The organism is Rhodococcus sp. OK519 (genome assembly GCF_003051005.1).
Classification (GTDB): domain Bacteria; phylum Actinomycetota; class Actinomycetes; order Mycobacteriales; family Mycobacteriaceae; genus Prescottella.
This window is the reverse complement of sequence record NZ_QAOW01000014.1, coordinates 1-47863: the sequence shown is the minus strand read 5'-3', so window position 1 is coordinate 47863 and position 47863 is coordinate 1. Positions and strand designations below refer to the sequence as shown.

The following is a 47863-nucleotide window of genomic DNA, read 5'->3' as shown; positions in this document are numbered from 1 at the left end:
GTGGTGTCGATCTCGAACTCGAAGCGCTTGGTCATGTCCTCGGTGACGTTCTCGACGTCGACGTAGAACTGCTGGTACCAGCGACGCAGCTGGTAAACGGGGCCGTCCTCTTCGGACAGCAGCGGGTTGTCGATGGGCGCCTTGTTCTTCCAGATCTCGACGTCCTGCTCGAAGCCCGTCTCGACCCCCTGCGCAAACTGTGCGGCGATGCCGGCGGCCTCGTCGTCGGACAGGCCCGGAAGCTTCTCGACCATCACGCCGTACTGCAGCACGAAAGAGTCCGAGGTGACGGGGTAGTGGCAGTTGATCAGGACGGTGCGCATCGTCTGGCCGTTCGAGTCGTTCTCCAGCCAGTCGATCATGTACGACGGGCCGAAGTACGTCGCATCCGAGCGGCCTTCGGCATCAGGGTCGTCGTAGTTGGTGCCGAGCATGATGTCGCCCCGGGCGGTCGAGCGCATGTACTGGGTCGCAGTGTGGCCCTCGAAGACGTTCTTGAAGTACTTCGGGAAGGAGTAGTGGACGTAGAAGAAGTGCGCCATGTCGACAACGTTGTCCACGATCTCGCGGCAGTGCGAACCCTCGATGTGGATCGATTTCCACGTCCAGTCGGTCCACTCGTCGGAGCCGTAGCCCTCGATGTCCGGGATGGTCACCTCGGCCGGCGGGGGGTTCCCCTCCGGGTCGTGCCAGACGAAGAGTTGGCCGTTCTTCTCCAGGGACGTCCACGCACGGGTCTTCGCGAGCGGCGGTACGCGGCGGGCGTAGGGGATGTCGGTGCACTTGCCGTTGCCGCCCCAACGCCAATCGTGAAAGGGACAGGCGACCGAATCGCCTTTGATGGACCCCTGGGCGAGATTCCCGCCCATGTGGCGGCAGTATGCGTCGAGGACGTTCAGGTTCCCCTTCGAATCTTCGAACACCACGAGGCTGGTGCCGAAGGCGTCGACCTGATGTGGCTTTCCGTCACGAAACGCCTTCGTGAGGCCGAGACAGTGCCATCCGCGGGCGAAACGGGTGGGCGCCGCAGCTGCCTCGATCATCCGAACCTCGTCGGTCGGTGACATCTCCGTCGGGCTTGTAGTCATGGTGTCCTCCGTGGGCTGTGCTGCCGTCGGTGAGACGAACCGACTTCTCCGACAGCAGAAGTGTCAACCGCATCGTCAGTGCCGAACCGGGCACGACAGAAGAGCGATTGCCCGCTGGATGGAACAGTTCTCGAACATCGGGAAGACTGAGTAGGCGAAGCGGACGGATCGTCGCCAGCGGGGCCGGGGGGATGCGGCCTCCGCGAGGTGCTGCGGTCGGTAGGTCGGTGCTAGCGGGGCTGCCAACCCAGATCGATCGCGCGTAGCGCGGTGAAGTGGAGCGTGCGCAACTCGTCGGTTCCCGCGTTGTCCCGTCGGAGTAGCCATTCCGAATAGGACGCGCGCGATGCCGTCAGGATGAGAAGGGCAGTTACCCGCCGGGTGAAGATGTCGTCGTCATGTACCGAGTTGGCTGCCAGCCAGTCCGCGAGTGCGTCGACGAGGTAGACGTCGACGCACTCCCAGCGGAGCCGGTACTCGGGAGTCTGTACAAGCAGTTCCAGGAGTTCGCGCCAATCCTCGGAGTCCGACGTCATCTGTTCGGTCAGTACGTCGACCAGCGCGTGTACAACCCCGGCGGGCGGCGGCTCGGTCTGGTGCAGAGCATCGACCAGCCACCGCGCGGACCTCTCGAACAGTGGCGTGACGAGGTCCGCTTTCGACGGGAAGTGTCGGTAGAAGGTCCGCTCGGAGACGCCCGCTCGCTGGGCGATGGCCTCGACCGTGACAGCTGTGGAGTGGTTCTCGATGAAGAGATCGCGTGCGGCTATCGCGACCGCCAGTCGGACGTCGGCGTACCGACGTTCGGCGAGCGTGCCCGCGTGCCCACTCCGCATCGTCTGTCCTTCCGCACCATATTCGTTCTACCTGCCGATGAGCCGCACCCATTCTACGGCCGGGAAGGCCGATCGCATGGTCCGGTGCAGCGCTCACACGTGCGCTCGACGATCCTCGAGTCGACGCAGAATTGCCCGTGCCGTGTCCTGCACGCCGGTGACGAGTTGTCCGGTGACGGCAACGTGCTCTGCGGGCCCGCACACCGACACAGCAGCTCGCACGCAGCCCACTGCCCCGACGGGAGCCGCTATGCAGGCGAGCCCCACCCCGTTCCCGTCGCGGTCGAATGCGATCCCCGCTTCGCGAATCGCGTCGTACTCGCTGCCCGGTGCTCCGGAGTAGGCCGTCAGGACCTTGCCGAGTGCTGTCCGACCGGCCGGCATGCGACTTCCCGCGCGAACCGGGGACAGTCTGGCGAGGACATCGCCGACCTTGCCCAGATACACCACGTCGGTACCGTCGAGCACTGCGAGATGAACGACGAGTGCCGTCCGATCATGGAGTCGGCGCAGGTACGGGCCGGCGGCATCGAGTATCTGGTTTTGTTCCACGGCAAAGGATCCCAGCTCCATCAACCGTGTTCCCAGCGAGTAGAACATGTCGTCGCGGGCGAGCCAGCCGATCCGAACGAGTTGATCCAGAATCCGGTGGGCCGACGAGCGTGGGAGACCCGTGTGGTGCGCGACGTCGGACATGGTCAGCCGGCCCCGCCTGTCGAACGCGCCGAGTACAGTTGCAGTTCGGTCGAGGAGCGGCGCTCGGGACGAGTGGGACTCGGTCGTCTCCGCAGTCGGCCCCTCATCGTGCCGGGTGTCAGCCGTGTTCGGCAGCATCGTTCGCTGTGATGTATCCGAATGCGAGTCCCTGCCGTATGGGGCTCGAGGCCATTGCAACTCCTCCTTGATGCCGGCTGCCCGGGTTCGCCGCCGCGGCCGACGACGCGACGGTTTCGGTGTCTGCGGCAAGGCTGGGTGCGCTCTACAAATCGCTGGACGAGTTTTCCCGCCGGGCGGGACGGTAGTTCGTCGAGCGACTGAAATGCTCAGTGCTGGAATGGGGTAGGGGCCTGATTACCGACTTTCGCCGCTCCCAACCCGGCCCCTGCTGTGCGGCACTCCAGATTGCACGACTGGCCTGACGGAGATGACTCACGATCTCGGCCTGACGCATTCGCTCGATCGGCCCCCAGAGTGAGAGCGCGGTGGACGCATGGTCGAAGGGGCCGATCTGTACGGCAATCGACATGGACCCGAGGAAGTACTCCTCGCGCGTCGTTGCGAGTCCGGCCTCCCGTACGCCGCGCAATTCCCGATCGAGATCGCGTTGGGAATTGATGCTGTAACGGGTTTTCGGAGTGACATCGGAGAAGTCGATACTCGGGCGGGCATCAGGCGGCAGGCACGCCATGAGTATCTTTCCGCATGCCGTCTGGTGCGCGGGCTGGGCGATGCCGCGACGGAGCGGCCCGGCCCAGTCGGTCCACACCTCGTCGATGTACACCACGTCGGTGTCGGAGAGCGTCGCGAGGTGGACGCTCATTCCGGTGGCGCGGCTGAGACGGGTCATGTACGGCATCGCGACCTGGTGCACGTCGTGCTGCGCCAGAGCGACACTGCCGAGTTCGAAGAGTTTCAGGCCGACGCGGTAGTCGAAGCCATCCCGCTTGACGATGCCCAATTCCACGAGTCGCTGGAGCAGGCGATGCACGGACGAGCGCGGAAGTCCGGTCCTGTGCGCGATCCGGGACGAGGTCAACGCATCGGATCCGGAGAAAGCGCTGAGGACCGAGATGACTCGATCGACAACGGCGTTCGGTGAGTCGTCGCGATTGGTCACAGTCAAAGGAGACCTCCAGGGTCAGATTCTGCCTATATGGCAGAGTCTGCCATTGGGTGATCCAAATCACAACCGTGCAGGTTGGCGGGCCGAACACCAGGTGCGGCAGCGCTCCGAGGTCAGGCGCGGCATGCAGAGTGGGACAGGCTTGTCTGCCACCGGTGACGAGTGCGGATAGCGGGGTCGGCAGCCCGCCAGATCGCGTTTGCAGCGGATCTCAGGGGGAAGACGTGCCGAGGATCGAAATGCAGGTGTGAGCGTGGTCCGGAGATGGAGATACCGACGCGCGAACCGGTCGGCCCCACCACAGCTCCGATTGCTCCGTAACCGGTTGCGGCGCCGCGGTCGATTACAAAGCCCCGCTCTCGGATTCGGTCGGAATCAATGCCTTCGGCGGAGGTGTTCGCGATGAGCGCCTGCCCGATGACGCTCTCGCGAGCGGGACTGCGTCCACCGACTCGAGTGCGGGCCGACTCCAAACGAGGACCGCCGATCTTGTCCAGATAGATCACATCGTCTCCGTCGAGCACGGCGAGATGGACCATCAGCCGCGTCTTGCGATGAAGCTCGTGCAAATGGGGCAGGGCGGTGGCCCGAAGCGGGTCCTGATGAATCGCGAGCGTGCCCAACTCGAGCATCGCAAGCCCGAGTCCGTACCCGTGTCCGTCTCGTCGGAGCCACCCCAGTTGGACCAGTCGTTCCATCAAGCGGTGTGCCGACGAGCGTGGGATGCCGGTTCGTCCGACCACGTCCGCCACGGTCGTGCCGCCGGCGCCGGCGAGGGCGCCGAGCACCAGTTCGACGCGGTCGAGGACCGTGTTCGGGACGGTGTCGAGGTCGTGGAGGGTCATTCGATGGAGCTCCTTGCTACCCGAGCGCCCCTCCCGGTTGCCGAGCGGGGCATGGGCCGCCCGGCAAACCGAGAAGTGCTGTATGCGTGGCCCGTGCGTCACACCGCGCCGACTCTGTCGAGCGGAGCCTCCTCCGGGTACTGGGCGGGTGCCATTGCATAGGTCTGGGTGAGAAGAGTGACGAACTTGCTGTCGTGCAGGGGCTCCGTCGGCTCCTCGAACTGGATGCCGCGGGACTTCATATCCGCAATGAGCATGCCGAGGGCCTTCTCGACCGTGAGATCGTCGGTGTGCTCGAAGTACCGTTTGACGTCGGCCCGGTCGTCGAAGACGTGGGCACTGTAGTGAACCAGGAAGCGCATGTCGTTGTTGTGGTACCGCGCGATCTCGGTGCCGTCGTTACGCACGACCCATTCGTCGTCGCCCTCTCCGGAGATCCGCGAGTGGAGCTGCAGATCGGCGATCTTCCGCCTCTCGCGTGGCCCGTTGGCCTCGCCCCGGTGGAACATCTTCTCGTTGTCGGTGAGCAGGCCGCTGTTCCAGAACGGCGGAGCGAATCGCTGAGGTGCCAGATCTGGTCCGTCCGGCCAGTAGGTGAAACCGCCGTCGATGTCGGAGTCGTAGTAGTAGGCGATGACTTGGCCGGCCTTGACTGCCCAACGCTCGAAAAGTCCGGACTTGGCCATCACACTGATGAGCCACAGGGGGGTGTTGTTGAGGTTCACGCCGCGCCAGCTCGCGCCGTCGAAGTGCCCGGCGTCGAAACTGTGCGCCGGAGGCCGGATGTTGAACAGGAAGGTGTGCGGCACCGCGTATTCCGCGCCGTGCATGCCCTTGATCATGTCCAGCATCTTGCGGCTGAAGTAGATGTCGTGCACCTCGTGCTCGTACGCGACGCCGAAGTTGCCGAGGTATCCGCGGAAGGTGGGGGTCAACAGGTCCGAGAGCTCCAGCTTTACATTCGGGTCCAGATCCTTCGGCCCGGAAACGGCCATGTACTCCTCGGCCGTCTTGAAGTGATGCGCGACGGTCAACTGCCAGGGGCCGTTGCGGCGTACCACGTCGAAGAGGATCTCCTGCTCTTCCGGGGTGTAGATGTCGGTGACGAAGGTGGGGGGCACGAGCGGAGTCATAGGATGCCGAGTGGTCGCCGTCATGCGAATTCCTTTCCAGGGTTTACAGATCGGTGGGGTGTACCGGTAACCGTGACGATCGGGGCTGCACCTGCATGCTCGCGAGTGGCCCGGTCGGCGGAGAAGGTCGATTTCCCACTGGGCGGACAGTGGGTCAGATGGTGGACGGGAAGTGGCAGGCAACGAAATGCTGTGGTCGTAGTTCGCGAATCTCCGGTTCACGCTCGGCACACAGTGCTTCGGCGCGGGGGCATCGAGTGCGGAACCGGCAGCCCGACGGCGGATCGTGTGGTGACGGCAGGTCGCCGGACAGTGCGAGTTCGGCGGGCGGGATCTCCGGGTCCGGTTCGGGGACGGCCGAGAGCAACGCCGCGGTGTAAGGGTGTAGGGGTGTCGCGTACATCTGGTCGGGATCGGCTACCTCGCAGATCTTTCCCAGGTACATCACGACTACGCGGTCGCTGATGTTCTTGATCACCGCGAGGTCGTGAGCGATGAACAGCATGGTGAGGCCGTAACGTTCCTTCATGTCCTCCAACAGGTTGAGGATCTGTGCCTGCACCGATACGTCGAGAGCAGAGACGGGTTCGTCGCAGATCACCAACTCCGGATTCACGACCATGGCGCGGGCAATCGAGATTCGCTGGCACTGGCCGCCGGAGAACTCGTGTGGTCGCCGATCTCCTGCCGCTGCAGGATCGAGACCGACGACGCTCAGCATCTCGTCCACCATCGACGTCCGTTCCGCGCGGGTGCGGCCGCCGGCGACCTCGAGGCCCTCGGCGACGATATGGCGGACCTTGCGCAACGGGTTCAGCGATGAGATGGGGTCCTGGAAGATCATCTGCACCGGCTGGCGTGCCGTTCGGAGCTCCCGCCCCGATATCGCGGTGAGATCACGTCCGTCGATGATCACTTCACCGGATGTCGGTGGTGGAAGTTGCATCACCGCTTTGGCAAGAGTCGACTTTCCGCAGCCGGATTCACCTACGAGGCCGAGGGTTTCACCTCGCCGGATATCGAGACTCACGTCCGAGACCGCATGCACCTTGCCGGAGGCGGTGGCGTACTCGACGACCAGGTTGTGAACGCTGAGGATCACGTCGCCTTCGTGCTCGGTGCGCAGATGCGCGGTACCTGTTCCAGCCATCAGAGCTCGCTCCTGGGATCCACTGGTAGTCCGGCGGCCGAGCGTCCCTCGACCGCATTGGCCGCGTAGGCCTCATCGCCCGCGGGTGTCCCGACCGGGTAGAAGCACGCAACCTGGTGGTATTCGCCGGGCGTCGGGTCGAGTGCCAATTCCGGCGTCTCGGACAGACACCGGGGCCGGGCATGGAGGCAGCGTGGCGCGAAGGCGCATCCTGGTGGTGGGTCGATCACGGTGGGTGGACGTCCTGGGATCGATTCCAACCGTGTATGACTCGGGTCGCTGATCCGCGGGATCGACCGGAGCAACGCACGTGTGTACGGGTGCCGGGTCGAGCGGAACAGCACCTTGGTGGGTGCACGCTCCACCACCCGACCCGCATACATCACCGCGATGTCGTCGGTGCGTGCTGCCACGACGCCGAGGTCGTGCGTGATCAGGATCATCGCCATACCGGTCTCGCGTTGCAGACGAGCCAGAAGCGAGAGGATCTGATGCTGCACCGTCACATCGAGCGCCGTGGTCGGTTCGTCGGCGATGAGAAGTCTGGGCGAGCAGGCCAGAGCGAGGGCGATGACCACTCGTTGACGCATACCGCCGGACAGGTTGTGCGGATACTGGCCGAGTCGTTTCCCGGGCTCGGGAATCCCCACCCATCGCAGCAATTCCTCGGCGCGGGTGAGCGCCTCGGATTTGCTCAGCTGTAGGTGCTGGCGCAGCGTCTCGGTCAGTTGATGCCCGATGGTTAGGACCGGGGTGAGTGACGTCATCGGGTCCTGGAACACCATGGCGACCCGCGATCCCCAGAGTTCGCGCGCCTCTCGACGGTCGAGGGACGCGGTGTTCCGGCCCTCGATCTCGATTCGTGAGCCGGGCTCGATGCGAGCGCTGGGGGGAAGGATGTTCATCACGGCGCGGGAGAACACCGACTTGCCGGATCCGGATTCTCCGACGATGCCGAGTGTTCTTCCGGGAGAGACTTCCATGTCCACGCCGTCGACCGCACGGACCGTCCCCCTCGCGGTGTCGAACCACACCCGCAGATTCCTCACCGAGAGGGCCGCTGTCGTCACTTCGTTCAGTGGCGAAAGAACCATGGTGGTGGACTCGGCGAACACTTCGTGACTTTCGGTGTTGTTCACAGGGAGGACTCCCGTCCGACTCGATCGCGGGCCCAGTCCCCGGTCAGGTTGAGAGAGAACACGGTCAGGAAGAAGAACAGTCCGGGAACCAGGACGAGATGTGGTTCCTCGTACAGGCTCTCGCGGCCGGCAGCGATCATTCCGCCCCAACTGGGGGCGGGCGGAGGAATTCCGAGACCCAGGAAGCTCAACGAACCCTCTGCTACGACCAGGGACGCAGCGACGACAGTGGCGAAGGAGATCACGGGAAGCAGGATGTTCGGCAGGATCTCGCGAACAAGTACCCGAGCGGTGCTCGACCCCAGGGATTTCGACGCTGTGACGAACTCCCGGCCCGAGAAGGCGATGGTGTTCGCCCGTGCGATCCGCGCGAAGGTCGGCACGCCGACCACGCCGAGGCCCAGCGCCAGAGTCGTCGCACTCGGTTGCATGACGGCTACGAGAGCAATCAACAGGATCAGCGGAGGAAAGGCGAGGACGGTATTCGTGCCGATGTCGAACAGTACGTCCAAGGGTCCCCGGAAGTAGCCGGCGACTATCCCCAACAGTGTTCCGATGACCAGCGCCAGAAGTGTGGCTCCAATTGCCACGGACAAGGAAACCTGTGCGCCGTAGACGACTCGGCTCAACTGGTCTCGACCGAGTTGATCGGTCCCGAGAATGTGTGCCGCACTTCGGAAGGGTGGTAGCGAGTACTGATCACCGATCGCATCAGGTGCGGGCAGCGGAAGTAGCGACGCGAATATCGCAGCCAGCGCAATCAGCACAAGCCACAGCGCACCCAGCGCCGCAACCGTGTTGCGTCCGCGTCTACTCCTGCGCCGGCGGACCTTCGGTTCCTTCCCGCCGCTCCAGGTGCCCTGCTCGTCACCGCCGGGGGGTGGGTGTGCGGCGACGGGTTCGAGGTCCGGGACAACCGGGCGTTGATCCGCGGTATCGGTATTCGTACTCATGCGGATCTCACTCTCGGGTCCAGCAGCGGGTACGTCAGGTCGACCAGGGTGTTCAGTAGCACGTACGCGACGGCGACTACCAGCACGATTCCCTGCACCAGCAGGAAGTCCCGGCCGTTGATGGCGGTGACGACGAGTGATCCCAGCCCTGGCAGAGCGAAGAGGGATTCGACGATCACGGTGCCGCCGATCAGCCGGCCCAACGACACCCCCAGCACCGTCACGAGCGAGAACGCCGACGGCCGCAGGGCGTGGACGGTGAGGATCTTCGTGGTCGGGATGCCGCGCGCGCGGGCCGACAGCACGAAGTCCTGCTGGAGCGTTGCGACCATGTCGTTACGGAGCAACCGGATGAACGCCACGGCCTCGATCGATGCCAGCGTCATCACCGGAAGTACCAGGCCTCGCAGGTGCGGGACCAGTCCGGCAGACAGCGGCGTCCAACCGGTCACGGGAAGCGCATGCAACGTCACTGCGAATACGAACACCAGCAGGACACCGAGGAGGAAGCTGGGGATCGACAGGGTGACGGAGCAGACGAACGTGGCGAACCGGTCGACGATGCCGCCCGGCCTGTAGCCGGAGTAGATGCCGATCGGCATCGCGATCAGCAACGCGACCACGATGGACAGTCCGGCGAGTTGCAGGGTGACCGGGAGCCGATCGAGGATTGCGTCGGTCACCGGGACCTGGGACTGCATGGATCGCCCCAGATCTCCGTGCAGCGCGTTACCCACCCACTCGAGATAGCGCTGCACCAGCGGGCCGTCGAGGCCGAAGCGTTCCGCCGCGGCTGCACGCATCTCGGGTGTGGCGCCCTCGGGCAACATCGCCGCCAACGGGTCGCCCGGAATCATCTCGAGGAGCAGGAAGGTCACGACGCTGACGAGGAACAGGACCACGACGAGCTTCGCCGCGTTCACCAGTCCGATTCTGCCCCTCACCATCTCGGACACCGCCGCCGGTCGCTCACGGTCCGCTCGCTCACGGCCCCCACGGTCACTGCTGCTTCCACGCGAGTTCGGGCCGGAACCAGTACTGGTACGCGGGCTGCACACCGTGGACCGACGCGGGCGACATCAGGGTTGTTTCGGAGGGCCGCCAGAATCGGTACGCGGTGGTGTCGATGATCTCCTGGATCGCCGTCTTGAAGGCCTGGTTCACCACGGCGGGGTCGTCGGAGGTGTGGGTCAGATTCAGCGCCTCGTCGACTGCTGGGTTCGAGTAGCCGGCGCTGTTCCCCGAACCGTTGGTGTGGAACACCTTGTAGAGGTTGTCCGGGTGTGCTCCGCCTAGCGAATTGAGGATGAGGTCGTAGTTTCCGGAGACGAGTGCGGTCGCGAAGCCGGCACCGTCCAAGGGCTTGATCTCGAGCTTCAGGCCGTTCACCTGCTGGAGTTGCGACTGCAAAACCTCGGCGACACGATTGAGGTTCGGGCTTCCGGCCGTCGTGATGTACGAGAGCGTCACCTCGTCTCCGCCGTTACGGGCGCGGTAGCCGTCGATCAGTGTCTGGGCCCCGGCGATGTCCTTGTCCGGCCAGGTGGCGTTCGCGTCGTAGAGGGGGCTGTCCTCCGGCATGAAGTGTGTTGCCTTGGGGTCGTCAGGGAAGGCGGCGGCCATGATCTGGTCGCCGTCGACGAGTTTGCCGATCGCCGTCCGCACGTCGGGATCGGCAAGGGTGCCGCGGCTGCTCAGGCGTATCCCGTTGCCGCCGAGTTGTTGCGACTGGACGACGGTCATTCCAGCAGCTTCTGCGCGCTTCGCGTACTTCTCGCTGACGACAACTGCGACATCGAGTTCGCCTGCCTGGAGAGCGTTGAAGCGGAGGTCATCGGCCGGAATGGTCTTGACCACGAGACGGTCCGCATAGGGCCGGGGCTGGTCCCAGTAGCCGGAGTTGCGGTCGAGGACCATCTCCGTGCCGCGAGCCCACGAGCTGAGAACGAACGGCCCGGCGCCGACCGGTGAATTACCGAAGTCTGCACCCTTCCCGGAGATGGCGGTCGGTGAGGCCACGAACGCGAGGGGCTCGCTGAGAAGGAACGGCAGCTGATGGTTGACCTCGTTGGAGGTCACCGTCAGGGTGGTGTCGTCGACAACGTTCCACGTGATCGACTTCGCTGCAGCCATACTGGGCGACAGCAGCGCGGGGTCGAGTATGCGGTTCCAGTTGAAGGCGACGGCTTCGGTATCGAACGGGGTCCCGTCGGTGAAGGTCATGCCGGGGCGCAATTTCAGCGTCCATACCTTGCCGTCCTCCGAACTGAACGACTCCGCCATGCCGGGGGTGATCTCGTCAGCGTCGAGGTCGTAATACAGCAGGGCGCCGTAGATCGCCTGGCACGGCCCGAGACCGATACCGATTGCGCAGGTGACCGGGTCGACGGACTGCGCGTCCGTGTTGAACGCCATGGTCAGCGTGCCTCCGCGTTGCGGGTCACCGGCAGGCCCACCTGTGGTCGCGGTCGACTCACCCGAGCAGGCGGTGACGAGGAGGGTGAGCGCCGCGCCGGCGCTCAGCACAGCTGCGGTGCGAGAACGAATCTTCAACGAGTGCTCCTTGGAGATGGTGACGAGTCACGAACGAAGTGGGTCATAGGTTTTGGACAATCTCGAGGAGGTGACCTTCGGGGTCCTTCACGAAAGCGACGAGAACCCGGTGGTCGGTCATCTCTCTCACCGGGTCGACGACGACTCCTCCGGCGCTCTCGACGTTCCGTACGGTGCCTTCGGCGTCGGTGACGTTGAACCCGAGAACAGCCTCACCGGCTGCGGGAGTGGGTCTTTCGAGAAATCGCCACAGAACCAGCGTCGAATCGTCTCCGCGGCCGCTGGTGAGGATGATCTCCTCCAGCGCATTCGCGCCCTCGCCGACAGCGAGTCGCGCCTTCTCGGTGAGGCCGAAGGCGGATTGGTAGAACCTCGCCTGCGCGGGAAGGTTGTCGACGAAAACTTTGGTGAACGCGAATCGACTGGAACTGGTCATCGGAATCCTCGAATGTTCGACGTGCACTGCGGACCGGCGTGGAAGGAATACGCCGGAGTATCGAGAGGTGGACGGACTGTGTGAGCCCCTGTCCGGCCGCGGGTACGGGGTGGGTCACTTCTGTGAGCCGTTCGCGGATTACCCCATCCGCGAACCGATTTGGACAACAAGGTTTTCCCGCTCAATGGACACGAAGTGCTCACCGGCGACCGGTCGATGGCCGGTGTCCTCCGTGTGGAGGGGAAATCTGTCCGATGATCGGACACCCGAGTTGACGGATATGTCCACGCGCACGAGGGTGATCGAAACGATCGAAGGGACAGAGCGGTGACCGATCCGTCCTCGCGCTGGGCACGTCGCGCCGACCGGGTCGTGTAGTTCATTGGCAATCAACACGAATTAGGCTGTGGTAGAGAGTGATCAGTGTGGCGCGAAGGTGTCCGGAGAGTGTCGGATACGGTGACGTCCGCCATTCGGCGACATTTGGGTTCGACTGGAAGTGCTCTGTGAGCGGGTGCGTGCAGTGAGCCCAGGAACCGCCTCGGACGCGGAGGTCGCGTCCGAGGCGCCGGAACTCGGCCCCGGAGCCGGAGCGGCAAGATCTGTAGTGTTGGTGCTCGTAGTTTGCGGCGCCGTCATGACGCTGCAGCAGACCATGATTCTGCCGCTGTTGCCGGCGTTGCCGAGCCTGCTGGGCACCTCTTCCACCACCGCATCATGGTTGGTGACGGCGACGTTGGTCACCGGTGCGGTCGTGACGCCACTGGTCGGACGTCTGGCCGATTCGTTCGGCAAGAAGCGGCTGGTGATGATCACTCTGTCGGTGGTCGTGGCCGGTTCGCTCCTCGGCGGCGTGAGTGCGTCGATTCCTGCTCTCATCGTCGCGCGTGCGATGCAGGGGTGTGGTCTCGCGCTGGTACCGGTTGCGATCTCGATCATGCGAGATGTCCTCCCGCGCGATCGCGTTCCGGGCGGTGCGGCGGCGATGGGCGCGTCCCTGGCGGTCGGTTCCGCAGCGGGACTACCGATTGCCGGACTGGTCGTCCTGTACCTGGACTGGCACGGAATATTCTGGGTCACTGCCGCGAGCGGCGCGCTCCTTCTGATGGCGGTCGTCAGGGTGATTCCCGACGGCCCGGTGAGCTCACGGGACTCGTTCGACTATCTGGGGGCCGTCGTCCTCGCGGGTGCACTGACCTCGGTGCTTCTCGTCCTCACGAAGGGAAACCAGTGGGGTTGGGGTGAGCCGCGCACGCGGCTGCTGCTCGTCGTCGGCTGCGCGCTCGCGATTGTGTGGGTTCCGGTCGAGCTACGCTCCCGATCGCCTGTGGTGGATCTGCGTCTCGCTTCGAGGCCGGCGGTGCTGTCCGTCAACACGTGCTCACTCCTGATCGGCTTCGCGCTGTTCAGCAATACCCTCGTGACTATCCAGCAGCTACAGATCCCACGCGTCACCGGTTCCGGGTTCGGTATGGGCATGGTGGAAGCCGGCCTGTGGATGATCCCGCCAACGCTGGTGGGTGTCGTCATGGCGCCCGTCGCTGCGAGTGCGATCAGGCGCTTCGGTGCACGCCTCACCCTGCTGGTCGCTGCCGTCCAGATATCCGGTTCCTTCGGTCTGAGAGTCTTTTTCAGTGAGGAGCTTTGGCAGGTGCTCGCCGGGGCAGGCCTGGTCGCAGTGGGCCTTTCCCTCGCACAAGCGGCGATCCCCACTCTCACGATTCAGGCAGTACCCGTCGCGCAGACGGCATCGGCGAATGGGGTCAACGCGCTCCTGAGGTCGGTGGGTACATCCAGCGCGAGCGCCACGATGGCCGCTGTCGCGGCCGTGTCCTTTGTTCATGCCGACGGCGGTACGTACCCGAGTTTCGGCGCCTTCGCTGCGATGTTCTGGATCTCGGCCGGCGCCACCCTCATTGCAGCGGGAGTGGTCGCGGCGGGTCTCGTACTGCAGCGAAGCACCCGCACGCTTCGGGCCGCTGTCGACGGCGCGCAAGCCGGCTGACGAGGCTCCCGTGCCGGTGGATTCTGCACCGGCTCGTCCGCTCAGTGGACAGAGGGGCTGCGAGCGTATTCCCGACCAACAATGCTGGGGAACATCGGATTTCGATATCGATATGCCGACCGAGCTAGGGAGGAAATATGGCGCAAGCCTTGACCGGCAGGACGGCCCTGGTCACCGGAAGCAGCAGGGGGATCGGTCGCGGCATCGCACAGCGGTTGGCGGCCGAGGGCGCCACGGTTGTCGTGACCGCGAGGGCCGCGCATGCCTCGGAGTCGGTACGGGCGGGGCGTAGCACGACGATCGCCGGCAGCTTGGACGAGACGGTTGCGTTGATCGAGGCCGCGGGGGGCCGGGCACTCGCCATTCCCGCTGATCTCGAGGATGCCGAGGCCCGCGACGGGCTCGTCGATCGTGTCGTCGAGGAGTTGGGAGGCATCGACATTCTGGTCAACAATGCGGGCTTCGCCGACTACTCGGTGGTCGAGGACATGGAACTGGCGACCTTCGATCGGACAGTCGACCACTACCTGCGGGTGCCGTTCGTGCTCTCCCGCGCGGCGATCCCACACATGCGCAAGCAGGGCGGCGGATGGATCGTCAATATCGGATCCTCGACGGGGCTCGACCCGATCCGGCCGTTCCGGGACTACAACAAGACGTCGGGCGATGTGGTGTACGGGTCCATGAAGGCCGCGTTGCACCGCTTCACCCAGGGACTCGCCGCCGAACTGCTCGACGCCGACATCGCGGTGAACTCGGTGGGGCCGTCCACAGCGATCATGACCCCCGGTGCCGCGTCGCTCATCCCCGAGGGCTACGAGACCGAGCCCGTCGAGTACCTCGCCGAGACGGTGCTGGCGATGTGCGTACTTCCTGCCGCGGAGCGGACCGGGCATGTCGCCTTCAGCCTCCATTTCCCCTGGAGCCAGAGGCTTCCGGTGATGACACTGGACGGGCAGACCGAATTGCCACGACGAGAGCCGCCGGCCTGGAGTAACCCGAACATCCGGCCGGCAGGCCTGTAGCAGTCCGACACGACAGACGGAGGAATTGATGGTTCAGCGCGACATCGCACCCGAATCGGTGGCACAGGCAGTGGCGAAGTGGTGGTTCTACTACGACGAGTGGAATCCGGCGGTGCTCCGTTCGCTCGTCACCGACGACTTCGCGTTCAGTTGCCGCAGTGACACCGGTGCCACGGCCTACGAGGACTTCATCACGTGTGACCTGCGCGGAGTGGACGAGGTGATGGCCTGGCAGGAAGAGCACCGCATCAACAGTCCATATCCGTTGCGCCACAACGGTGCCAACATCTTCATCACAGGCGTCGGGGACTCCGCAATCACGTTCTCGTCGTACATCTTCGTCACCAAGATCATCGAGGGCCGACCGTATTCGCTCTCGAGCGGAATCGTGCACGGGTCGGCGCGGGTGACCTCCGATGGCATCGCGCTGCAGCGACTCGAAGTAGTGCTCGATACGCGCGAATCGGTCCGTTATTCGGATCTGCCGGCGGGCGCCACATCGGCATCGGCGTCGCGAGTCCACTGACCCACGGACGTAACCGGGTCGCGTGGGTGAACTCCCACCTCACGAGAACGAGGATTGATCATGCCCCTGGCTGTTGAGGCACAACGAGTCATCGACGACGTGGCATCTCGCATGCGCGTACCGATGTACGAGATGTCGGTCGAAGAATTGCGCGCCGCATACTCGGCACGGGCAGTGCCGGCAACGACGGTGATCCACGAAGTGCTCGACCTCACGGTGCCGTCGGGCACCGGAGGTGTGCCGGTGCGCATCTACCGTCCGAGTGCCGACACGAGCCTTCCCGTAGTCATGTGGCTGCACAGCGGTGGATGTGTGATCGGCGGCCTGGATCAGAACGACGAGTACCTGCGGAAGCTGAGTGCTGCTGCCTCTGTCGTGATCGTCTCGGTGGACTACCGCCTGGCGCCGGAACATCCACATCCGGCCGCACTGGACGACTGTCGTGCGGTGTGGGAGTGGCTCGAGGGCGCCCCGGGTGAACTGGCTGCGGACGTCGACCGTGTGGCCGTGGCAGGGGAGAGCGCCGGCGGAACCCTGACCTTCGCACTCACTCAACAACTCCGCGATGGCGGACGCCCCCTCCCGACCGCGCAGGTCAGCTTCTACGGTGCGGCCGAGATGCGGGTGTCGAACCCGGATGAGGCCAGTCTGCTGTCCTCTCCGGAGGACTGCCACCGGTTCTGGGACCTGTACGCCCCGGACGTTCGCTCGCGCCTGCACCCCGACGTCAGCCCGGGTCTCGCCGCCGATGTCACCGGATTGCCACCCACTTTCATCGTCACCGCAGAGGTGGACCCGACGCGGGACGCCACTGAGGACTATGCGCGTCGCATGGCTGCATCGGGAGTGCAGGTGGAACTCGACCGCTACGACGGGATGATGCACGGCTTCGCGACGCTGCTGACGGCACTGCCGCAGGCGCGCCGCGTTTTCGACCGTACTGTGCGGTTTCTCTCGGGTTCGCTGGGGAGCCCCGCCGCCACGCAGGAATGAGCCTCATCGGCTACGCAACCCGACCTCGTCTTCGTGGCCGGGACCATTGGATCAAGGAGAGTTAGTGTCCACAGCCCAGATCAGATTCTCTACGGGCACTGCAGTTGTCACGGGCGGTGCGGCCGGAATCGGCGAGGGGTTCGTTCGCCATCTCGCGGAACTCGGGATGACTGTCGTGGTCGCCGACATAGACCACCGGCGGGCGATGGACGTTGCGGCCGACGTGATCGGTTCCGGCGGTTCGGCGTACCCGTATCGGGTCGACGTGACCGACCCGGCGGCGGTGGACGCGATGGCCGAGGAGGTCTTCGCGCGGTACGGCAGCGTCGAACTCCTGATCAACAACGCGGGGGTGGAGAATGCCGGCCTTCTGTGGGAGGTCGGACTCGATCGCTGGAAGCGGGTCATGGAGATCAACGTCGACGGCGTATTCCACTGTCTGCGTTCCTTCGTGCCCCGGATGATCGGGGTCGGCTCGCCGACATGTATCGCGAACCTGTCGTCGGTAGGCGGCCTGAACAGTGTCGCCGTCCAGGCCCCATACATCGTCAGCAAGCATGCCGTGCTTGCATTGACGGAGTGCCTGCACCAGGAACTCTCACTCGTCGAGGCGCCGATCCAGGTGTCTGCGGTGCTACCCCACTCGATTCGCAGCCAGATTTTTCTGGCGGCCCAGAAGGACGCCCCGTGTGACAATGCGACGGCGAATGCAGTGTTCGCCGCCATGCAACGCGACAATGTCGAGGCGGGTCTCGATCCCGTTGTCGCAGCCCGACATATGACCGAGGCGATTGCGCGCGGGGATTTCTGGGTCTTCTCGAATGACGAGAAATGTGTCGAGATCGCGACCCAACGGGCCCGGCAGTTGCTCGACCTGGCACCACCACCGGACCCCCGACTCATGCTCGAGCGCATGGGCGTCGCGGTCGACGACTAGTGGTGCCCCACATCCAGCCTGATCATCCTTCCGGAGGGAACATGAAGACTCGTCGTCCACTAGCGGCGGTAGCGCTTTCCGCCGCTACTGCATTGGCCATCGTGGGGTGCGGGCGTGCCGACCCCGCGGAGACCGGCGGTGCCGATGAGCCGTACCGCGTGCTGGTGACGGGTGGAATCAGCGCGCAGGGCGTCCTCGCGGCGAATGCGCAGACTGCGATTCTTGCCGCCCAGGCCGGCGCACGAGTGCAGAACGAGTCCGGTGGCATCGGGGGGCGCAGGATCGAACTGACGATCGTCGATGACGGCGGCGATCCGACGAAGGCGGTGACCGAGCTACGCAAGGCGATCAGTGCGAAGAAGCCCGACTTGTTCCTCAGCTCCGGCCCCTCGTCGGTGAGCGCAGCGGTTCTGCCCATCCTGAACCAGAACGACATTCTGTCATTCGGAGTGGCGCCGACTCCGGACTCGACGGACGCGGCGAAGTTCCCGCTCAATTTCGACCTCGGCATCGGTGCGCCGGAGAGCGCCCGCGGCATCGTCGGTCACGCGAAGGAGAAGGGCTACGACAGCATCGGTGTCATCCACGGCAGTACCGCGTACGGCGAGCTGTTCGGCAAGGAGATGACCTCGACGCTCGAGAAGGCGGGCCTGAGGCAGGCCGGCAACGAGGAGTACGAGGCGACAGCCCTCGACATGACAGCGCAGCTGCAGTCGCTGAAGAACGCGGGCGCCGAGGCGGTCGCAGTGGATGCCTACGGCGCGCCGCTGGGCTACATCCTGCAGAACATGCAGCGCCTGGGCTGGGACGTGCCGCTCATCGGCAACATCTCGGTCGGGGCCACGAATCTGGTCGCGAACGAGCCCCCGACCGGTGTTCTCGGCACACCGCAGGTCGAGAATCTCGTGGTGCAGGTCTTCACGAGTACTGTGCACGACGCCGACAGCGAGGCCGTGAACCGGATGGTCGACACCATGGCATCGATCGGCACGATCCCGTCGACACTTGTCGTCGCAGGCAACTACGACGCGTTCCCACTGGTGGCCGCCGGTGCCGAGAAGGCGGGTACCACCACCGATGCGGGGAAGCTCGCGCAGGCGATCGAGACCGACGAGGTCCAGGAGACCGCGGAGACGGCGTTCTTCGCGCGCTACAACTTCAGCGCCGACAGTCACGGGCCCAACCCGAGCCAGGACGAGATGCGGTTCATCGCGCCCACCAAGGTCGTCAACGGCCAATTCGGGAGCGATCGCCAGCCCTGAGCGGAAACTGCTCGAATCAGAGAAGGATGAAAACGTATGGATTCGACAACCCTGGGCCATGCTAGCGGTCCGGTCATGCTTCCGGCCGCCGAGCAGGCAGCCGCGATCGATGAGATTCAACGACTGTTCGCGAGCCGACTCCGGATCATGGACACCAAACAGTGGGATCTCTACGGCAGTGTGCACACGCCGGACGTCGTCAGCGACACCTTCGGTGCCGGTGGATCGGTGGTCGGTCGCGCAGATCTCACGGAGGCTATCCGGAATGTATTGGACGGCAGCGTGTTCGTGACCTCGGTCCACCACGGGCACACACCCGAGATCACGCTGACCTCGGACACCACGGCTACCGGCATCTGGGCCATGGAGGACGAGCTGTGGTGGACCAACGGTGATATCGAGGAGCACCTGCACGGCTACGGCCACTACCACGAGGAGTACCGCAGGATCGAGGGCCGGTGGCTGATCGGCTACCGCAGGCTCACCCGGCTACGGGTGACGCACTCGCCGCACTATTTCGACTACCTCTCCGCGGGCTGACGCTCGCGGGTCATCCGCTGGTGCAGGACATTTCTGCGGCGCTACTGTGCGGTGTCAGTCCTCGGCGAGAGGTGCGGTGAGCGTGGATGTCGCCATGGCGATCACGTTGCGCCTGAAGGTCTCGAGCGGCAGAGGTGGCCGACGGCGGTTCGCCATGTCGCGGGCTCGAATGGCCAGCATTGCCGAAATGAGGAGCAGTGTCCCCTGGATGCGCTCGTCGGCGACACGAGGTGGCAGGTCGTCGATACCGGCACGCATCAGCGCGATGGTTGCCGCCAGGCTCGGATACTTCTCGACGCCGTCCATCTGTTCCGGCGTCAGTTCGTACATGGTCTGACCCAGGATGCGCAGATACCGTCGCCCGGAGTCGTTCGACAGCATTTCGGCCAGGGGGATCACGGCGAGTTCGACGGCGTCGCGCGGATCACGGGGGCCCGGTGCCGGCCAGTCGGACAGCAGCTTGGCGCGGCGCTCCTCGATACGGGTGAGGTACTTCTCGCGGATCGCCTGAAGGACGCCTTCGCGGGAGCCGAAGTGGTATCGCAGCGCGGACGGATTGCGTTGTCCTGCACCGGTGACGATGTCGCCGACGAGGGTTGCCTCCACGCCTCGGGTCGCGAACAACTCCTCGGCGACCTCGAGGAGTTTCTGTTTCGTCGAAACGGTCTCCTGGCTCATGCGGGCAGTGTAGCTTCCCGAGGTACTACTAATAAGGAGTATTAATGCATCCGATCGAAGTAGCCCGCAGGAGACGAATCGGACGACTCGTCGTGGCGGCGGCGACGCTGGCCGCGGCGATCGGTTCGGGTGTCGGTGCTGCCGGCGCGACGGGCAGTCTCGGAAGTGGGAGTCTCGGGAGTGGAAGCCTCGGGTCGGGAAGCGCCGAGGGGAGTGGAATGTGGCCGTACGCGGACACCGGATGGGTGACACTGCATGGCGATCCGGCCAATCGTAAGCAGCAGTTGGGGGTGGACACAGCCGCCGAGTACACGCGCTGGACCGCCCTCGAAGGCGCGGCGGTTCTCACCGCGCCCGTGCTGCTGCCCAACGGAAACCTCGCGGTGACCACCGGTAAGGCCGAGGGCAACGCGAATCTCCATATCCTCGACCGGCTCGGCAATACGGTGTGGGAAGCGCCAGGGTGGAGTGGCAAGGACGGTGTCGATTCCGCCGCGATCATGTCGTCGCCCATCGTCGACGTCGACGGCAACATCTACATCGCAGACGCCGACCAGTTCTGGTCGTACACGAGCGGAGGCAGTCTGCGGTGGGTGATCGACCTGCCTGCCGCCCCGACGCCCAATCCCTTCGCCACCGGAGCGCGGCCGATCAATCCCTTTGTCACCGCCGTTTTCACGAAGGACGGCGGTGTCCTCGGGACCACCGCGTTCGGTCAGGTGGTCGTCGTCGATCGCGCTACCGGTGAGCTGCGCGCGCCGATCCTGCAGTTGCCGGGCACGTTGGCCAAGAGACATACGAAGACCGCGATGTCGCCGAGTATGTGGTCCGACGGAATCATGGATCCGGCGGTCCGGGACCCCATCTTCCAGATCATCATGGGTGGAATCGTGCAGAGCGCCAACACGCCTGCCGTCGACGAGCGGACGGGGCGCGTGTTCGTTGCGGCGACCGACGTCGTGCAGGACAAGGGTGCGCTCTACGGGTTGGACGTGACACCCCCGCGGGCTGGGCAGCCGGGGTCGGTGTCGATCGGCTTTTCGGCGCAGATGGGTCCGGGTAGCGGGTCCAGTCCCGTGCTCTCGCCGGACGGGCGCCTGGTCTACACGTGCGACGACGAGGGCCTGCTCTACGCCTTCGATGCGTCGACGGGAGAACAGGTGTGGAGTGCTCCGTCGAATGCCGCCGCCGCCGCGGTGACGGTGGATGCCGGTGGGGACATCTACGTCCTGACGAACCCCGGTGTCGCGTCGGCCTTCGACGAGACCGGTGAAAAGCTGTGGGACGCGGACCTGTCCGCGGTCACCGCCGCTGCGTTGCCGGTCAACGACGTGTACGGCGCGCCCATCGTGCGGGGCAACGGCAATCCCACCGTGGTGAACGATGCCGTGCTGATCGAGGTGTACTTCGGCTACGACGTTCCGGTGCAGGGCTATCCGGTCTCGGTACCGGTGAAGGCCGCGATCGTGGAACTCGACCCGGCGACGGGGGTTGCGCGTCGCACCGTCGCGATCGCCAGTGACAGCACCGAGGGTCTGCTCGCGGTCGCACCCGACGGCAGGATGTTCTCGACGCTCGGCGCGATGACGTCGACGGCGATCGCGCCCCTCGCGCCGATGGTGAATCCGAATCTGCCGGACGGCCTCGAGGTGATGCGCCCGCAGGGTGGCCTGGACGGGTTCCTCCCCGTGTCCTGATCGGGAAACGCAGAACGGGGGTCCTGCAGTCCGGTTCGGACTGCAGGACCCCCGTGTGTTCGGTGGCTACTTGCCGCGGATGGCGTCGAACACCTTGGGATCGACCAGCGTCGAGGTGTCGCCCAGATCGCGGCCCTCGGCGACGTCGCGCAGCAGACGACGCATGATCTTGCCGGAGCGGGTCTTCGGCAGTTCGGGTACGACCGTGATCTGCCGCGGCTTCGCGATCGGGGAGATCTCGGTGGACACCTGTGAGCGCAGTTCGGCGATCAGCGCCTCGCCGGTGTTCTCCATACCTTCGCGCAGGATCACGAATGCGACGATGCCCTGACCGGTGGTCTCGTCGGCGGCGCCGACGACGGCGGCTTCGGCGACCGACGGATGCCCGACGAGCGCCGACTCCACCTCGGACGTCGAGATGCGGTGACCGGAGATGTTCATGACGTCGTCGACGCGCCCGAGCACCCACAGGGCGCCGTCCTCGTCGTACTTGGCGCCGTCGCCGGCGAAGTACCAGCCCTCTTCGGCGTAGCGCGACCAGTAGGTGTCCTTGTAGCGCTCCATGTCGCCCCAGATGCCGCGTAGCATCGCCGGCCACGGCTCGTCGAGGACCAGGTAGCCGCTGCCGCCGGCGCCGAGTTCGTGGGCCTCGTCGTCGACGATCTTCGCGGAGATGCCGGGCAGCGGGGCCATCGCGGAACCGGGCTTGGTGGCGGTGATGCCGGGCAGTGGCGAGATCATGATCGCGCCGGTCTCGGTCTGCCACCACGTGTCGACGATCGGCGCGGTGCCGCCGCCGATGACGTCGCGGAACCAGCGCCACGCCTCCGGGTTGATGGGCTCGCCCACCGAGCCGAGCAGGCGGATCGACGACAGGTCGTGCGCGTCGGGGATCTCGCGGCCCCACTTCATGAACGTGCGCACCAGCGTCGGCGCGGTGTAGTAGATGGAGACGCCGTACTTCTCGATGATCTGGAAGTGCCGGTGCTCGTCGGGGGAGTTGGGGGTGCCCTCGTAGACCACCTGCGTGACGCCGTTGCTCAGCGGGCCGTAGACGATGTAGCTGTGCCCGGTGACCCAGCCGATGTCGGCGGTGCACCAGTAGACGTCCTGGCCGGCCTTGTGGTCGAACACGTTGTGATGCGTGTACGACGCCTGCGTCAGGTAGCCGCCGGAGGTGTGGATGATGCCCTTGGGCTTACCCGTCGTGCCGGACGTGTAGAGGATGAACAGCGGGTGTTCGGCGTCGAAGGCCTGCACCTCGTGCGTGTCGGACGCCTTCTCGACGGTGTCGTGCCACCACAGGTCCCTGCCCTCGGTGATGTCGACGTCGATGCCGGTTCGCTTGACCACCAACACGTTCCGTACGGATTCGGCGCCGGAGACGGCCTCGTCGACGGCGGGCTTGAGTGGGGCGGCCTGGCCGCGACGCCACTGCCCGTCGACGGTGACGACGAGCTTGGCGGCGGCGTCGTCGATACGTGAGCGCAGCGCGGTCGCCGAGAATCCGGCGAACACCACCGAGTGGGTGAGGCCGAGTCGGGCGCACGCCAGCATCGTCACGATGGCTTCGGGGATCATCGGCATGTAGATCGCGACGCGGTCACCCGCGACGAGGCCGAGTTCGGTGAAAGCGTTTGCCGCGCGGCTTACTTCGGCCAGCAGGTCGTTGTAGGTGATGTCGCGGCTGTCGCCGGGCTCGCCTTCGAAGTGGATCGCGACCCGGTCGCCGTTGCCGGCGATCACGTGCCGGTCGACGCAGTTGTAGGCGACGTTCAGTTCGCCGCCGACGAACCACTTGGCGACGGGCGCGTCCGACCAGTCGAGGACCTCGGTCCACGGAGTGGCCCAGTCCAGGCGCCGGGCCTGGGTGTCCCAGAAGGCGAGGCGGTCGCGGTCGGCCTCGGCCTGCAACTCGGGGCCTGCGTTCGCCGCGGCCGTGAACTCCGCGCTGGGCGGGTACACCTGGGGTGCGTCGGTAGCACTGCTCGTCATCTCGGCTTGCCTTCTTTCCGGGTCGAAATCGACAGTTGTCGCACGTGTGAGGGTAGTCACAGGTGGCGGGGGTCGCATGATTCCCTCCCATCGAGCGGTCGCCACGTGCGCCGATCGGTCGAAACGGTGCGACGGGCGGTCGTTGCCGTGTGGGACGTTGCGATCGGGCCTCGAACGGGTGCCGATCCAGTCCGGGAGCGCCTGGACTCCGACGGCCACCACGGTCGCTGCCTATCGTCACAGGAACCAACCGAGTGTTTCGGGAGGTGAGCGGTGGCTGTTCGGCGGTCGACTGCGGGGGCGTCGGCGCTTGTCGTGGTGCTGGCGTCGGCGCTGCTCGTGGCGTGCACAGGGAGCACTGCTCCGAGTGCGCACACCATCTATGCCTGGAGCGGCGAGCCACAGAACCCGTTGGTCCCGACCGACACCGGGGAGAACACGGGTGGACGGGTGCTCGATGCGCTGTTCGCCGGCCTGGTGTCGTACACCGCCGAAGGAGACGTCGAGAACGAGGTGGCGCAATCGATCGAGACGTTCGACGGGCAGCGCTACACCGTCACGCTCGAGGACGGGTGGACCTTCACTGACGGAACCCCGGTCACGGCAAACTCGTTCGTCGACGCGTGGAACTACGGCGCGTTGTCCACCAACGCGCAACTGCAGTCGTCGTTCTTCGATCCGATTCGGGGCTACGACGAGGTAGCCGCCGCGAACCCGACCGCGACGACGATGTCCGGGCTCGAGGTGCTCGACGATCGGACGTTCACGATCACGCTGAAGCAACCCGAATCGGCGTTCCCGAAACGGTTGGGGTTTGCCGCGTACTACCCGCTGCCGCAGGCCGCGTATGCCGACATGGCCGCGTTCGGGCAGCACCCGATCGGCAACGGCCCGTACCGGTTCACGAACGACGATGCGTGGCAACATAATGTGCGCATCGACCTGACGACGAACCCCGACTATCGGGGCGCACGGGTCGCGCGCAACGAGGGGCTGACCTTCGTGATGTACAGCAACCTCGACACCGCCTACACCGACCTGCTGTCGAACAACCTCGACGTCCTCGACGGTGTCCCGTCCAGCGCACTGGACACGTTCGAAGAGGACCTGCCGGGCCGCACGGTCAACCAGCCGTCCGCGACGATCGAGACATTCACCATCCCGGAACGGCTGCCGCACTTCGGTGGCGAGGAGGGACGGCTGCGCCGGCAGGCGATCTCGCAGGCGATCGACCGCGAGCAGATCACCGAACGGTTGTTCGCGAGCACCCGTACACCGGCGCGCGACTTCACCAGCCCGGCTGTTCCAGGCTGGACGCCGAGCCTGTCCGGATCGGGAAATCTCGACTTCGTCCCCGATCGTGCGCGGGCGCTGTGGGCGCAGGCCGACGCGATATCGCCGTGGAGCGGGACGTTCGCGATCGCCTACAACTCCGACGGCGGACATCAGGATTGGGTGGATGCGGTGAGCAACAGCATCCGCAACACGCTCGGCATCGACGCGCGGGGCGCGCCGTATCCGACGTTCGCGCAACTGCGGACCGAGGCCACCGAACGGACCATCCGGACCGCATTCCGATCGGGTTGGCAGGCGGACTACCCGCAGCAGTACGGGTTCCTGGCCCAGAACTACCAGACGGGAGGCAGTTCCAACGACGGCGAATACTCCAACCCGGAGTTCGACGCTCTGCTGCGGGCGTCGGCCGGTGCGACCGACCCGGAGGAGTCACAGCGGCTGATCGATCGCGCGCAGGAGATCCTCCTGCGTGATCTGCCCGCGGTGCCGAACTGGAATCGCAACGCGTCGGGCGGGTGGTCGGAGTACGTCACGAACGTGCGAATCGGGTGGGATGGCGTGCCGCTCTACTACCTCGTCGAGAAGGGGTAGCAATGCTTCGCTATACCGGCAGGCGTGTGCTGCAGATGATTCCGGTGTTCCTCGGAACCACCTTCCTGATCTACGCGCTGGTGTTCCTGCTGCCCGGTGATCCTGTCGCTGCCCTCGCCGGGGACCGGGCGCTCACCCCCGCGGTGACGGAGCAGTTGCGAGCCCGGTACCACCTGGACCAACCGTTCCTGGTGCAGTATCTGCTGTACCTGAAGGGGCTCGTGACGCTCGACTTCGGTACGTCGTTCTCCGGCCGGCCCGTCGGTGAGGTGCTGGCGCAGGCCTTCCCGATCACCTTGAAGCTCGCGCTCACGGCCATCGTCATCGAGACGGTGCTCGGCGTCGGGGCCGGACTGATCGCCGGTCTCCGGCAGGGTGGCGTGTTCGACGGCACCGTCCTGATCCTGAGCCTCGTCCTCATCGCGATCCCGGTGTTCGTCCTCGGCTTCCTCGCACAGTTCTTCATCGGGATCCGGTGGGGCCTGGCGCCTCCCACGGTAGGCGCTGACACCAGCCTGCCGCGGTTGATACTGCCGGCGTGCGTGCTCGCGGCCGTCTCGTTCGCGTACGTCCTGCGCTTGACGCGCACATCGGTCGCGACGACGCTGCACGCCGACTTCGTGCGGACCGCCACGGCGAAGGGGTTGTCGCGGCCGCGGGTCGTGTGGGTGCACGTGCTGCGCAATTCTCTGATCCCGGTCGTCACGTTCCTGGGTGTGGACCTTGCGGCGCTGATGGGCGGCGCGGTGGTCACCGAGGGCATCTTCAACATCAACGGGGTAGGGGGCACCATCTACCAGGCCGTCATCCGCGGCGAGGCACCCACGGTCGTGTCCTTCGTCAGCGTCCTCGTCGTGGTGTATCTGATCGCGAACCTTCTGGTGGACCTGCTGTACGCCGTCCTCGATCCGCGGATTCGCTATGCCTGACGAGCGTGGGATGTGGGGATCGGCGTGGCGTCGACTGCGTCGGCGGCCGATGTTCCTGGTGGCGTGCGTCATCCTGCTCGTCGTGGTCGCGATCGCGCTGTTCCCGGGGCTGTTCACGAGTGTCGACCCGCGCTACTGCAACATCGCCGACAGTCTCGGACCGCCGCGTTCGGGACACTGGTTCGGCTTCGACCGACAGGGATGTGACGTGTACGCGCGCACGATCTACGGCGCCCGCCCCTCCGTCACCGTCGGGGTGTGCGTCACCGCGGCCGTCCTGGCGATCGGGGTCCTGTTCGGCGCCCTCTCCGGCTACTACGGTGGCTGGGCCGATTCGGTGCTCTCGCGTATCACCGATATCTTCTTCGGCATTCCGCTGATCCTCGCCGCGATTGTATTGATGCAGTTGTTCGCCCAGCGGACGATCTGGACGGTGGTGGCGGTGCTTGCCCTGTTCGGATGGCCGCAGATGGCGAGAATCGCTCGTGGAGCAGTCATCTCGGCCAAGTCCCACGACTACGTACTCGCTGCCCGTGCAGTGGGAATGTCGAGCCCGTCGATCCTCGTGCGGCACGTGCTGCCCAACGCGCTCGCTCCGATCATCGTCGTCGCCACCATGTCGCTCGGGACGTTCATCGTCACGGAGGCGACGCTGTCGTTCCTCGGGATCGGGCTGCCGTCCACCACGGTGTCGTGGGGCGGCGACATCAGTACCGCGCAGGTGACGCTGCGGCGTGGGTCGACGATTCTGTTCTATCCGGCCGGCGCCCTCGCGATCACGGTGCTCGGCTTCGTCCTGCTCGGGGACTCCCTGCGCGACGCTCTGGATCCGACGAGAGCGAGACGCCGATGACCGCGCCACTGCTCGCCCTCGAGGGGCTCGAAGTGAGCTTCGGATCCGGCGCCACCGCGGTGCGCGCGGTCCGCGGCGTCGATCTGACGGTAGAGCCCGGGCAGACTGTCGCGATCGTCGGCGAGTCCGGTTCCGGGAAGTCGACGCTCGCCCACGCGCTGATCGGCCTGCTGCCCGGCGGCGGCCGCGTGACCGGCGGGCGCATCGCATTCGAAGGGCGCAACCTGACTCACGCGCCGGAACGAGTGTTCGTCGGGATCCGTGGGAGCGGAATCGGATTCGTGCCGCAGGATCCCGCGACCAACCTCGATCCGGTCTGGAAGATCGGGTTCCAGGTGCGGGAGACGTTGTCGGCCAACGGGGTGGCGAAGGGGCGGGCCGCCCGTCGGCGGGCGGCCGAGTTGCTCGCGGAAGCCGGACTCGACGACGCCGAGGCCCGCGCCGGCCGCTACCCGCACGAGTTCTCGGGCGGGATGCGACAGCGGGTTCTCATCGCGATCGGTCTCGCGGCCCGCCCGCGTCTGCTCATTGCCGACGAGCCGACGTCGGCCCTCGACGTGACCGTCCAGCAACGCGTCCTCGACCATCTCGAGCACCTGGCGGGTGAATTGGGCACTGCGGTCCTGCTCATCACGCACGACCTCGGGGTCGCCGCCGAACGCGCCGAACACGTCGTCGTGATGCACGAGGGGACGGTCGTCGAATCCGGTTCTCCGGAACGGATCCTCACTGAACCCGAGCATCCGTATACCCGGCGGCTCGTGGCCGCGGCACCATCGCTCGGCATCGAACGGACCCGGCCAGTCGCGTCCCCTGACGCGGCTCCGCTGCTCGTCGTCGACGGCCTGCGAAAGGTATTCCGCAGCAGACGGACCGAGGTGACCGCTGTCGACGACGTCTCGTTCACCGTGCACCGCGGGACCACCACCGCGATCGTCGGCGAGTCCGGATCGGGCAAGACCACGGTGTCGCGGATGATCCTCGGACTGCTGCCTCCCGACGGCGGCTCGGTCCTGTTCGACGGCACCGACCCGGCCGCGCTCGGTCGCGGAGAGAAGGCGTTCCGGCGCCGGGTCCAGCCCGTGTTCCAAGACCCCTACGGCAGCCTCGACCCGACGTACTCGGTGTTTCGGATCGTGGAGGAACCGCTTCGGGTGCACCGCATCGGTGGCCGCGTCGAGCGCGCCCGGCGGGTCCGCGAACTCCTCGACCGCGTCGCCCTGCCCGCCGATCTGTCGCGCCGGTTCCCTGCCGAACTGTCCGGTGGGCAGCGGCAGCGGGTTGCGATCGCCCGTGCGCTCGCTCCCGGGCCGGAACTGCTCGTGTGCGACGAGGCGGTCTCGGCCCTCGACGTCGTGGTGCAGGACCAGATCTTGCGGCTGCTCGACGACCTGCAGCGCGACCTGGGCCTGACGTACGTGTTCGTCAGCCACGACTTGGCGGTGGTGCGGCGGATCGCCGACCGGGTGGTGGTGATGCACGGCGGGCGGGTGGTGGAGGAGGCGGCCGCGGAAGACGTGTTCGAGCGTCCCGGGCACGAGTACACCCGACGCCTGCTCGACGCCGTCCCGTCCGGTCGTCGGCGGGGTTCGGGAGAGTAGCGCCGCTCCGATCGAAATGCCCTGTGCAAGAGTGGCTGTGTGGAGTGCGGAACACGGCTGCCGGCCGCATCGGTGAGAGACCGCAGGGACCGGATCGGGGACTGGGCCGAGAGCGGCGTGGTGGCCCTGACCGGTCGTGCCGACGGCCCGCCCGTCTTACCGCCGGGTCGGGCGGCCTCGTATGCGCGCGAACTCACCGACTGGATCGCTGCCGCGACTCGTGACACCGCACATCCGGTCCACGTGGATGGTGCCCGACTGCTGTCCGAACGCGCCGCGTACACGGGAGGCGTCCGGGGCGGGTCCGTGTCGGTCGGACGGCACTGTCGACTGCTGCCCACTGCCGACGGTTGGGCTGCGGTCTCGTGCGCCCGTCCGGACGATCCCGTCCTCCTCGGAGCGCTGGTCGGGCACGACGTCGACGACGATCCCTGGCCGTACGTCCGGGCGTGGTTGCTCGAGCACTCCGGTGCGGATCTGCTCGAGCGCGCCGAACTGTTGGGCGTCGCCGCTGCCCCGGTGGTCCGGAAGACGAGCGCCGCAGTGGTCCCGGCCGCCGTCCGTCCCCGCTCGGTGGAGGGGATGCTGGTGGTCGACTTCAGTGCGCTGTGGGCCGGGCCGCTGTGCTCGCATCTGCTCGGTGCCGCCGGGGCCAGGGTGGTCAAGGTAGAGACCCCGAACCGTCCGGACGGGGCCAGATTCGGCAATCGCGACTTCTACGACCTGCTGCACGCCGGCCACGAGTCCGTGGTTCTCGATCCGGCAACGGCCAGTGGGCGCACGGCCATGGCGCGTCTGGTCGCGGCCGCCGATATCGTCGTCGAGGCATCGCGCCCACGCGCGCTGGCGAGGTTCGGGCTCGACGCGCATGCGGCAGCCGCAGCCGGCACCGCGTGGGTGTCGATCACGGCCCGTGGACGTGACAGCGATGCAATCGGTTTCGGCGACGACGTCGCCGCGTCGAGTGGACTCGTCGCTCGCGACGCGGGCGGATGGCCGACGTTCGTCGGTGACGCGATCGCCGATCCGCTCACGGGTCTCACCGCCGCGGTCTGCGCCATGACCGAGCCGCCCACCGGCGGCGGGCAGCTGTGGGAGGTCTCGATGTCCGACGTCGTCGCATCCACCTCGAGTCCGCCCGGCGAGCCGTCGCCTGTGACGTTCCGCCGCCGCGGCCGCTGGATGGTCGCCGCCGAATCCGAGGACGTCGAGATCGCGGCTCCGGCTCGGCGGCCGGGCTCGGCCGGGCATGCGCCCGACTCGGGCCGCGACACCGTCCGGGTGCTGCGCGAGATGGGGATCTCTGCGTGATAGGCGAATTCGTCATCCGCAACGCAGAGGTGGCCGGCCGGCCGGGCCTCGACGTGTGGATCGTCGACGGTCGGGTCGCCGAGATCGGTGTGGGACTTCGGCCTCCGCGCGGAGACACACTCGACGCCCGCGGTGGCGCGGTGCTGCCCGGCCTGGTCGACCACCACCTGCATCTGCACGCGCTGGCGGCGTCGCGGATGTCAGTCCGGTGTGGCCCGCCCGACGTCCGGGGGCCGGACGACCTGGCCCGCGCCCTTTCCGAGGCCGAATCCGAGGACGACGGCGGATGGGTCCGCGGCGTCGGGTACGTCGAGACGGTCGCGGGCCTGCTCGACGCCGCGATGCTCGATCGCCTGCATTCGGCACGGCCCGTTCGCGTTCAGCATCGCAGCGGCGCGTTGTGGATGCTCAACAGTGCGGCGCTGCGCGCCACGGGCCTCGTCGACGTGCGGCATCCCGGGGTCGAACGCGATTCGGAGGGGCAGCCGACCGGGCGTGTGTGGCGCGCCGACGACGCGCTGCGGGAACGACTGCCCTCCGGGAAACCGCCCGGTCTCGCCGGTGTCGGGCGTGATCTCGCACGCCTCGGCGTCACCGCGGTCACGGACGCCACTCCCGATCTGGCTCCCGGATCGCTCGCTGCGCTCATGGCTGATGCCGCGAACGGCCAACTGCCACAGCGTCTCCACCTATTGGGGGTACCGCCCGGCTCCACTCCGGTCCCGGAGCGGGGCACCCGGGTGACCGTGGGGCCGTACAAGATCGTGCTCGCGGACTCCGAGCCGCCGGACCTGGTCGGACTGATGGACACGATCACCCGCGTCCACTCCGAGGGCCGTGCCGTGGCCGTGCACAGCGTGACGCGGGAATCGTTGATGATACTGCTCGCCGCCTTCGACGAGGTCGGGTGCGTGCCGGGGGATCGCATCGAGCACGCTTCGATCGTGCCGGCCGAGGTCGTCGGCGTACTGCGTGAGCGCGGGTTGACGATCGTCACGCAGCCGGGATTCATTGCCGACCGGGGCGACGACTACCGTGCCCGGGTCGACGAGCGGGACCACCCGGACCTGTACCGGTGCCGCAGCCTACTCGATGCCGGAGTGGCCCTGGCGCTTTCGAGTGATGCCCCCTACGGCCCTCTGGATCCGTGGACGGTGATCGCCGCAGCGGTCGGTCGTCGCACCGAGTCCGGTGTCGTGCTCGGCGAGTCCGAGCGGATCGATCCGCCGCGGGCGCTCGAGGCGTACCTCGCCCCACCGGACAACCCTGGTGGTGTGCCGCGGCGCGTCCGCCCGGGGGTGTCTGCCGACCTGGTGGTGCTCGACGTGCCCCTGCGCGAGATGCTCGGATCGCCCGACTCTGCTGCCGTGGGAACGGTTCTCGTGGACGGCCGGGTCGTCTACGCCGGATGAGTGGGCTGCAGCTCCCGGCTCGCGTCGGCGAGGTTCCAGAGGCGACGCGTCGCACGGCACGGGAATTGCCCTCGACGCCGTACCGGGCGGCTTCCGGCTACGCGCAGACGGGTAGCGTCTGACGCGTGACCGATCCCTTGCAGCCGCTGCTGGACCTCCCGGGCGTCGTCGATGCGGCGGACCGCGCGCGTGACGCACTCGGCGAGGTGCATCGGCACCGGACCAATCGTCGGGACTGGCCCAAGACGGCCACCGAAGCGTCCGTCCGCGCTGCTCGCGCGTCCGCATCCATCGACGGCGGATCTACCGAACTGCCTGTGCCGGGAACGGTGGGCGATCCGATCCTGTCCGGGGCGTTGCGGGTCGCACAAGCGCTCGACGGGGAGGCGCTCACGATCATCCTGCAGACGTGGCAACGTGCGCCGTTGCAGGCGCTGGCCCGTCTGCACCTATTGGCAGCCGCCGACCTCGTCGACGACGCTGCGACGCTCGGACGGCCCCGAACGGATCCCGGCGTAGGGGAGCGGCTCGACATGCTGGCGCAACTGGTCACCGGCGGAACGAACGCGCCGGCGCCGGTGGTGGCCGCGATCGTGCACGGTGAACTCCTGGCACTGCGGCCGTTCGGGGTGGCCGACGGCATCGTGGCCCGCGCCGCATCCCGACTGGTTGCCACGTCGACCGGCCTCGACCCGCACAACCTGGGCGTGCCCGAGGTGAGCTGGATGCGCCGCGCGCCGGCGTACCTGGACGGGATCGCCGGATTCGAGTCGGCGACGCCCGAGGGGGTCGGCAGTTGGTTGATCCTGTGCTGCGGCGCACTGGAGGCGGGTGCCCGTGAGGCGATGTCCATCGCCGATGCCGCCGCTGCCGGCTGAGGCGGAAAAGTCGCGCGGCGGGTCGGCGCATACGAAGCGGGTGGTGCCACCGATCTTTGTCGGTGCCGCCACCCGCTAGCACGGACTGCCGGGTTACCAAGCGTGCAAGGTGGGTTGTGTGTCAACGGCCTCGGCGTGGGCTCGGGCGGTGGCGGATCGTCCCGGCAACGTGTGCTGGGTCCTTGCCGTCAGTCATCCGAGTCACGCAAGCCCACAACGCTTCTGCCCTTATAGTGGCTTGTGCTTCGCGTGGGTACCTGGTGCCCGTGCTGGGAAGTCCGTTCGGGGGATCAGTCCTTCTCTTCCGGATCGATCCTGGCTTTCCGGCCTTCCGTAACTCCTTTGTACCCTGTGCTCCGACCCACTTCAAGAGGCAATTTTCCTTTGTGGCAGACGCGGGTTCACCGTTTCCTCCGCCGCATCCCGTAGGTGAACGCGCCGGCCACTGCGGCGGTCGACAGCACCGCTGCTGCGGCGGTGACCGTCGACCGTGAGGGTGCCTGCAATCGGGCACGCAGCGATACCGGATTCGAGAAAGACAATACGGGCCAACCGCTTTCGATGGCGACCCGGCGGAGGCCGCGATCGGGGTTGACGGCGGTCGGGTGTCCGACGGCCTCGAGCATCGGAAGATCGGTCACGGAATCCGAGTACGCATAGCAGCGGGAGAGGTCGTAGCCCTCTCGTGCGGCGAGTTCGCGCATTGCCTCGACCTTGCCGTTGCCGTAGCAGTAGAACCCGAGTTCTCCGGTGTAGCGGCCGTCCTCGACGACCATGCGTGTCGCGCAGCTGTGAGATACGCCGAGGGCGGCGGCGATGGGAGTGACGACCTCCTCGCCCGACGCCGAGACGATCACGACGTCGTGGCCGCGGAGTTTGTGGTCTGCGATGAGGTCCGCGGCCTCCGCGAAGACCAGGGGATCGACGATGTCGTGCAGTGTCTCGGCGACGATGGCCCGGATCTGCTCGACGTCCCAGCCGGCGGTCATGTTCGTCAGGTTGGCGCGCATGCGCTCCATCTGGTCGTGGTCGGCACCCGAGAGGACGAAGAGGAACTGCGCGTAGCTGCTCTGCAGCACCGACCGCCGGGTGATGAGTCCCTGGGCGAAGAACGGCTTGCTGAAGGCGAGGGCGCTGGACTTGGCGATGATCGTCTTGTCCAGGTCGAAGAACGCGGCGACGCGTCCGCGCTGGGTGAGGTCGCTCGGGTCGGCGGTCACCTGACCAAGAATAGGGGAGTGGATGCGGCTTCGGTCGGGTACAGGCTTCCGGACGTTCCCGGCGATCCGGGCGCGTCGGATTGATCGCTGAACTTGCAATCAATCGTGGACGTGGGTGTAGTATTGCTTCTACCTGGACGCGATCCAGGCGTGTTCAGCCCGACCCCCCGGGGCTGAACTCTGACGACCCCCGCCTCCTCCCCCCCTGGCGGGGGTCGTCCCTTTTCTCAGCCCGAATGTTCCGGGCGTCCCCTTCTTTGCAGGCGAGACCCCTTCCAGGGCAACTCCGTCGCGTAAAAGTGGTACGTACGTACGAAAAGTTATCCACAGCCCCCGATTTCGTCCACATTCGTCGGATCGGCCTCCTCGAACGCGCGCCGAGGCCGCAGGCTGACGAGCATGACCACCGAACCCCTCGCCGTGCGGGCCCCGGACAGTCGCGGGGTGCTCGTCGCGACACGAGAGCGCGCCGTGACGGACAGTCTCAGATCTGTCGCCGCTGCTACTGATCAATCGTTTGTCGAGTCGGCGGAGCCGATCGGGCGCAGTGCATGGGTGTCGGCGGATCTGGTGGTGCTCGACGCCTCGGCTGCGCGCGAGTGCGCCGCACGCCTTCCTCGGCGTGACCGAGTGGTCGTCGTCTGTGCGGGCGTACCGACCATCGCGGACTGGCAGGCCGGCGCGGAGGTCGGTGCCGATCGGGTCCTCGGCATCCCGGACGACGAGGATGTTCTTGTCGCCGTCTTCGCCGAACGCGGTACCCGGCAGCAGGCGGGTGGCGCGGTCATAGCCGTTGTTGCGGGCGCCGGCGGTGCCGGGGCGTCGACGATGGCGGCGGCGGTCGCCCTCGAAGCCGCGCGGGTTCGAAAGGCGGAGCGGGCGCCGGGAGTACTGCTGATCGATGCGGATCCGCTGGGGAGTGGACTCGACCTGCTCCTGGGTGTGGAATCGGCACCCGGCTTGCGGTGGTCCGGACTCTCGGTCGAGGGCGGACGGGTGTTCGCGGACGCCCTTCACGCTGCGCTGCCCTCACGAGCGGGTGTAAGTGTTCTCGCGTGTGGCCGCGGCAGCTCCGCCGGAGGTCCGACGTCTGCTGCGGCGGCAGCTGTCTCCGAGGCCGGTCGCCGGGCGGGGAGTCTTGTGGTGTGCGACGTCGCTCGTCATCCCTGCGAGGTCGGTGACAGCCTCGTCGACCTTGCTGATCTGGTAGTGGTGGTGGTTCCGGCCACCGTGCGCGGTGGTGTGGCGTCCGAGCGTGTCCTGTCGTGGATCGGTCGACGAAACCCGCACCGGGGCATCGTGGTTCGCGGCCCGGCGCCGGGCGGTCTGCGTGGCGGTGACCTTGCCGAAACCTTGTCCGTGCCGGTGATCGCGGCCATGCGGCCGGCCCCACGCCTCGATGCTTCGCTCGAACACGGCGGGCTGGACCTGGGGCGTCGTTCGCCGCTTGCTGCCGCGGCACGTGCGGTGCTCGATGTGCTCGACGCGCGTCCCCGACCGGGGCGGTGGGCCGCATGAGCGCGCTGTTCTCGACGGAACTGCTGGACCGTGTGCGGGAGCGCCTCGCCGCCGCGGACGGTGAGCCGACGCCGGCGACCGTTGCCGCCGCCATCCGCTCGGAGTCGGGCGGCGTGCTCGCGGACACGGACCTGTTGGCCGCACTGCGGGTACTCAGGACCGAGCTGACCGGCGCAGGACCACTCGAGGTTCTACTCGAACTGTCGGGGGTTACCGACGTCCTGGTCACCGCACCGGACGAGGTCTGGGTCGATCGGGGTGCGGGGCTCGAACGCACCGATGTGACGTTCGTGGACGAAGCGTCGGTGCGCAGGCTGGCCCAGCGTCTCGCGTTGTCGGCCGGGCGCCGCCTGGACGATGCGCAGCCCTGGGTGGACGGCCGACTCCCCGCAGTCGGCAACGGGGACTTCGGTGTTCGCTTGCACGCCGTCCTCGCGCCGGTCGCGCAGGCCGGGACCTGCCTCTCGCTGCGGGTGCTCCGGCAAGCCACACAAGGTTTCGAGGAGCTCGCGGCGTCAGGTGCGGTGACGCGAGAATCCCGAGATCTTCTCGAGCGAATCATCCTGGCGCGTTTGGCGTTTCTGGTGACGGGTGGCACCGGTGCAGGCAAGACGACGATCTTGGCGGCGCTGCTCGGTCGGGTCGATCCGACCGAGCGGATCGTGTGTGTCGAGGACGCGGCCGAGTTGGCGCCGGCGCACCCGCACGTGGTGCGGTTGGTCGCGAGGGTCCCGAATGTCGAAGGCGTCGGCGAGGTGACTGTCCGCGATCTCGTGCGGCAGTCGTTGCGGATGCGTCCCGACCGCATCGTCGTCGGTGAGGTGCGAGGTGCGGAGGTGGTCGACCTCCTCACGGCGCTCAACACGGGCCACGATGGTGGTGCCGGCACGGTGCACGCCAATTCGCCGCGCGAACTACCGGCAAGGCTCGAGGCACTGGCGGCTCTCGGTGGACTCGACCGGCCCGCGTTGCACAGCCAGTTGTCGGCTGCGGTTCAGGTCGTGCTTCACGTAGAACGTGACGCGCAGGGGCGCCGGCGCCTGGTGGAGATCGCGGTCCTGTGCCGGGATGCGGCGGGGGTGGTCGAGGTGGTGCCTGCGTGGACGCGGCACGGGGGAGAGGGCCCGGCAGGAAAAATTCTGCACGACATGCTGGTTCGGAGAAATGCAGCGTGAGCGCGATCGTGCTCACGCTCGCCGCGGCTCTCCTGATGGTGCCCACTCGCGGGGCAGTCGGGCGACTGCGGTCCGCGCTGCCGCCGAGGTCCGGCGGGACGCCGCCGCGCCCGCCCGTGTGGCGCCGACTCTCGCCGTTCGACGCCGCCTTCGTGGCATGCGTGCCGGTCGCGGTCATCGGGGCGATAGGCCCCGCCTTCGCTGTCGTGGTCGTCGTGGCCACCGTGCGCCGACGTCACCGCCGCGGCGCCGCGGCCCGGTCTCGTGACCGTGAACGGGCGCAGGTGCTGGCCGGCCTCGAAGCCGTGATCGGCGAACTGGGCGTCGGCGCCCACCCTGCGGTCGCGTGCGACGCGGCCGCACAGGACTGTCACGGTGACGCGTCGACGGCGCTGCGAACGGCCGCGGGGCGAGCGCGCCTGGGTGGGTCGGCGGCCGGCGGTCTGTCGCTGCCGGGCAGCGTTGTCGCCGACGAATTGTCGCGACTGGCCGAGGCGTGGTCGGTCGCCGAGTCCCGTGGACTTCCACTTGCCGAACTGCTGCAGGCGGCGCGTTCGGATCTGCAGGGCCGCAGTAGATTCCGGTCACGCGCCGATGCCGGCCTCGCCGGTGCGCGGGCCACCGGTGCGGTGCTGGCGGGGCTCCCGGTGCTGGGGATCGGCCTGGGGCAACTGATGGGAGCGGCACCCGTGCGGGTTCTGGCCGGGGGTGGCCTCGGCAGCGCGTTGCTGGTGGCGGGAACGGTCCTGGTCGCGCTCGGCCTCGCGTGGACCGACCGCATCGTCGACCGAGCGGTGCCGTGATGTGGGTGTCCGCACTGTTGCTGGCGGCGGCGGTGGTGGCCGTGCCGGGCAGCGATCGCATCCGAAGGCGTCTGCGTGTCGGGGGTAGCCCCGAGGTCACGAGCTCCGACGACGGTCGGGCCGCTCCGGGATCGTCTCCCGGCCCGCCGGATCCGCTCGCTGTCGCAGGCACCTTCGACCTGCTGGCCGCCTGCCTGAAGGCAGGTCTGCCCGTGTCTGAGGCGATCGTCGCGGTGGCACGGTCGGCGCCCGAACCGTTGGGGCAGTCGCTCCGGCGAACTGCAGATCGGATCGCGCTCGGTGCGGATCCGGCAACAGCGTGGGACGTCGTGGAGTCGGAGCCTGCCACCGAGGCGCTGGCCCGGATGGCCCGACGGTCCGCGCGTTCGGGTGCAGCTCTGTCGTCGGCGATGGCAGAACTCGCGACCCAGCAGCGAACCGAGGCCGAGGACCGCGCGATCGCCGCCGTGGAGAAGGCCGGCGTGCTGATCGGTGGGCCGTTGGGCCTGTGCTTCCTGCCCGCGTTCGTCTGCCTGGGCATCGTCCCGGTGGTGATCGGGTTGGCCGGTCGAGTGCTCGAGGGTGGGCTGCTGTGAGCGGAACGAAATACCTCGGTGCGGACTCGCCGTGCCGGTAAGGATGAAGGGGGACGACAATGTGGTCGAAGATGTTTCGGGGGATCCAGGCGCGGATCATGCTGGCTTCGACGGGCGACGACGGCATGTCCACGGCCGAATATGCGATCGGCACTATCGCTGCCGCCGCGTTCGGCGCGGTGCTGTACACAGTGGTGACCGGGGATTCTATTGTGTCTGCGTTGACCGGGATCATCGACAAGGCGCTCGCGACGTCGGTGTGACGACGCGCGCCGGTCTTCGTGCGGATGCCGGCGCGGTCACGGTGGAGGCGGCGATCGCTATCGCCTCCATCGTGACGGTCGTCGTGCTCTGTATCGGGGCGATCGCGGCCGTGTCCACGCAGGTGCGCTGCATCGACGCTGCTCGGGAGGCTGCTCGGCTGGCCGCACGGGACGACCGTGCGAACGCGGTCGTCGTGGCCCGCCGGGTCGCCCCGGGCAATGCGGATATCGCGGTCCGCGACGACGGCGAGTTCGTCGTCGCGACGGTCCGTGCCCGGGCGGCGCTGTTCCCTCTCGTCGAACTGTCCGCCGAGGCGGTTGCCGCTCGGGAACCCAGGTCGGAGACCGGATGAGAAGGACGCGACTGCTGCGGGACGAGTCCGGTGGCGCGACAGTGCTTGCGTGCTTCGCCCTGGCCGGACTCGTGGTGGTGACGGCAGCGTTTGCCCACCTCGGCGGTGTCGTCGTCAATCGGCATCGTGCTCAGTCCGCAGCCGATCTCTCGGCCCTCGCTGCCGCGTACGCACTCGGAAGTGGTGACGAATCCGCCTGCGCCGCAGCATCGACCATCGCCCGTCGGATGCGCGTCGAACTTGCTGACTGCTCGGTCGACGGCTGGGAGGTCGTTGTGTCGACGGCGGCTGCGACGAGTTCGGGTGTGTTCCCGATCGGGCCGGCCCGCGCCGTCGCGCGGGCCGGCCCCGTCGAGTGATCCGTCAGACCGCAGGGTTCGGGGACGGTGACACGGCGTCGAGGATCGCGGTCAGGACCCGGACGGCGCCGTCCTTGTCGAGAGGATGGTTGCCGTTGCCGCACTTGGGGGAGTGCACGCACGACGGACATCCGGCCGCGCACTCGCACGACTCGATCGCGTCCCGCGTCGCGCTGAGCCAGCGGACCAGTTCGGCGTGCCCGCGGTCGGCGAACCCGGCTCCGCCCGGGTGTCCGTCGTAGACGAACACGGTCGGCAGTCCGGTGTCCGGGTGCAGCGCGGTCGAGACGCCGCCGATGTCGCCGCGGTCACACGTCGCCACGAGTGGCAGCAGCCCGATGGCGGCGTGCTCGGCGGCGTGCAGGGCGCCGGGGACCCGGTCGGCGCCGATACCGTGTTCCTCGAGCAGTTCCGGGGTGATCGTGTACATCACGGCGCGGGTGCGCAGGGTCTGCGCGGGCATGTCGAGCTCCACCGAATCGAGTACCTCGCCCGACGAGAGCCGTCTCAGGTAGCCCACCACCTGATGCGTCACCTCGACCTGCACCAGCGCGACGCCGACATCTCCGTACGGCTTGTGTTCGGCGATGTCGGCGATCGCGATGTCGGTCGTCTCGCGGGCGGACGTCGTCCAGTCGGGTTCCTCGGGATGGACGAGGGCGAGGCCCTCCTCGAGGTCGAGATGGTCGACGACGAACGATTCCCCTTGATGGATGTGGACGGCGCCCGGATGGGCGGTCGCCGGCGCGCGGCCGGCATCCACCGTGCCCAGGAGTCGGCCGGACTCGCCGTCGACGATCGCGACCTGCTTGCCGATGCCGCCCCGGATGTCGAGTGAGCTGTGCGGATCCGATTCGGCGGTCACGAACCAGCCGTGCGCGCGACGTCGAATGAGGCCCTGTTCCGCCAACTCGGTCAGTACGTCGATCGCGCCGAAGTCCGCCACTTCGGCGTCGGTCAGGGGCAGTTCGAGCGCCGCGCAGAGCAGTTGCGGTCCGAGCACATACGGATTCGTCGGGTCGGTGACGGTTGCCTCGACGGGGCGGTCGAGCAGTGCTGAGGGATGGTGCACGAGATACGTGTCGAGTGGGTCGTCGCGCGCGACGAGCACGACAAGAGAGCCCTCGCCCCGCCGACCGGAGCGTCCGGCCTGTTGCCAGAACGACGCGATGGTCCCGGGAAAGCCGGCTACGACGACGGCGTCCAGGCCGGCGATGTCGACTCCGAGTTCCAGGGCATTGGTGGTCGCGACGCCGAGGAGTCGACCGTCGCCGAGGGCGGCCTCGAGCTCGCGGCGATCCTCGGCGAGGTATCCGGCGCGGTACGCGGCGACCCGGTCGGCCAGATCGGGATCTACCTCGGACAGCGCGCGTCGTGCGCCGATCGCGGTGAGTTCGGCGCCCCGTCGGGACCGGACGAAGGTCAAGGTACGGGCGCCCTCGACCAGCAGGTCTGCCATGATGCGCGACGCCTCCGAGGCCGCCGGCCGCCGGACCGGGGCCCCGTTCTCTCCCGTGACCGAGGTGAGCAACGGGGGTTCCCACAGCGCGATCGTGCGGGGGCCGTGTGGTGAGCCGTCCTCGGTGACCTGCGCGCACGGGGCCCCGATCAGTCGGGATGCGGCCGCGCCTGGGTCGGCCGTGGTGGCGCTGGCGAGCACGAAGACCGGGTGTGCGCCGTAACGCGCAGCGATGCGGCGCAGTCGCCGCAGCACCAACGCGACGTTGGATCCGAACACGCCGCGATACGAATGACATTCGTCGACCACGACGTAGCGGAGGTTGCGCAGCACGTGCGCCCACCGCTGGTGTGATCTCAGGATCCCGAGGTGCAGCATGTCGGGGTTGGTGAAGATCCAGCGTGAGTTCGACCGGGCCCACTGCCGGAGCTCGGTCGAGGTGTCGCCGTCGAAGGCGCTCGGGTGGATCGACCGCAGCACCGGTTCGGATTCTGTGAGGGTCACGGCCGCACGGAGTTGGTCGGCGCCCAGCGCCTTGGTCGGCGAGAGGTACAGCGCGGTACCTCGGGAGTCGCCCGCGAGGTCGGTGAGGACGGGAAGCTGATAGGCCAGCGACTTACCTGACGCGGTTCCCGTCGAGACCACGACGTGTTCCCCTGCCGCCGCGATCGACGCGGCCGCGGCCTGGTGGCTCCACGGTCGCGGGACTCCGGCCGATTCGAGTGCGCGCACGACCGCCGGGTCCGCCCATTCCGGCCATTCGGAGTAGCTCGACACGCGGGGTGGTAGTTCCGCGGTGAAGGTGAGCGGGCGCTCGCCTGCCGGGGTACCCGCCAGAATTCGATCGAGAAGCATCCCTCCGTACGTGTCGTCGCCGATTTCGTCGGCGCGCCGAGGGTAGGGCGGGGGATTCACGGGGGCCTCTCGGAAAATGTCGTCGGTGCGTGCACTGGGTGTCGGTTACGCGTTGGACCTGCGGTTTTCATCCTATCTGCGACCGGGGTCGAATATCGGCGAGGGGTGTACCGGGGAGTAGTCGAAGTGGCACTCCGTGCAAGATCATCTATTTGCAGTTTTTGTTCGTCTTTCGACTGTTGCGGGCGGGTCGGACGTGGTTGACTATGACCTGGTCGCAGCTTCTGTGTTCGTTTACACGCCCGCAGGATCGATGTTGCGAGCGCGGTGCTTGTGCGTTCCTGAGGGGGAATCGAGAAAGTACAGCGGTCGGAACCGGCCCGGTGGACCGGATGTGCTGTCCATCGAATCCGGTGTAAGAAAGAGAAGGAAAAGCATGGCACAGGGCACTGTGAAGTGGTTTAACGCGGAAAAGGGCTTCGGCTTCATCGCTCCCGAGGACGGCTCCGCTGACGTCTTCGTCCACTACTCCGAGATTCAGGGCAGCGGTTTCCGCACCCTGGAAGAGAACCAGCGCGTCGAGTTCGAGGTCGGCCAGGGCACCAAGGGCCCGCAGGCCACCGGCGTTCGCGCTATCTGATTCGTTCTTGACGAACGACAGAACTGAACGACAGGCAAAACAGGCCGCTAGGGCCATTGTCTGAGTAGTCCCCCGCTGCCCATTCTCGGCAGTGGGGGACTACTGCGTTCGAGACCTGTGCCGTTGTCCGCGGACTATTCGCGCCGAATCGGTTCGCTACGTAAACGCGCCCATTCAGATGCGCGATCCACGCGAACAACGCGAACGGGTGGCCTAGTGTCCACTTGTGGCCCAGCTTTCGTTCTTCTCCGCCGAGTCGGTGCCCCCTGCGGTCACCGACCTCGGTGGGTTACTGGCGGCCCAGGGGCAGGTGGTCTCGTCGAGGGACGGCGCGCGGGTGTCCGTCGTCGTCGACAGCCTCTGGCGCGCCGATGCCATCGCTGCGTTGATGAACGAGGCAGAGCTCGACGCCGAGATCGGCAGGTCCGAGGAGGGACGGCCACTCGTCCGCACCGCGCCGGTGCCCCATTTGGCCGATCTTGCCGCCCGATGGACGCGGGGTGCGGTCAAGTCGGTTCCTGCGGGGTGGATTCCCGGCGCGCGGGAACAGCGAGCGTGGGTGCTGGCGGCCGGTCGGGTGGAAGCGGACGGTCAGCGCTATCTACTCGGCCTGGATCCGCATGCGCCCGATACCCATGTCGTCCTGGCGCAGTCGCTCATGCGAGCCGGCGTCGCGCCGACGATTGTCGGAATCAGGGGATCCGCGCCGGGATTGCGTATTTCCGGGAGAAGGCGGCTGATGCACCTGGCGGAGAACATCGGCGAGCCACCCGACGATCCGGACGCTCGCCGCAACTGGCCGCACATTTGAGCGAACGGACGGGGACGGATCTACGTCTTCGGCTTCCCGGTGTGACACCCTGTTACTGACCGGACCCGGTATAACGGGGACGGAGACGAGATTCGCATCAGGTGCTGCGGCAGCACTGATCGAGCAGGAAAGGTGCGGACAACAGGTGGCATCACGGGAGAAGAGCACGGCGGACGGAGCGTCCGGCACGCGCCGCCTCGTCATCGTCGAGTCACCGACGAAGGCCAAGAAGATCGCGCCCTACCTCGGCAAGAACTATGTCGTGGAGGCATCGGTCGGCCATATCCGTGACCTGCCGCGAGGTGCGGCGGACGTACCCGCGAAGTACAAGGGCGAGCCGTGGGCCCGTCTCGGCGTCAATGTCGATCACGACTTCGAGCCGCTGTACGTCGTCAGCCCGGAGAAGAAGTCGAAGGTCACCGAGCTCAAGAGCCTCCTCAAGGACGCCGACGAGCTGTACCTCGCGACCGACCCCGACCGCGAGGGCGAGGCCATCGCCTGGCATCTCCTCGAGACGCTCAAGCCCAAGATCCCGGTCCGCCGGATGGTGTTCCACGAGATCACCGAGCCCGCGATCCGCGCGGCCGCCGAGGACACCCGCGATCTCGACAACGATCTGGTCGACGCGCAGGAGACCCGCCGCATCCTCGATCGCCTCTACGGCTACGAGGTCAGCCCGGTCCTGTGGAAGAAGGTCATGCCGAGGCTGTCGGCGGGCCGCGTGCAGTCCGTCGCGACGCGCGTCATCGTGCAGCGCGAGCGTGAGCGGATGGCCTTCCGCTCGGCGGAGTACTGGGACATCTCGGCCACGCTCGACGCCGGCGCCTCTGCCAGCCCCCGCGCCTTCGGTGCACGTCTCGTCTCGGTCGACGGCTCCCGCGTCGCGGCCGGCCGCGATTTCGGACCCGACGGCCTCCTCAAGTCCACCGGCGTCACCGTGTTGGACGAGGCACACGCCCGTCGTCTCGCCGACGCGCTCGAAGGTGTCGACCTCGTCGTCTCGTCCGCCGAGGACAAGCCGTACACGCGCAAGCCTTACGCGCCGTTCATGACGTCCACGTTGCAGCAGGAGGCCGCGCGCAAGCTGCGCTTCTCGTCGGAGCGGACGATGCGCGTCGCGCAGCGCTTGTACGAGAACGGTTACATCACGTACATGCGTACCGACTCGACGACGCTGTCGCAGTCGGCCATCACCGCAGCACGTGCCCAGGCCACCGAGTTGTACGGCGCCGAGTACGTCAATGCCACCCCGCGCCAGTACACGCGCAAGGTCAAGAATGCGCAGGAAGCACACGAGGCGATCCGCCCCGCGGGCGATGTCTTCCAGACGCCCGGCCAGCTGCATTCGCGACTCGAGCACGACGAGTACCGCCTGTACGAGCTGATTTGGCAGCGCACCGTCGCATCGCAGATGGCCGACGCGCGCGGCACCACGCTCACGTTGCGCATCACCGGCACCGCCGGCACGGGCGAGGAGTGCACGTTCTCGTCGTCCGGTCGCACCATCACGTTCGCGGGCTTCCTCAAGGCGTACGTCGAGAGCGTCGACGAGGAGGCCGGCGGCCAGTCCGATGACGCCGAGTCGCGCCTCCCGGCGCTGTCTCAGGGTCAAGGCGTGACCGCCACCAAGCTCGATCCGGACGGTCACACGACCAACCCGCCCGCCCGCTATACCGAGGCGAGCCTCATCAAGACCCTCGAAGAACTCGGGATCGGTCGCCCGTCGACGTACTCGTCGATCATCAAGACCATCCTCGACCGCGGCTACGTCTACAAGCGCGGCAGCGCGCTCGTCCCGTCCTGGGTCGCGTTCGCGGTCATCGGACTGCTCGAGACTCACTTCGGTCGGCTCGTCGACTTCGACTTCACTGCTGCGATGGAAGACGATCTCGATGAGATCGCCGGTGGTCGCGAGCAGCGTGGCAACTGGCTGTCGAGCTTCTACTTCGGTGACACGGCCGCGGCGGACGATTCGATCGCGCGTGCCGGTGGTCTCAAGAAGATGGTCGGCGAGAACCTCGAAGACATCGACGCTCGCGAGATCAACTCGATCCGTCTGTTCGATGACGCCGAGGGTCGTGAGGTCCATGTGCGCGTCGGACGCTTCGGGCCGTACCTCGAGCGGATGGTCCAGAACCCCGACGATCCCGACGGGGATCTCGTCTCGCAGCGTGCGAACCTGCCCGACGACTTGCCGCCGGATGAGCTCACTCCGGAGTACGCGGAGAAGTTGTTCGCGACCCCGCAGGAGGGACGGAAGCTCGGCGTCGACCCACTGACCGGGCACGAGATCGTTGCGAAGGAAGGCCGGTTCGGCCCGTACGTCACCGAGATCCTTCCCGAGCCGGCTCCCGAGCCCACACCGGACATCGTCCCGGTCGAGACTGCGGCTGACGGTACGACCAAGACGAAGGCACCCGCCAAGAAGGCTCCCGCGAAGAAGGCCGCGAAGAAGGCTGCCGGTCCGAAGCCGCGCACCGGCTCGCTGCTCAAGTCGATGGACCTGGAGACCGTGACGCTGGAGGACGCGCTCAAGCTGCTCTCGCTGCCGCGTGTCGTCGGTGTCGATCCGGAGTCGAAGGAAGAGATCACCGCGCAGAACGGCCGTTACGGCCCGTATCTGAAGAAGGGCACCGACTCCCGTTCCCTGGAGAACGAGGATCAGATGTTCACCGTGACCCTCGAGGACGCGCTGAAGATCTACGCCGAGCCCAAGCGGCGTGGACGGCAGGCTTCGGCTGCGGCAGCGCTGCGTGAACTCGGCAACGATGCCGCCACGGGAAAGCCGATGGTCATCAAGGACGGACGATTCGGCCCCTATGTCACCGATGGTGAGACCAACGCGAGCCTGCGCAAGGGCGACGAGGTCGAGTCCATCACCGACGAGCGTGCTTCCGAACTGCTCGCCGATCGCCGTGCCCGCGGACCGGTGAAGAAGAAGGCTGCCGCGAAGAAGGCTCCGGCCAAGAAGGCTGCGGCGAAGAAGACCGCTGCCAAGAAGGCTCCGGCCAAGAAGGCTGCGGCGAAGAAGTCGTGAGCGGCCGCGCCGTGGTTGTCGGCATCGACCGTTAGGCTCGGCGCGTGGCGGGTGTATTCGATCGACTGGTCGGCCAGGAGTACGTCGAGGCCGAGCTGACGGCTGCCGCGACCGCCGCCCGCGGCGGCAATGCGGGTTCACGGATGACGCACTCGTGGCTGTTCACCGGTCCCCCCGGGTCGGGCCGTTCGGTCGCGGCACTGTGTTTCGCCGCGGCGCTGCAGTGCACATCCGACGGCGCCCCCGGCTGCGGGGAATGCCAGGCCTGCAAGACGACCATGGCCGGCACCCACGGTGATGTCCGCAGGGTGGTGCCCGAGGGACTGAGTATCAGTGTCAGCGAGATGCGCGGCATCGTGCAGACCGCATCGCGGCGGCCCAGTACCGGTCGATGGCAGGTAGTGGTCGTCGAGGACGCCGACCGTCTCACCGAGGGCGCAGCCAATGCATTGCTCAAGGTCGTCGAGGAACCGCCGGAGCGGACGGTGTTCCTTTTGTGTGCTCCTTCGGTGGACCCCCAGGACATCTCGGTGACTCTGCGTTCGCGGTGTCGGCACGTTCCGTTGGTGACGCCGACGGTGGAAGCGATTGCACAGGTCTTGCAGGAGCGTGACCACTTGGATGCCGACACCGCAGCTTGGGCGGCGTCGGTCTGTGGCGGACATGTCGGACGGGCTCGGCGCCTCGCTCGAGACGAGGACGCCAGAGCACGACGCAAGCGCGCGCTCGAGTTCGCACACGCGGCGCTGCGACCGGGCACCGCGTACGCGGCGGCGGAGGACTTGGTGCGGGCGGCGGAACTCGAGGCCAAGGCGCTGACGGCCGAGCGCGACGAGCGTGAGACCGAGGAGATGAGGACGGCCCTCGGTGCCGGCGGCACCGGTAAAGGTGCGGCAGGCGCACTACGCGGATCGGCGGGAGTGCTCAAGGACCTCGAACGACGTCAGAAGTCGCGTGCGACCCGAACCGGACGCGATTCGCTCGATCGCGCCTTGATCGACCTGGCCGGCCTCTACCGTGATGCGCTGGCCTACTCCTTCGGGTCGTCCGCGACACCGAACCATCCGGACATGGCCGAACACGCGGCGGAACTGTCTGGGCGGACGTCCCGTGAGGGACTGTTGCGGTGCATCGAGGCGATCCTCGACTGTCGAGAGGCACTCGATCAGAACGTCAAGCCCAAGTTCGCGGTCGACGCACTTGTCGCCCGCCTGGGCGCGCAGTTCAGGTAGACCGACGCCCGATTTGCATTAGGGCCGGGGGTTCGCGCTAGACTCGCACGCGCCGAAAGGCACGCTGCCTTAGCTCAGTCGGTAGAGCATTTCACTCGTAATGAAAAGGTCGCGAGTTCGATTCTCGCAGGCAGCTCCGCAAGGGCCCCTCACCTGGGAAACCAGGTGAGGGGCCCTTCGGCATTCCGGGGCCTGCTCACTGCGCTTCGCAGTGTGGCGAGACGTGGGTCGCCAGCCGTCGGCGAGGGAGGGCCGGCTAGGGGACGATGGACAGTGCAGCCGGCGGATACGCGGCCGGCCCTCCCCGGGAAGGAGGTGGTCGGTCGTGTGGATGGAGATCTTCTGGCTGATCCTCCTCATAGGCGCGTTGGTGACGTTGATACCGGTAGCGAGGAGGACGTTCCGTCGATCCGACGACGACTCGTGACGAAAGGCCTCGACAGGTCGGCGCGCGAGACGGCATGCTCGGGAGGTGAGCGATTCGCTGAAGGCCCGCGTTCGCGAGAAACTCCTGCGCCAGCTGTCCGAGAACGGGGGGCACCCCGTGGAAGAAGTCGAGAGCGATGATCCGCGCCTGGTCGCGATCGACTCGGACCTGGCAGCCCTCGACGAGGTGGCGGAGAACGACCCGCTCGTCGAGGCGTTGGCGACCAAGTACTGGGTTCCTTGACTCTGTAGTCGCCAGGGCGGACCGTGGGACGCACTTTCAGGCGATCCATGTGGCTCGACCAGGCGATTTGGCATTCTTCGGACGGTTCGCGTAACTTATTCCAAGTCAGAGCGACACGGACACCGACCCGGACGCGATCTTCACAGGTCAGCGAGGGAAAACGAGGTTGTACGGGGAGCGCCTGATACTCCTGGAAGTTGCTTTTCTTCTCTCGTGTAGGGTTGTGGAGCGCCTTCGGGTGGCCGAGAAAGTGCCGGATTTGCTTCCGGTGCGGGATCGGGTTAGGCTGGAACGGTTGCCCCGGAGTGAGAAATCTTAGGGTTTCGAGTGATGGTGTGCGCGTGTTCTTTGAGAACTCAACAGTGTG

General features: G+C 66.9%; 43 protein-coding genes and 1 tRNA gene. 28 read left to right on the top strand and 16 right to left on the bottom strand.

What is annotated here, in order from left to right:
* The 12 genes from C8K36_RS23395 to C8K36_RS23340 form a co-directional block, all read right to left on the bottom strand.
* On the bottom strand, positions 1 to 1088 hold a 1088-nt coding region (locus C8K36_RS23395), incomplete at its 3' end, for a Rieske 2Fe-2S domain-containing protein (protein ID WP_107987443.1).
* Between the two features lie 230 nt (positions 1089 to 1318).
* A complete protein-coding gene (locus tag C8K36_RS23390; protein ID WP_107987434.1) occupies positions 1319 to 1924 on the bottom strand; it encodes a TetR/AcrR family transcriptional regulator in 606 nt (201 codons plus the stop codon).
* A 93-nt stretch (positions 1925 to 2017) separates the two neighbouring features.
* A complete protein-coding gene (locus C8K36_RS23385; RefSeq protein WP_107987433.1) occupies positions 2018 to 2758 on the bottom strand; it encodes an IclR family transcriptional regulator in 741 nt (246 codons plus the stop codon).
* A 145-nt stretch (positions 2759 to 2903) separates the two neighbouring features.
* Positions 2904 to 3761, bottom strand: a complete 858-nt coding sequence (locus tag C8K36_RS23380) for an IclR family transcriptional regulator (protein ID WP_181319699.1) — start codon at positions 3759 to 3761, stop codon at positions 2904 to 2906.
* 119 nt (positions 3762 to 3880) lie between these two features.
* Positions 3881 to 4612 carry an IclR family transcriptional regulator gene (locus tag C8K36_RS23375; protein ID WP_107987431.1) on the bottom strand — a complete coding sequence of 244 codons (732 nt, stop codon included), beginning with the start codon at positions 4610 to 4612 and terminating at the stop codon, positions 3881 to 3883.
* A gap of 98 nt (positions 4613 to 4710) precedes the next feature.
* A complete protein-coding gene (locus C8K36_RS23370) occupies positions 4711 to 5769 on the bottom strand; it encodes a hypothetical protein (RefSeq protein WP_107987430.1) in 1059 nt (352 codons plus the stop codon).
* Between the two features lie 130 nt (positions 5770 to 5899).
* Entirely contained in the window at positions 5900 to 6895 is a 996-nt protein-coding gene (locus C8K36_RS23365) for an ABC transporter ATP-binding protein (protein WP_107987429.1), read from the bottom strand.
* Positions 6895 to 7989, bottom strand: coding sequence for an ABC transporter ATP-binding protein (locus tag C8K36_RS23360; protein ID WP_107987442.1), 1095 nt, complete (start codon positions 7987 to 7989; stop codon positions 6895 to 6897). The genes C8K36_RS23365 and C8K36_RS23360 overlap by 1 nt, the downstream gene beginning before the upstream one ends.
* 41 nt (positions 7990 to 8030) lie before the next feature.
* Positions 8031 to 8987, bottom strand: coding sequence for an ABC transporter permease (locus C8K36_RS23355; RefSeq protein ID WP_107987428.1), 957 nt, complete (start codon positions 8985 to 8987; stop codon positions 8031 to 8033).
* Positions 8984 to 9910 (bottom strand): ABC transporter permease, encoded by a 927-nt coding sequence (locus C8K36_RS23350; protein ID WP_258195571.1) that lies wholly within the window; start codon positions 9908 to 9910, stop codon positions 8984 to 8986. Before C8K36_RS23350 ends, C8K36_RS23355 begins: the two co-directional genes overlap by 4 nt.
* A 76-nt stretch (positions 9911 to 9986) precedes the next feature.
* Positions 9987 to 11540 (bottom strand): ABC transporter substrate-binding protein, encoded by a 1554-nt coding sequence (locus C8K36_RS23345; RefSeq protein ID WP_181319698.1) that lies wholly within the window; start codon positions 11538 to 11540, stop codon positions 9987 to 9989.
* Positions 11541 to 11583: 43 nt separating this feature from the next.
* Positions 11584 to 11976, bottom strand: coding sequence for a VOC family protein (locus C8K36_RS23340; RefSeq protein WP_107987439.1), 393 nt, complete (start codon positions 11974 to 11976; stop codon positions 11584 to 11586).
* Between the two features lie 499 nt (positions 11977 to 12475).
* Between C8K36_RS23340 and C8K36_RS23335 the strand changes: the two genes are divergently transcribed.
* The 7 genes from C8K36_RS23335 to C8K36_RS23305 all read left to right on the top strand — a co-directional run bounded on the left by C8K36_RS23335 (position 12476) and on the right by C8K36_RS23305 (position 19264).
* Entirely contained in the window at positions 12476 to 13981 is a 1506-nt protein-coding gene (locus tag C8K36_RS23335; protein ID WP_420910936.1) for an MFS transporter, read from the top strand.
* 137 nt (positions 13982 to 14118) lie between these two features.
* A complete protein-coding gene (locus C8K36_RS23330; RefSeq protein WP_107987426.1) occupies positions 14119 to 15006 on the top strand; it encodes an SDR family NAD(P)-dependent oxidoreductase in 888 nt (295 codons plus the stop codon).
* 28 nt (positions 15007 to 15034) lie between these two features.
* The gene (locus tag C8K36_RS23325) at positions 15035 to 15532 is read left to right on the top strand and encodes a hypothetical protein (protein WP_107987425.1); all 498 of its coding nucleotides are present in this window, start codon (positions 15035 to 15037) and stop codon (positions 15530 to 15532) included.
* 60 nt (positions 15533 to 15592) lie between these two features.
* Positions 15593 to 16525 (top strand): alpha/beta hydrolase, encoded by a 933-nt coding sequence (locus tag C8K36_RS23320; RefSeq protein ID WP_107987424.1) that lies wholly within the window; start codon positions 15593 to 15595, stop codon positions 16523 to 16525.
* 64 nt (positions 16526 to 16589) lie between these two features.
* Complete coding sequence (locus tag C8K36_RS23315) at positions 16590 to 17462, top strand: SDR family NAD(P)-dependent oxidoreductase (protein WP_107987423.1); 873 nt, start codon at positions 16590 to 16592, stop codon at positions 17460 to 17462.
* A gap of 41 nt (positions 17463 to 17503) precedes the next feature.
* On the top strand, positions 17504 to 18724 hold the full coding sequence (locus C8K36_RS23310) for an ABC transporter substrate-binding protein (protein WP_107987422.1): 1221 nt from the start codon (positions 17504 to 17506) through the stop codon (positions 18722 to 18724).
* A gap of 36 nt (positions 18725 to 18760) precedes the next feature.
* Entirely contained in the window at positions 18761 to 19264 is a 504-nt protein-coding gene (locus C8K36_RS23305) for a nuclear transport factor 2 family protein (RefSeq protein WP_107987421.1), read from the top strand.
* Between the two features lie 54 nt (positions 19265 to 19318).
* Here the strand turns inward: C8K36_RS23305 and C8K36_RS23300 are convergent, their stop codons facing one another.
* A complete protein-coding gene (locus C8K36_RS23300; RefSeq protein ID WP_107987420.1) occupies positions 19319 to 19942 on the bottom strand; it encodes a TetR/AcrR family transcriptional regulator in 624 nt (207 codons plus the stop codon).
* A gap of 44 nt (positions 19943 to 19986) precedes the next feature.
* Between C8K36_RS23300 and C8K36_RS23295 the strand changes: the two genes are divergently transcribed.
* Entirely contained in the window at positions 19987 to 21639 is a 1653-nt protein-coding gene (locus tag C8K36_RS23295; RefSeq protein ID WP_146176531.1) for a PQQ-binding-like beta-propeller repeat protein, read from the top strand.
* Between the two features lie 66 nt (positions 21640 to 21705).
* On the opposite strand, the gene acs is transcribed toward C8K36_RS23295, so the two are convergent.
* On the bottom strand, positions 21706 to 23634 hold the full coding sequence (gene acs, locus C8K36_RS23290; RefSeq protein WP_107987418.1) for an acetate--CoA ligase: 1929 nt from the start codon (positions 23632 to 23634) through the stop codon (positions 21706 to 21708).
* A 273-nt stretch (positions 23635 to 23907) separates the two neighbouring features.
* Between acs and C8K36_RS23285 the strand changes: the two genes are divergently transcribed.
* The 7 genes from C8K36_RS23285 (at position 23908) to C8K36_RS23255 (ending at position 32505) form a co-directional block, all read left to right on the top strand.
* Positions 23908 to 25521 (top strand): peptide ABC transporter substrate-binding protein, encoded by a 1614-nt coding sequence (locus C8K36_RS23285; protein WP_107987417.1) that lies wholly within the window; start codon positions 23908 to 23910, stop codon positions 25519 to 25521.
* A gap of 2 nt (positions 25522 to 25523) precedes the next feature.
* Entirely contained in the window at positions 25524 to 26450 is a 927-nt protein-coding gene (locus tag C8K36_RS23280; RefSeq protein WP_107987416.1) for an ABC transporter permease, read from the top strand.
* Positions 26443 to 27303 (top strand): ABC transporter permease, encoded by an 861-nt coding sequence (locus C8K36_RS23275; protein WP_420910934.1) that lies wholly within the window; start codon positions 26443 to 26445, stop codon positions 27301 to 27303. Before C8K36_RS23280 ends, C8K36_RS23275 begins: the two co-directional genes overlap by 8 nt.
* A complete protein-coding gene (locus tag C8K36_RS23270; RefSeq protein WP_107987414.1) occupies positions 27300 to 28904 on the top strand; it encodes an ABC transporter ATP-binding protein in 1605 nt (534 codons plus the stop codon). Before C8K36_RS23275 ends, C8K36_RS23270 begins: the two co-directional genes overlap by 4 nt.
* A gap of 72 nt (positions 28905 to 28976) precedes the next feature.
* Entirely contained in the window at positions 28977 to 30215 is a 1239-nt protein-coding gene (locus C8K36_RS23265; protein ID WP_258195570.1) for a CoA transferase, read from the top strand.
* Positions 30212 to 31627 (top strand): amidohydrolase family protein, encoded by a 1416-nt coding sequence (locus C8K36_RS23260; RefSeq protein WP_107987413.1) that lies wholly within the window; start codon positions 30212 to 30214, stop codon positions 31625 to 31627. The genes C8K36_RS23265 and C8K36_RS23260 overlap by 4 nt, the downstream gene beginning before the upstream one ends.
* A 125-nt stretch (positions 31628 to 31752) precedes the next feature.
* Complete coding sequence (locus C8K36_RS23255) at positions 31753 to 32505, top strand: oxidoreductase (RefSeq protein ID WP_107987412.1); 753 nt, start codon at positions 31753 to 31755, stop codon at positions 32503 to 32505.
* Between the two features lie 401 nt (positions 32506 to 32906).
* Here the strand turns inward: C8K36_RS23255 and C8K36_RS23250 are convergent, their stop codons facing one another.
* A complete protein-coding gene (locus tag C8K36_RS23250) occupies positions 32907 to 33725 on the bottom strand; it encodes an HAD family hydrolase (RefSeq protein ID WP_107987411.1) in 819 nt (272 codons plus the stop codon).
* A gap of 399 nt (positions 33726 to 34124) precedes the next feature.
* On the opposite strand from C8K36_RS23250, the gene ssd reads away from it, so the two are divergent.
* The 7 genes from ssd to C8K36_RS23210 are packed head-to-tail and all read left to right on the top strand — an operon-like array spanning position 34125 to position 38792.
* Positions 34125 to 35243 carry a septum site-determining protein Ssd gene (ssd, locus tag C8K36_RS23240; RefSeq protein WP_107987409.1) on the top strand — a complete coding sequence of 373 codons (1119 nt, stop codon included), beginning with the start codon at positions 34125 to 34127 and terminating at the stop codon, positions 35241 to 35243.
* Positions 35240 to 36418: a TadA family conjugal transfer-associated ATPase gene (locus tag C8K36_RS23235; protein ID WP_107987437.1), complete on the top strand. Its 1179-nt coding sequence runs from the start codon at positions 35240 to 35242 to the stop codon at positions 36416 to 36418. Before ssd ends, C8K36_RS23235 begins: the two co-directional genes overlap by 4 nt.
* On the top strand, positions 36415 to 37221 hold the full coding sequence (locus C8K36_RS23230; protein WP_219910042.1) for a type II secretion system F family protein: 807 nt from the start codon (positions 36415 to 36417) through the stop codon (positions 37219 to 37221). The genes C8K36_RS23235 and C8K36_RS23230 overlap by 4 nt, the downstream gene beginning before the upstream one ends.
* Positions 37221 to 37817 (top strand): type II secretion system F family protein, encoded by a 597-nt coding sequence (locus C8K36_RS23225; protein ID WP_107987408.1) that lies wholly within the window; start codon positions 37221 to 37223, stop codon positions 37815 to 37817. Before C8K36_RS23230 ends, C8K36_RS23225 begins: the two co-directional genes overlap by 1 nt.
* 59 nt (positions 37818 to 37876) lie before the next feature.
* Positions 37877 to 38080, top strand: coding sequence for a DUF4244 domain-containing protein (locus C8K36_RS23220; protein WP_107987407.1), 204 nt, complete (start codon positions 37877 to 37879; stop codon positions 38078 to 38080).
* Positions 38077 to 38433: a TadE family type IV pilus minor pilin gene (locus tag C8K36_RS23215; protein WP_107987406.1), complete on the top strand. Its 357-nt coding sequence runs from the start codon at positions 38077 to 38079 to the stop codon at positions 38431 to 38433. The genes C8K36_RS23220 and C8K36_RS23215 overlap by 4 nt, the downstream gene beginning before the upstream one ends.
* The gene (locus tag C8K36_RS23210; RefSeq protein WP_107987405.1) at positions 38430 to 38792 is read left to right on the top strand and encodes an Rv3654c family TadE-like protein; all 363 of its coding nucleotides are present in this window, start codon (positions 38430 to 38432) and stop codon (positions 38790 to 38792) included. Before C8K36_RS23215 ends, C8K36_RS23210 begins: the two co-directional genes overlap by 4 nt.
* A gap of 4 nt (positions 38793 to 38796) precedes the next feature.
* On the opposite strand, the gene C8K36_RS23205 is transcribed toward C8K36_RS23210, so the two are convergent.
* Positions 38797 to 41106 (bottom strand): DEAD/DEAH box helicase, encoded by a 2310-nt coding sequence (locus C8K36_RS23205; protein ID WP_107987435.1) that lies wholly within the window; start codon positions 41104 to 41106, stop codon positions 38797 to 38799.
* Positions 41107 to 41542: 436 nt separating this feature from the next.
* On the opposite strand from C8K36_RS23205, the gene C8K36_RS23200 reads away from it, so the two are divergent.
* The 6 genes from C8K36_RS23200 to C8K36_RS23175 all read left to right on the top strand — a co-directional run bounded on the left by C8K36_RS23200 (position 41543) and on the right by C8K36_RS23175 (position 47496).
* Positions 41543 to 41746: a cold-shock protein gene (locus C8K36_RS23200; protein ID WP_005515803.1), complete on the top strand. Its 204-nt coding sequence runs from the start codon at positions 41543 to 41545 to the stop codon at positions 41744 to 41746.
* Between the two features lie 226 nt (positions 41747 to 41972).
* The gene (locus C8K36_RS23195) at positions 41973 to 42557 is read left to right on the top strand and encodes a hypothetical protein (RefSeq protein WP_107987404.1); all 585 of its coding nucleotides are present in this window, start codon (positions 41973 to 41975) and stop codon (positions 42555 to 42557) included.
* Between the two features lie 145 nt (positions 42558 to 42702).
* On the top strand, positions 42703 to 45594 hold the full coding sequence (topA, locus tag C8K36_RS23190) for a type I DNA topoisomerase (RefSeq protein ID WP_107987403.1): 2892 nt from the start codon (positions 42703 to 42705) through the stop codon (positions 45592 to 45594).
* Positions 45595 to 45638: 44 nt separating this feature from the next.
* A complete protein-coding gene (locus C8K36_RS23185; RefSeq protein WP_107987402.1) occupies positions 45639 to 46826 on the top strand; it encodes a DNA polymerase III subunit delta' in 1188 nt (395 codons plus the stop codon).
* A 63-nt stretch (positions 46827 to 46889) separates the two neighbouring features.
* Positions 46890 to 46962, top strand: a tRNA-Thr gene (locus C8K36_RS23180).
* 336 nt (positions 46963 to 47298) lie between these two features.
* A complete protein-coding gene (locus C8K36_RS23175; RefSeq protein ID WP_107987401.1) occupies positions 47299 to 47496 on the top strand; it encodes a hypothetical protein in 198 nt (65 codons plus the stop codon).
* The last annotated feature ends 367 nt before the right edge of the window (positions 47497 to 47863 follow it).

Excerpts from the sequence above, each read along its gene's own strand:
- C8K36_RS23390 (WP_107987434.1), bottom strand. The coding sequence starts at position 1,924 with ATGCGGAGTGGGCACGCGGGCACGCTCGCCGAACGTCGGTACGCCGAC.
- C8K36_RS23385 (WP_107987433.1), bottom strand. The coding sequence starts at position 2,758 with ATGCTGCCGAACACGGCTGACACCCGGCACGATGAGGGGCCGACTGCG.
- C8K36_RS23375 (WP_107987431.1), bottom strand. The coding sequence starts at position 4,612 with ATGACCCTCCACGACCTCGACACCGTCCCGAACACGGTCCTCGACCGC.
- C8K36_RS23370 (WP_107987430.1), bottom strand. The coding sequence starts at position 5,769 with ATGACGGCGACCACTCGGCATCCTATGACTCCGCTCGTGCCCCCCACC.
- C8K36_RS23365 (WP_107987429.1), bottom strand. The coding sequence starts at position 6,895 with ATGGCTGGAACAGGTACCGCGCATCTGCGCACCGAGCACGAAGGCGAC.
- C8K36_RS23360 (WP_107987442.1), bottom strand. The coding sequence starts at position 7,989 with ATGGTTCTTTCGCCACTGAACGAAGTGACGACAGCGGCCCTCTCGGTG.
- C8K36_RS23355 (WP_107987428.1), bottom strand. The coding sequence starts at position 8,987 with ATGAGTACGAATACCGATACCGCGGATCAACGCCCGGTTGTCCCGGAC.
- C8K36_RS23340 (WP_107987439.1), bottom strand. The coding sequence starts at position 11,976 with ATGACCAGTTCCAGTCGATTCGCGTTCACCAAAGTTTTCGTCGACAAC.
- C8K36_RS23330 (WP_107987426.1), top strand. The coding sequence starts at position 14,119 with ATGGCGCAAGCCTTGACCGGCAGGACGGCCCTGGTCACCGGAAGCAGC.
- C8K36_RS23325 (WP_107987425.1), top strand. The coding sequence starts at position 15,035 with ATGGTTCAGCGCGACATCGCACCCGAATCGGTGGCACAGGCAGTGGCG.
- C8K36_RS23320 (WP_107987424.1), top strand. The coding sequence starts at position 15,593 with ATGCCCCTGGCTGTTGAGGCACAACGAGTCATCGACGACGTGGCATCT.
- C8K36_RS23310 (WP_107987422.1), top strand. The coding sequence starts at position 17,504 with ATGAAGACTCGTCGTCCACTAGCGGCGGTAGCGCTTTCCGCCGCTACT.
- C8K36_RS23305 (WP_107987421.1), top strand. The coding sequence starts at position 18,761 with ATGGATTCGACAACCCTGGGCCATGCTAGCGGTCCGGTCATGCTTCCG.
- C8K36_RS23300 (WP_107987420.1), bottom strand. The coding sequence starts at position 19,942 with ATGAGCCAGGAGACCGTTTCGACGAAACAGAAACTCCTCGAGGTCGCC.
- C8K36_RS23295 (WP_146176531.1), top strand. The coding sequence starts at position 19,987 with ATGCATCCGATCGAAGTAGCCCGCAGGAGACGAATCGGACGACTCGTC.
- acs (WP_107987418.1), bottom strand. The coding sequence starts at position 23,634 with ATGACGAGCAGTGCTACCGACGCACCCCAGGTGTACCCGCCCAGCGCG.
- C8K36_RS23280 (WP_107987416.1), top strand. The coding sequence starts at position 25,524 with ATGCTTCGCTATACCGGCAGGCGTGTGCTGCAGATGATTCCGGTGTTC.
- C8K36_RS23275 (WP_420910934.1), top strand. The coding sequence starts at position 26,443 with ATGCCTGACGAGCGTGGGATGTGGGGATCGGCGTGGCGTCGACTGCGT.
- C8K36_RS23270 (WP_107987414.1), top strand. The coding sequence starts at position 27,300 with ATGACCGCGCCACTGCTCGCCCTCGAGGGGCTCGAAGTGAGCTTCGGA.
- ssd (WP_107987409.1), top strand. The coding sequence starts at position 34,125 with ATGACCACCGAACCCCTCGCCGTGCGGGCCCCGGACAGTCGCGGGGTG.
- C8K36_RS23235 (WP_107987437.1), top strand. The coding sequence starts at position 35,240 with ATGAGCGCGCTGTTCTCGACGGAACTGCTGGACCGTGTGCGGGAGCGC.
- C8K36_RS23225 (WP_107987408.1), top strand. The coding sequence starts at position 37,221 with ATGTGGGTGTCCGCACTGTTGCTGGCGGCGGCGGTGGTGGCCGTGCCG.
- C8K36_RS23220 (WP_107987407.1), top strand. The coding sequence starts at position 37,877 with ATGTGGTCGAAGATGTTTCGGGGGATCCAGGCGCGGATCATGCTGGCT.
- C8K36_RS23210 (WP_107987405.1), top strand. The coding sequence starts at position 38,430 with ATGAGAAGGACGCGACTGCTGCGGGACGAGTCCGGTGGCGCGACAGTG.
- C8K36_RS23205 (WP_107987435.1), bottom strand. The coding sequence starts at position 41,106 with ATGCTTCTCGATCGAATTCTGGCGGGTACCCCGGCAGGCGAGCGCCCG.
- C8K36_RS23200 (WP_005515803.1), top strand. The coding sequence starts at position 41,543 with ATGGCACAGGGCACTGTGAAGTGGTTTAACGCGGAAAAGGGCTTCGGC.